The organism is Nonomuraea sp. NPDC049649, assembly GCF_040675175.1.
Lineage (GTDB): Bacteria > Actinomycetota > Actinomycetes > Streptosporangiales > Streptosporangiaceae > Nonomuraea.
In genome coordinates this window covers 55,361-111,038 of the sequence record NZ_JBFAOH010000008.1, presented here as the reverse complement: position 1 = coordinate 111,038, position 55,678 = coordinate 55,361, and the positions used below count along the sequence as shown (strand labels likewise).

Below are 55,678 nucleotides of genomic sequence, written 5' to 3'. Positions count from 1 at the left end.
CACGAGCGGCCCCCGGCCAACCTCGCCGAGCGGTGCCGCACCGGCAAGGACGCCGACCAGATCGAGAAGTGCCAGGTCGTCGGCGTGGTCAACAGCATCCAGGACTACTGGAAGACCCAGCTGACCGGCTACCGCCTGGCCAAGACCGTGCTGTACTCCGGCGGCGTCCGCACCGCCTGCGGCGCGGCCGACTCCTCCGTCGGCCCGTTCTACTGCCCCGCCGACCGGCGCGTCTACCTCGACCTGACCTTCTTCGACGACCTGGAGAGCCGGTTCGGGGCCAAGGGCGGTCCGTTCGCGCAGGCGTACGTGATCGCCCACGAGTACGGTCACCACGTGCAGAACCTGCTCGGCCTGCTCGATGCCGGCAGCTCGGTGGCCATCGAGCTGCAGGCCGACTGCTTCGCCGGGGTGTGGGCCAGGAACGCCTACGAGGGCGGCTTCTACGCCAGGGAGTTCACCCGGGCCGACATCGCCGAGGCGCTCGACGCGGCGGCCGCCGTCGGCGACGACCGGATCCAGCGGCGCAGCGGGGGCCGGGTCGACCCCGAGTCGTTCACCCACGGCAGCTCCAAGCAGCGGACGGCCGCGTTCCAGCGCGGCTACGACACCGGGAACCCGGCCCGCTGCGAGGGCGCGGAGCTGGTGTGAGCAGCGGAGAGAGCACGGGTGACCGGAATCTCTCATAAAATCATGGGGTGATCTTCAAGATGGTCGGCGACGGACGCCCTTATCCCGAACATGGATTGTCCAACCGCGATTGGGCCCAGATACCCCCGCGGCAGGTCCGCCTCGACTCCTTGATCACCACCAAGGCCATGCTGGACCTGCACTCCCTGCTCGCCGCCGACTCCACGTTCTACGGCGACCTCTTCCCGCACGTGGTGCAGTGGAAGGGCGAGCTCTACCTGGAGGACGGCCTGCACCGGGCGCTGCGCGCGGCCCTGCACCAGAGATCGATCCTGCACGCCAGAGTGCTCGAACTGGACGACTGACAGACGCCGCGGCCCGCGGCGTTTTTCTTTACGGCAGAGCCCCGGAAAACGGAAAAGGGCCCCGCGTCGTGCGGGGCCCTTCCGGAGGGCGGTGGTGGTGGGATTTGAACCCACGGATGAGTTGCCCCATCACACGCTTTCGAGGCGTGCGCCCTCGGCCACTAGGCGACACCACCGCCGACGAGCTTACCGGATCCGGCGAGTGCCGAAGAACTCCTTTAGGACGGCCGAGCACTCCTCCGCCAGCACCCCCAGGACGACCTCGGGCCGATGGTTGAGCCTGCGGTCGCGGACGACGTCCCAGAGCGAGCCCGCGGCCCCGCCCTTCTCGTCGACCGCTCCGTACACGATCCTGTCGACCCGCGCCAGGACGGCGGCGCCCGCGCACATCGTGCAGGGTTCGAGCGTGACGACGAGCGTGCAGCCGTCGAGCCGCCAGGAGCCGCGGCGGCGGGCGGCGGCACGGAGCGCCAAGACCTCGGCGTGGGCGGTGGGGTCGGCGGTGGACTCGCGGTCGTTGCCGGCGGCGGCCAGGACCTCGCCCGAGGGGCCGAGCACCACCGCGCCGACGGGCACCTCGCCGCGCGCCCCGGCGGCGGCGGCCTCGCCGAGCGCCTGCCGCATGGCGGCGGTCCAGGTCATCGCAGGCGGTCGAGCTCGTCGGCGAACGACAGCCGCTCGGCCAGCACCGAGACGACGTCCGCCGGGAGCACCCCTTCCTCCATGCTGAGCTCCAGCAGCTCCTCGGAGCTGACGCCGAGGTCGCTCAGCAGGTCGAAGTCGCCCGCCGGGCGCACCCCCAGCTCGGTGGTCTCCCGGCCGGGCGCCACCCCGGCGAACTCGGCGAACAGCTCGCCCAAGTGGTTGGAGGCGATGGCGTGGGCGTCGGAGAGGAACACCCGCGGCTCCTCGTCGCCGAGGTAGCGCACGATCGCGAACCATTCGTCCTCGACCTCGACGCAGAGCAGCGCCAGCTCGTCGCCGGCCAGCCCGAGCGCCTCAGTCACGGCGTCGCCGAAGTCGTCGACGATCTCGGTGCCGGACAGGTCGACCTCGGCCCCGCTCCAGCCGTCGGAAGTCTTGACGAAGGCCGCAGAGAAGGTGTTCGCCGCCATGTGCGCTCCAGGGGTCAGTCGAAGACCGATTCGATGGCGCGCTCGAACGGCTCCGAGAACCCGAGCCGCGCCGCGATGCTGGACAGGACCTCGTCCGGCAGCAGGTCGACATCCCCGGAGAGGATGCCCAGCTCCATCTCGTCCAGCCCGAGGTCCGCGAAGATCGACAGGTCGCCGGCGGGCAGCGCGGTGTCCTCGTCCTGGAGGATCTCGTCGAGCTCCTGCTCGTCGGGCACCGGCACGTCGAGGTATTCGAGCACCTGCCGGGCCAGCGGATAGTCCCACGAGGCGGCGATGTCGGACAGGAAGACATCGACCCGCTCTCCGATGACCCGCAGCGCCACGAAGAACTCATCCCCCACCGCCACGAGGCCAATCGTGGCGCTCTCGGTGGGCTGCTGGCGGAGCGCCTTGATCAGCCCGTGCAGATCGGACGTCAGCGCGACGGGGAGCAGCTCGGCGTCCCAGCGATCGTCCTCACCAAAGACCACGATGGCGAAATCGAGCGCCTCTTCGTCTGTCATCGCGATCCCCCACCCGACCCTGACAACCAGAGCCTTTCCGAGTTTCCCATCGTCCCAGACCAGGCTGCCCGCGGTGAGCCGCTCCGACCAAATTGTGATCAAAAACGGTACCGCGATGTCTGGTACGTAGCACACAAGATAGCGTTGTCCCTTATGGAGACCCTCGTCGTCGACCATCCGCTCGTGGCCCACAAGCTCACCGCGCTGCGCGATGTCCGCACCGACTCCCCCACCTTCCGCAGGCTCACCGACGAGCTGGTGACGCTGCTGGCGTACGAGGCCACCCGGGACGTCCGCGTCACCGAGGTGACGGTCGACACCCCCGTGTCCCCGGCGAAGGGCCTGCGGATGGCCAAGCCGTACCCGCTGGTGGTCCCGATCCTGCGGGCCGGGCTGGGCATGCTCGACGGCATGACGCGGCTGCTGCCCACCGCCGAGGTCGGCTTCCTGGGCATGATCCGCGACGAGGAGACGCTCCAGGCCGAGACCTACGCCACCCGGCTCCCCGACGACCTGTCGGGCCGGCAGTGCTACGTGGTCGACCCGATGCTGGCCACCGGCGGCACGCTCGCGGCGGCGATCAAGTTCCTGTTCGACCGGGGCGCGGTGGACGTGACGGCCATCTGCCTGCTGGCCGCCCCCGAGGGCCTGGCCTACATGGACAAGGTGTTCGCGAACTCGGGCAAGCCCATCCGGGTGGTCACCGCCGCGCTGGACGACCGGCTCAACGAGCTCGGCTACATCGTGCCGGGGCTCGGCGACGCGGGCGACCGGCTCTACGGCGTGGTCTGAGCTTCGCCAAATCCCCACCTCAAGTGGCCACTTCGTTACATACTGTGATTGCATGGGTACGTAGAGCCAGGAAGACACTTGGGGTGCGGGGGACCACCATGAGCGTTTGCGCGATCTCCGGGGTGTGCTCGTGAACGATCACACCGAACCGGAGTCGAGCCCGTACGCGGAGGTCGAGGCGGCGCTGTGCGAGGAGTTCGCCGGCGTCCACTCGGCGGCCATCGTGACGCGCTGCGTCGACGCGGCCCACTACGGGGCGCTCGAGGTCACTGGTTACGCCCATCCCAACCTGGTCGAGCGGATCGCCCGCAAGCATCTCCACGTGCTCGCCCTCGTGGCCAGCGAGCGTGGCTAACCAAGATCGGAACCAACTCGTCTAGGCACCTTTACCCCGGCTTGGGGGTGGGTAATGTATAGGCGGGTGGAGTGGTAAGTCGGTTCGGAGGCGTACAGTGCAGGTCAAAAAAGTCCTCACCTACGGCGGCATCGGTTTTGTCGCGTACTACCTGTTCGCGCGGCCCGCTGACGCCGCCGACGCGGTCAGAGGGGCGTTCGACACCATGTTCACCGCGGCCGATTCGCTGGCCCAATTCGTGAACAATCTCGCATGAGACTTGTGACCCACGGGGACTCTGCCCCGTCGTCGGTCAACCGCTACCTCCTCCCCCAAGAGCAACAGGTCATCATGGTGCGGCGTCATCCCGCCGTGCTGCTCCGCCCCGTCGCCGAGGTCTTCGGGGGTCTGATCATCGCCGGTCTGCTCAGCCGGTTCTTCGGCGGCGGGGACGGCGGCGGCACCGCCCTCGTGGTCGTCTGGTGGCTGTGGCTGCTGCTGTTGATCCGTTTTGTCTGGAAAGTGGCCGAATGGTCTGTTGACTACTTCGTCGTCACGTCCAAACGGATGCTCTTGACCACGGGCTTGATCACGCGCAAGGTCGCGATGATGCCCCTGGGAAAGGTCACCGACATGAGCTTCCAGCGATCACTGCTGGGGCGCATGCTCGGCTACGGTGAGTTCATCCTCGAGTCCGCAGGTCAGGACCAGGCGCTCTCTACCGTCCAGTACATTCCGTACCCCGAGACGCTGTACCTGGAGGTCTGCTCGATGCTTTTCCCCGGCGGCGACAGCGACGATTAATCTCCAAGTAGAGAATTCTTTCGCCTGGGTATACCCCATTCGGCTACTTCATGCAATCATTGCGGGGTGTTGACCCTTCCCCGCCTTGAGAGATGAGATGCCGAGTCAGGGAACCATCGGTGACCGCGTCCGAGGATTGCGGCTGAACAGGCGGATGTCGCAGGCCCAGCTGGCCGGACCCGACCTGTCGGACAGTTATGTCTCGCTCATTGAGTCGGGTAAGCGCACACCGACTCCCGTCGTCGCCAGACTCCTGGCCGAGAGGCTCGGCTGCACCACCGAGTTCCTCCTGCACGGCATCGAGCCCCGCCAGCGCATCGACACCGAGCTCGGGCTCCGCCACGCGGAGCTGGAGCTGCAGCACGGCGATCCTGCCGTAGCGGCCGACCGATACTCCGAGATCGTCAAGGCCGCCGACGAGGAGAACGCCATGCTGACGGCGCAGGCCCGCTTCGGCAGGGCCCGCGCGCTGGAGGCCCAGGGCCGGCTCGGTCAGGCGGTGGAGGCGTTCGAACGTCTGCGCAGGGAGGCGGCGGCCCATCCGGAGCGGCTGGCCGACCTGCCGATCACGATCGCGCTGAGCCGCTGCTACCAGCGGGCCGGCGACCGGCTGCGCGCCCGCGACCTGGCGTCCAAGGCGCTGGAGCAGGCCGAGCGGATGTCCATCCTGCAGGGCGAGCTCGCCGTGGAGCTGGCCTGCGCGCTGGTGGAGGCGCACGGCGAGCAGCGGGGCAGCTCCCCCGAGCTGGCGTACGTCAAGAGGGTGCTCGACATCGCCGGCTTGTCTGACGTTATGGACCGTTCCGGAGAGGTCAGAGCCCTCTGGAAGGCGAGCAGCGCGGCGGCCGCGGGCGAGGACTCCGCGCTGGCGGTGCGCCTGGCCGACGACGCCATCAACGCCGGCCGCGACTGCCGGGTGGCGCTCCAGCTGGCCCGCGCGGCCATGCGCTGGGCGCGCCTGGAGTGGACTCCGACGGCCGAGGCCGAGCGGCTCGCGAGCGACGCCGCCCGCACGTTCGCGTCGGCGGGCCGCGACCAGGAGCGGGGCGAGGCCCTCATCGCGCTGTCGCGGGTCATGCTGCGCGCCGGCGAGCCCGAGCGGGCCGGTGACCTCGCCGGCGAGGCGCTGGGGCTGCTCGGCGGCGGCAGCGTCGCGGCCGAGGCACACCTCGTGCGGGCCACGGTGGCCGTGATGCGCGAGGCCGACCCGGCCGACCACCTCACCGCCGCCCGCATCGTGCTGGAGGGCACGGCCGGTCAGCCGTACGGCGCCGACCGGGCGACCGCCAAGTGCTGGCGCGAGCTGGGCGACCTGTTCGGCCGGACCGGCGACCGCTCGCAGCAGACCGCCGCCTACCGCAAGGCCCTGGAGGCCGCCGGCGTGCGGTCCATCATGGCCGGTCTCACGGTCGACACCGCCATCGCCCGCTAGCCGCGAAGGGGGGTTCCAGGCCCGGGCGTTCCGGGTCTGGAATACACTGGGGAAACCAGTCATTGAATCATAGGATGATTGGGTTCCCCAGAGGAGGCGGACTGTGAGTCTGCGTACGGCGCAGCGAGCTTCGCTCGTCGACCAGGTGATCGACCAGCTGAAGGAGCAGATCACCACCGGGTCGTGGCCGATGAACGGCAAGATCCCGACAGAGACGGTGCTCGCCGAGCAGCTCGGTGTCGGTCGCAACACCGTCCGGGAGGCCGTACGCGCGCTCACCCACGCCGGCCTGCTGGAGTGCCGCCAGGGCGACGGCACGTACGTGCGGGCCACGAGCGAGCTGTCCGGGGCCATGACGCGGCGGCTGCGGCAGGCCGAGCAGCTGGAGATCTTCGAAGTCCGCCGCGCGCTGGAGGTGGAGGCCGCCCGGCTGGCCGCCACCCGGCGCACCGACGAGGACATCGCCCGCATCGAGGCGGCCCTGGCCGAGCGCGACAAGGCGTGGGAGCAGGACGACCCCGCCCGCTTCGTGGAGACCGACCTGGCCTTCCACATGGCGGTCGCGCACGCCACGCACAACCGCGTCCTCATCGACCTGTACGAGGACTTCTCCGCGGCGCTGCGGGCCAGCATCACCGCGGCCGGCACGTCGCTCAACAAGACCTACATCCCGCACGACGCCATCGCCCGCGCGATCGCGGCCGGCGACGCGGCAGCCGCCGAGCGGGCGGGTCACGCCTGCATGGAGCACATCCTCATCGCCCTGACCGAGGGCTGAGATCAGGCCAGCCGCCGAGCCGTCCAGCGCGGCTGAGACGGGGTCAGCTACCGAGCTGTCTGGCGTGGTCGGCGGCGAAGGCGTCGAACGGGCGCGCCGGGTGTCCCATCACCTCGGCGAAGTCGCCGGTCGTGTAATCGCCCCAGCCTCGCGCGTACGCCCGCGCGTACTCGACGTTGACCGCGGCGTCCCACTCCGGCAGCCCTGCCTGGAGCATCGCCCGGTAGGCGTCCTCCGGGGCGACGGGCTGGTAGCCGGCACCGATCCTGGCGGCGGCGTCGCGCAGCGAGATGCTCTCCGGGCCGGTGATCGTGTACGTCCTGCCGTGGTGTGACTTCGGGTCGGCGAGCACCCGGGCGGCGAAGGCCGCGATGTCGCGCACGTCGATGAGGCCCATCCTGCCCTCCCCCGTCGGACCGTACAGCGTGCCCCCGCTGACCGACCCGAACAGGTTCTGCATGAAGAAGGCCGGCCGCACGACGGTCCAGCCCAGCCCGGAGGCGGCCAGCTCGACCTCGGACAGCGCGTGCAGGCGGCCGTTGCGGGTGGGCGCGTCGTGCGCGGCGCCGATGGCGGACAGCCGCACCACGTGCCGAACCCCTGCCTGGCGGGCCGCCCACAGAGCGTTGGAGGCGGCGTGCGGCGCGGCCGGGCCCATCGCGGTCAGCAGCCATAACGTCTCGACGTTCGCGAAGGCGTCCTTGAGCGTCTCCGGCCGGTCCAGGTCGCCCACCGCGACGTCCACTCCTTCCGGCGCTCTGGCCGGGTCGCGGACGAGCACGCGCACATCTTCCTTGGCGGGCAGGGCGCGCAGCAGTTCGCCGGAGACGGTGCCGGTGGCACCGGTGATCAGCAACATGTCATATCCCTCTCATCGGTGGAGCCCTGTGACACCCCGGTACTCTCCGGGCCACACGGGATCTCGTCCTGCCGGCAGCTTAATAGTAAGAATCAGTGACTATCAAGATTGGTGACTAAATGGAGGGTGGTATGCGCCGCAGCGAGCGCAAGAAGAACGACCCCGATCTCGGCATCCTGAGCAGCCGCACCCTCTTCGCCCTGCAGAAGGAGCTGTTCGCCACCCTCGCCGAGCAGGGTCACCCCGAGCTGCGGCCGCGCCACGGCGCCGTGCTCGCCTACCTCGACGAGGAGGGCAGCCGGGCCACCGACCTGGCCGCCCAGTCGGGCCAGCACAAGCAGGTCATCGGCACGCTGGTGGACGAGCTGGCCGAGCTCGGCTACGTGGAGCGGCGGCCCGACCCGGCCGACCGGCGGGCCAAACTGATCGTGCCGACAGACAAGGGCCTCGACCAGATGCGGCGCTCCGACGCGATCCTGGCCGCCATCGAGCGGCGGCACGCCGAGGCCGCGGGCGAGGCCGACTACGCCGTCTTCAAGCGGGTCTTCGCCCTGGTGGCCGCCCGCCACTCAGGAGAGACGGAGTGACAAGGCAGCAGGTCTTCGCCCTGGTCAGGCGAGACGCAGTGACATCACCAGGTAGCGGAAGTCGGGGCCGGCGTCGCCGGGGACGTCCTGGATGAGGGCGGGCCGGGTCGGCGACTCCAGGTTGATGCGGGCCAGCTCGGTCTCGATGCCGCTGAGCCCGTCGATGAGGAACTGCGACTGGAAGGCGATCTGGATGTCGTCGCCGCGCAGCTCGCACTCCACCACCTCGGCGCCGCGCCCGACGTCGCCGCCGCCCGCCTGGATGAGCACCTGGCCCTGACTGAAGGACAGCCGGATCGCGGTGTTGCGCTCGGCCACCAGCGCCACCCGCTTGATGGCCGCCAGGAACGGCCCCACCCGCACGTCGGCCCGGATCGACCACTGGGAGGTCAGCCGGCCGCGGTAATCGATGAACTGCTCGTCGAGCAGTCGCACGGTGGTGCTGCGGCCCACGCTCTCGAACCCGGCCACCCCGTCGCCGAGCGCGACCCGTACCTCCCCGCCGCGCAGCGACCTGGCCACCTCCACCAGCACCCGGGCGGGCACCATCGCCGAGACCGCGACGTCGGGACTGACCGGCCGCCAGGCGAAGTCGCGGGCGGCGATGCGGTAGCGGTCGGTGGCGGCCATCGTCACCGTCTCGCCCTCCACGTCGACCCGGATGCCGGTCAGCATGGGCAGCGTGTCGTCGCGGCTGGCCGAGGGCGCCACCTGACCCACCGCCGAGGCGAACACGCCGCCGCCGATCGCGCCGATGGCGGGCGGCATGGAGGGCATCGCGGGAAAGTCCTCGACCGGCATGGTGACCAGGCCGAACTCAGCGCTGCCGCAGGTCAGCACCGCCTCCTGGCCCTCGGTGACGATCACCACGTCGTCGTCGGGCAGGCTCCGGCTGATCTCGGCGAGCAGGCGGCCGGGGATCAGCACCCGGCCGGCCTCCGACACGTCGGCGTCGACCTCGGCCCGGGCCGAGACGTCGTAGTCGAAGGCGGACAGGCTCAGGTCGTCGCCCGCCTCCAGGAGCAGACCGGACAGCACGGGGGACGCGGGGCGGCTGGGCAGGACCCTGGCGGCCCAGGCGACGGCCTCGGCCAGCACGTCACGGTTAACCCGGATCTTCACCTGATCAGCCCTTTCTTCGCGGGGTGCCCTTTAGAAGGTATCCGAGCCCACCGACAAAGCTCAGCGGCTGTTCAGGTATGCCAGGACCGCCAGCACCCGCCGGTTGTCGTCGTCCGACGGGGCCAGGCCGAGCTTGCCGAAGATGCTGGCCGTGTGCTTGGCCACGGCGCTCTCGCTCAGGTAGAGCCGCTGGGAGATGGCGGCGTTGGAGCGGCCCTCCGCCATCTGCTCCAGCACCTCCCGCTCGCGCGGGGTGAGCGCGGCCAGCGGCTCGTTCTTGGCGTTGCTGGCCAGCAGCTTGGAGATGACCTCCGGGTCCATCGCGGTGCCGCCCGCCGCGACCCGGCGCACCGCGTCGATGAACTGCTCGGCGTTGAACACCCGGTCCTTCAGCAGGTAGCCGATGCCGCCCGAGCCGTCGGCCAGCAGCTCACGCGCGTAGAGCTGCTCGACGTGCTGCGACAGCACCAGGATCGGCAGCCCCGGCACCTTCTTGCGGGCCTCCAGCGAGGCCTGCAGCCCCTCGTCGGTGAGCGTCGGCGGCAGCCGCACGTCCACGATCGACACGTCGGGGCGGAGCTCCAGCAGGCCCTTGAGCAGCTCGGGGCCGCTCTCCACGGCCGCGACCACCTCGAACCCGTGGGCCTGGAGCAGGTGGACCAGCCCGTCCCTGAGCAGATAGAGGTCTTCGGCGACGAGTACCCGGTTCATCACGTGCACCTTATGCCGGTACGGACGGTGGGCCGAACGATGGACGGGTTGTCCCGGTCCTGGGCCGGGATCACCACCGCGGCCAGATACATGGCCGTGCCGAGCAGGATCATGAACACGATGCACGGCCACTGCCACGGCTCGGGCAGGTGCAGCGCGAGGAACCAGGCCTTCTCGTCGAAGTCGATCGTCTTGAAGACGCCGGCCACGATCCCCTGCGGGAACAGCGGGCACCAGGCCGTGGCCCACAGCGTGACCACGGTGATCATCTTCCAGCGCGGCAGCTTCGGCAGGTCACCGGCCCAGTGCGCGGGCAGCACCCGGGGCAGCTCCATGGTCACCGTGGTCGGGCCGCCCGGCGGGCTGCTGATCGCCATCACGCCGTCGAAGGCCGCCAGCCGGCGCTCGATCCCGGCCAGGCCGCTGCCCTTGGCCGGGTCGGCGCCGCCCCAGCCGTCGTCGGTGACCGTGATGAGCAGGTTCGCCCGGCTGCTGCTGATGTCGATCTCCACGGACTCGGCCCCGCCGTGCCGGGCGGCGTTCGCCAGCAGCTCGCTGACCGCGAAGTACGCGGCCGCCTCCACCGGCGCCTCCGGCCGGTGCGGCAGGTCGACCTGCACCGACACCCTCAGCGCGCTGTCCATCGCCAGCGCCCGCACCGCGTCGCCGAGCCCGCGCTCGGCCAGCACCGGCGGGTGGATGCCGCGGATCACCCGGCGCAGCTCGGTCAGCGTCTCCGCCGAAGCCTCCCTGGCCTTGGCCATCAGCGCCTTGGCCGCCCGCGGGTCGGACTCCACAATCTGTTCGGCGGCCCCGATCGTCATGCCGAGCGCCACCAGCCTGGCCTGCGTGCCGTCGTGCAGGTCACGCTCGATCCGGCGCATCTCGGCGGCCTGCGTGTCGACGGCGAGGTTGCGGGCCCGGTTGAGGCTGCTGATCTGGCCGGCCATGCGGCTGGACGCGGTGGCACCCAGCAGCGTCGCGCACCATAGCCCGTACACGCGCAGCCCACGGCCCGGCAGCAGGACGAACAGCGGCAGCAGCAGCACCTTGACGAACGGATCCAGCGCCAGCCACAGCGCGTCGCGCCAGGTCGCCGGGTCGGTCATCATCCATCGCCACCGGTCGTTCCAGGCCGGCACGCGGGGCGTCTTGTAGAGCGTACGGTGCGACCGGTAGAGCCCGTCGGCCTGCGGCTGCGGAGGCGGCGGCTCGGGCAGGTACGGCGGCTCGATCGACACCCCGGCGGAGGCGTTCACGAGCCGGCGCGTCAGCCCCGTCACCCGCCTGATCATCCGCACCTGCGGCGGGAACAGGAACACCATCCCCAGCCCGAAGGCGAGAACCAGGGATACGAACGAGGACACGATCGTCAGGAGTTCGACGATGACGAGCCCCAGCAGCGCCAGGATGTAACCGATCTGCCGCACCATGTCCTCAAGTGTGCGTCACTCCGGCAGGTGCGCACACTGCACCTAAGTACACCCTCACCCGGCAACCAGCACGATTCCGCGACGGAACCGGCGTCCCTAGCGTCGACGGCATGAACGTCATCGAGGTACGGAACCTCCACAAGCGCTACCAGGACCACGTGGCGGTGGATGACGTGTCGTTCGAGGTCCAGGCCGGCGAGATCTTCGGCATCCTCGGCCCGAACGGCGCAGGCAAGACCACCACCGTGGAGTGCGTGTCGGGCCTGCGGGTCCCCGACCGCGGCTCCCTCCGCGTGGCCGGCATCGACCCCGTGACGGACCGGGACGCGCTCCGCCGCGTGCTCGGCGTCCAGCTGCAGAGCGCCGCCCTGCCCGAGAAGCTCAAGGTGTGGGAGGCGCTCGACCTGTACGCGTCCTTCTACCCCGACCCCGCCGACTGGCGGGAGCTGATGGAACGGGTCGGCCTGGACGCCAAGCGCGACACCGCGTTCGGCAAGCTCTCCGGCGGCCAGCGCCAGCGGCTCTCCGTCGCGCTCGCCCTCGTCGGCAAGCCGCGCATCGCCGTGCTCGACGAGCTGACCACCGGGCTCGACCCGCAGGCCCGCCGCGACACCTGGGAACTGATCGAGCAGGTGCGCGACTCCGGCGTGACGATCGTGCTCGTCACCCACTTCATGGAGGAGGCCGAGCGGCTCTGCGACCGGATCGCGCTGATCGACTCCGGCCGCGTCGCCGCCATCGACTCGCCCGCCGGGCTCGTCGCCCGGGTCGGCGGCACGCAGACCGTACGGTTCCGCCCGTCCTCCCCCGTGGCCGACTCCCTGCTGACGTCCCTGCCCGAGGTCACCGACGTCAGCCGTACGGGCGGCCAGGTGGTCGTCACCGGCACCGGCAACCTCGCCCCCGCCATCACCCTCGCGCTCGCCGAAGAGCGGATCGTCCCCAACGACCTGCGGATCGAACAGGCGTCGCTGGACGACGCGTTCCTCGCACTCACCGGAAAGAAGCTGGCATGAAGAAGATCCTCATCGTCGAGTCCAAGCTGCTCGCGCGGGACTGGCTCGCCGCCGCGATCACCTTGGTGCTGCCCGTCGGGCTGCTGCTGATCCTGGGGCAGATCCCCGCGCTGCGGGAGCCCAGCCCGGAGCTCGGCGGGCAGCGGTTCGTGGACGCCCAGCTGCCCGCCCAGATGATCCTGCTCGCCCTGCTGACGACGGCCTTCACCGTGCTACCCGGCGCGATGACCGCCTACCGCGAGCAGGGCGTGCTGCGGCGCATGTCCACCACGCCGATGCATCCGGCGCGGCTGCTCGGCGCGCAGCTCCTGCTGAACCTGGCCCTCGCCCTGCTGGGCGCGGTCCTGGTGATCCTCGCCGGGTGGCTGGTGCTCGGCTCGCGCCTCCCGGAGCAGCTGCTCGGGTTCCTGCTGGTGTTCCTGCTCGGCGCCGCCGCGATGCTGGCGCTCGGGCTGGTCATCGCCGCGGTCGCGCCCAACAGCAAGGCGGCGCCCGGCATCGGGTCGGTGACGATGTTCCCGCTGCTGTTCGTGGCCGGCATGTGGATTCCGCGCGAGATCATGCCGGACGCGCTCCGTACGATCAGCGACTACTCGGTCGTGGGGCCGTTCATCAACGCCATGCGCGACACCTGGGCGGGCGGCTGGCCGCAGCTGCCGCACCTGGCGGTGATGGTCGCCGGGCTGGCGCTCTTCGGCGGCCTGGCCGTACGTCTCTTCAAGTGGGAGTAGCCTCAAGTAAGGTCGAGGTCATGACCAAGGCCGTCTGGAACGCCAAGGAACTCACCGTCGGCCAGCTCGCCGAGCGCAGCGGCGTCGCCGTGTCGGCCCTGCACTTCTACGAGGCGAAGGGCCTGATCAGCAGCCGGCGCACGGCGGGCAACCAGCGCCGTTACACCCGCGACACCCTCCGCAGGGTCGCCTTCATCCGGCTCTCCCAGCGGCTCGGCATACCGCTCAAGACCATCAAGGCGGCCCTCGCCGAGCTGCCGGAGGGCCGCACCCCGACCCGCGACGACTGGGCCCACCTGTCGGCCGCCTGGCGCGGCGAGCTCGACGACCGCATCGAGCAGCTCCAGCGGCTCCGCGACGACCTCACCGACTGCATCGGCTGCGGCTGCCTCTCCCTCGACCGCTGCGCCCTCGCCAACCCCCACGACCGCCTCGGCACCGAAGGCCCGGGCGCCCGCCGCATCGACACCCGCATCTGCCCTCCCGGCACCTGCCGCTGACCCTCTTGAAGCTCGACGCCACCGCCGCCCTGCGAGACCTGCACCTCCCGCTCTCCTACGACGACCCCCGCGCACCGGGACTGCCCGCTCTCCCGCTCCACCCGCGCACGGACGGCCCGGGTTCTGCCTGCACGGCTCGCTCGTACGACGGTCACTCCCGCGTGCGGCCCCGTGGGTAGAGGAGCGGCAAAAAGGTCAAATACCACCGGTCCGGATTAGGGGCGGAGGCGACGGATAAACAGTCCAGAGACAGAAGTCGCCGCTCAAGGAGGAAGTCGTGGCCGATACCCAGACACAACCGAAGGAGGAGCGGCGACAGGTCACGCTGGCCCTGCCCATGATGTCCATTCAGCTGCACAAGCCCGAGATGCCCAGCATCTCCATGCCCCACATCCCCCTGCCGCACATCAGCAAGCAGGAGATGGGCCACGCGGTCGACGTCGCCAAGTCGATCCTGCCGCCGCCGGAACGCGTCGCCTACTACGGGGCGCTCGGCGCGCTCGCCGTGTTCGGCGTGGTCGAGTGGCCGGTGGCGGCCGCGATCGGCATGGGCACCGTCATCGCACAGCGGGCCCGGCGCAACGGCAACGGCGACGGCGCCAGGCCGATGAGCCGTGAGCCGGTGACGCCGAAGCCGGCCGAGAAGGCACCCGATCGGAGGCGGACGACCGCGAGCAAGGCCGCCGAGGCCGCCACGGCCAAGCGCAAGGAGGCCGAGGCCACGACGGCGAAGCGCAAGGCGGCCACCGTCAGGGAGACGCTGAAGAACAAGCAGGGCTCATAAGCCACACCAGCGGACAGGGGGCGTGTGGCGGTGTTCGGCCTGTTCTCCGTTGACACCTTGCTCGACATCCTTCCGGAACCGGTCCGCGGCCTCGTCCCGCGCCCCCGCCGGGTGCGGCGGTGCCCCGGCGGCGTCCGGGTGGAACTGCGCCACCTGGGCGGCCCCGGGACGGAGGACCGCGCCCGCGCGCTGGAGGAGCGGCTGCTCGCGCACGGCGCCCGGCGCGCCGAGGTCATCGGCGCGCTCAACGCCGTCTTCGCGGGCCTCGACCCGGACGTCTCCGGCATGGACAAGCTCCTCGCCATCATCGAGGAGTACGACGTCGAACGGCCCGACGACGACCCCGGCACCACCCGGGTGCTCGACGCCGCCGAGCAGCGCACCAAGGCAGCCGTGAGCCTCGGGCTCCACCTCGCCGGCTCCGCCCTCGCCCTGACCGGCCAGATCGCCCGTTTCCCCCGCCTGTCCGAAACGGTGCCCACCTTCGTCGCGTTGGGCGATGAGATCCCCTGGGTGCGCCACCAGCTGGAGCGGCACCTGGGCGTCCCGGCCGCCGACACCGTGCTCGCCTCCACCAAGATCTTCGCCAACACGCTGGCCGCGCGGCCCGTGACGCTGCTCATCGACTCCGCCGCCGCCGCGGGCCGGTACGTCGCCGCGCGGGCCGGTCAGCGCGCCTGGGTCGAGCGCGAAGCGGAGCTCCACGACCACGACGGCTGCTACCGGCACACCAGGCCCGAGGCGGCCGGCCGACCGGCCCCGCTCCCCCGCGGCCCGCTCGAACGCTACGCCGACGCGGCGGGCCCGGCCGCGCTCGCCGCGCACGGCGTGGCCGGGTTCGTCGGCCGCGACCACCGGCGGGGGCTCCCGTTGCTCATCTCGGGCATCCCCAAGCCCGCCCGGCTCGCCAGGGACGCCTTCGTCAGCACGGTGGCGACCGCCCTGGCCAGGCGCGGCGCGATGCTGCTCGACCCCAGGGCGCTGCACCGCATGGACCGCATCGACACGATCGTCTTCGAGGCCTCCCTGCTCACCACCGGCCGCTGGGTCGTCGACGGCGTCGTTCCCCTCGTACCGGATCTTGACCTGGACGAGCTGCACGCCCGCCTCTACACGCTCCTCGACCTCGCCGACCCCGGCGCGCGGCGCGAACAGGACGGCTGGACCGCCGCGCCCGCCGACCCGGACGCCGCGCCGCATGAGTGGGCCGGACACGGCATCAGGACCGTCACCGTCTCCAAGGACGGCACGGAGGTCGCGCAGATCGGGCTGGCCAAGGAGTCGCACCCGATGGCCGAGGCACTGGTCTCCGCCGCCAAGAACGCGGGCACCGTGATCCTCTCCGGCGACGAGGACGGCCTCGCCCGCCGCCTCGGCGTCGACCGCCTCCCCGCCGCGCCGGGACCCGAGGAACTGGCCGAGCAGGGACCCGGGAAGCGAGGCGAGGCCGGGGCCCTCGGGGGGCTGCCGGGCTGGCCGGAACTCGGGAAGCCGGGCGAGCCGGAAGTCGAGACCGCCCATCTCCCCAAGCGGCTGGGCGACCTGGTGCACCGGCTGCAGGCCGACGGGCACGGCGTCGCCGTGGTGGCGCGGCGTTCCCGGCGCGGGCTGAACCGGGCCGACCTGGCCATCGGCGTGCTGGAGCCGGGCCGGCGGCTGCCGTGGGACGCCGACGTGGCGGGCGGGCTGGACGCGGCGCACCTGGTGCTGCGGGCGCTCCCGGCCGCCAGGAAGGTCAGCACCCGCGGCGTGTGGCTGGCGGCGTCGGCGGCGGTCGGCGGCACGGGGCTGGCGTTCCTGGGCCCGTCGGCGGGCGCCGCCAAGCGGGCGGGCTGGGTGCGGGACGCCATGTCGGCGGCGGCGCTGGCCACCGGCTACTGGGCGGGACGCGCCGCCGGTCGTGTCATGCCGCCCGTCCAGGCCGATCCGACGCCGTGGCACGCGATGGCCGTGCCCGACGTGCTCGCCCGGCTGCACAGCTCGCCCCAGGGGCTGACCGAGGAGGAGGCCGCCCGCCGCGCCAAGGGGCCCGAGGCGCCGGAGGAGGGGCAGGCGTCGCTGGTCCAGACGGTGGTGCGGGAGCTCGCGAACCCGCTGACCCCGGTGCTCGCCGCGGGCGCGGGCGTGTCGGCCGCCGTCGGATCGGTCCTGGACGCCGGGCTCATCGGCGGCGTGATGCTGATGGACGCCTTCCTCGGCAGCGCCCAGCGGCGCGGCGCCGACCGGGCGCTGAACCGTCTCACCGAGATCACCGCGGTCACCGTACGGGTGCGCCGCCCCGGCGGCACGGTCGACTGCGACGCCGCCGCGCTCGTCCCGGGTGACGTGATCGAGCTGCGCGCGGGCGACGCCGTGCCCGCGGACGCCAGGCTCATCAAGGCGTCCGGGCTGGAGGTCGACGAGTCCACGCTCACCGGCGAGTCGCAGCTCGTCGCCAAGACCACCAGCCCCACCGCGGCGCCCGCGGTCGCCGACCGCAGCTCGATGGTGTACCTGGGCACCACCGTCGCGGCGGGCAGCGGCCGGGCCGTGGTCGTCGCCACCGGCGAGCGCACCGAGGCGGGCCGGACCGCCGCGCTCGCCGCCCAGGAGCCGCCGCCGAGCGGTGTGGAGCTGCGGCTGCACGAGCTGAGCCGCCGGATCCTGCCCGCCGCGCTCGGCTCCGGCGTGCTGCTGATGGGCATCGACCTGCTCCGCGGCACGCCGCTGGCCACCGCGCTCGGGCCCGCCGTGAGCCTGATGGTGGCCGCGGTCCCGGAGGGCCTGCCGTTCGTCGCGACCATCGCCGAGCTGGCGTCCGCCAAGCGGCTGTCCCGGCGCAACACGCTGGTCCGCAACCCGTCCACGATCGAGGCGCTGGGCAGGGTCGGCGTGCTCTGCTTCGACAAGACCGGCACCCTCACCGAAGGCCACATCAGCCTCGGCCGGGTGTCCGACGGCCGAAACGACAGCTCGCCCGGGGACCTGACGGCCGAGATGCGGGCCATCGTCGCCGCCGGGCTCCGCGCCGGGCCCAAGTTCGGCGACGGCCACCGGATCGCCCACCCCACCGACCGGGCCGTCATCGAGGGCGCCGGCGCGATCGGCGTCACCCCGGGCGAGGGCCTGGAGTCGTGGGAACGCGTCGACGAACTGCACTTCGAGCCCGCCCGCGGCTACCACGCCGTGCTCGGCCGGTCCGGGTCCGGGCACCTGCTCAGCGTCAAGGGCGCCCCGGAGGTCGTGCTCGGCCGCTGCTCGACGGTGCTGCGCGACGGCGAGCGCGTCCCGATGGACGACCAGGCCAGGCAGGAGCTGGAGCAGGAGGTCGAACGGCTCGCCCGGCAGGGCTACCGGGTGCTCGCCGTCGCCGAGCGGACCGCCTCCAGCCGGGCTGACCTGGACGAGTCCCGCATCGAACGGCTCTGCTTCCTCGGCTACCTCGGCCTGGCCGACCCCATCAGGCCCACGGCGAAGGAGAGCGTGCGGCGGCTCATGGGGGCGGGCGTCCGGGTCATCATGATCACGGGCGATCATCCCAGCACCGCCGAGGCAATCGCCGCCGACCTCGACGCGATCAACGGCCTGCGGGTCATGACCGGGCCCGAGATCGACGCGCTCGACGACGAACGGCTCGGCGAGGCGCTCTCCGAAGTGGCCGTCTTCGCCCGTACCACCCCCGAGCACAAGGCGCGGATCGTGAACGTGCTGCGCGGCACCGGCAAGGTCGTCGCGGTGACCGGCGACGGCGCCAACGACGTGCCCGCCATCCGCCTGGCCGAGGTGGGCATCGCGCTCGGCTCCACCGCCACCCCCGCCGCGCGGTCGGCCGCCGACATCGTCGTCCTGGACAACCGCATCGAGACGATCATCGACGCGATCGTCGAGGGCCGCGCCATGTGGGGGTCCGTACGGGACGCGCTGGGAATCCTGCTCGGCGGGAACGTCGGCGAGATCGCCTTCACCCTCGGGTCGAGCCTGTTGACCAGGCACAGCGCGCTCAACGCCCGCCAGCTCCTGCTGGTCAACCTGCTCACCGACATGCTGCCCGCGCTGGCCGTGGCGATCCGGCCGCCCAGCGCCACCAGCCCCGAGAAGCTGCTGGCCGAAGGTCCGGAGGCCTCGCTCGGCACCGCGCTCACCCGCGACATCTACCTGCGCGCCAGCTCCACCGCCGCGGCGGCCACCGCCGCCTGGCTCACGGCCCGGATGAACGGCACCCGCGGCCGCGCCGACACCGTCGGCCTCATCGCCCTGGTCAGCGCCCAGCTCCTGCAGACGCTGGCGCTCGGCCGCCGGGACCGCATGGTCGTGCTGGCTTCCGTGTCGTCGCTGGCCGCCCTGGGCGTGGTCGTGTCCGTGCCGGGTCTCAGCCAGGTCTTCGGCTGCCGCCCGGTCGGCCCTGTCGGCTGGACGATCGGGCTCGGCTGCGGGGCCGCCGCCACGGGCCTCGCGGTCGTGATCCAGCGCGCTCGTACGCGTTAGTCATCGTCTGTTCACCTGACGGTCACCTTGATGGCAGCCACTAGGCCACTTTTGTGGTTAATTATGCAAGTACGACCGGAACATCCCCGTGAGGTATCCCATGTCCGAGTTCCTGGCTTCCGTCGTGGCCAAAGCCGCTGTGATGCTCCTCGAAGCCCTCATCACCCGCATCGTCCAGTCGCTGATCTCCTCGATGGTGACCCCGTCCGGCCTCCGCCTGGCCTGAGCCACCTTCGCCAAGCTGGACACACAGTTCGGCGCCGCGTGCATCGACCACGCGGCACCCTAATGCTGCGCCATGTCGACGAAGCGGCTGTAGTGGCCCTGGAAGGCCACGGTCACCGTCGCCGTCGGGCCGTTACGGTGCTTCGCCACGATCAGGTCGGCCTCACCGGCCCGCGGCGACTCCCGCTCGTAGGCGTCCTCCCGGTGGAGCAGGATCACCATGTCGGCGTCCTGCTCGATGGAGTTGTGGACGCTGATGCCGTTCGCGACGAAGTTGTGCGTGCCCAGCACCGTGGCGTCGTAGACCGGCTGCTCGCCCAGCGGCTCGACCGAGGCGACCTCGTCCCAGAAGACGTCGTTGGTGGCCAGCATCTCCAGGTCGGAGGCCTCCAGGACGGCCGCGACCCGGCCCAGCCGCTCCCGCTCCATGAGCGTGGTCGCGGTCAGCGCCGTGCGGACGCCCGTCCAGATTTCCTCCGGCATCGCGCCGGCGCCGGTGATCGCCCGTAGCCGCTCGGCGCAGGCGTGCGCGGCCGGGCCGCCGATCTCGTCGAGGAAGCGCAGCTGGTTCTCCGCCCCGTGGACGACCAGCCGGTGCTCCTCCACCCGCGTCATCACGTTGAACCGCAGCAGGAGCCGCGCCACGTCGTCGGCCAGCCGCCTGCTCGCCGACGTGTAGGAGAGGTGCGCCTCCCCGGCCTGCTCGTCCCACCGCACGCACCCGCCGGCGGCCCACAGCTCCCGCAGGAAGAGCGCGGCCTGCCGCTTCGGCAGCGCGAACAGCCCGTCAGGCAGCGCGTCGCCGACCAGGCGGGCGAGCCGGACCAGCTCGTCGTCGCCCCACGGCTCCACGTCCAGCGGAGCCGGCACGTGTCGCGGCACGGCCACCCGCGTCCCGGTGTCGAGCTCCCCCAGAGCCCGCCAGCCGTCGTAGGTGAGGAACGGATGGTTGGCCGTCGCCTCCACCTCCCGGCCGGACCGGAGCCGCAGCCGGTAGACCTGCTTCACCCCGCTCGGGAAGACGTGCGTCATCGTCCGGGGCACCAGCTTCAGCCGGTCGTCGAGCGACCAGACCGGGATGTCGCGCGCCCCCGACTCCAGCAGCTCACCCAGGGAGACCTCGGCGCCCGTGTCGGCCCGCATGACGCGCGTCGCCGCGGTCAGGCAGCCGGACTCACGCAGGTCGCTCACCTGGGGACGCTTGTCCGTCCGCTGCTCGGGACCGCGGTTGAGCTGCGAGATGGCGATGACCGGCACCTCCAGCTCCTTGGCCAGCAGCTTGATGCCACGGGAGATCTCCGACACCTCGTTCTGGCGGCTCTCCACCTTCTTCGGCGAGCTCATCAGCTGCAGATAGTCGATGATCACGAACCGCAGGTCGTTACGCTGCTTCAGGCGGCGGCACTTGGCCCGGATCTCCATCATCGACATGTTGGGCGAGTCGTCGATGAACAGCGGCGCCTCCGCCACCTCGCTCATCCGCCGCGCCAGCCGCGTCCAGTCGTCGTCGGTCATCATGCCCGACCGCATGGCGTGCAGCGCCACCCGCGCCTCCGCCGACAGCAGCCGCATGGTGATCTCGTTACGCGACATCTCCAGCGAGAAGATCACCGTCGTCATACCATGCTTAATCGCCGCAGACCGGGCCAAATCCAGCCCAAGCGTCGACTTGCCGATGGCCGGACGGGCGGCGATGACGATCATCTGGCCCGGGTGGAGGCCGTTGGTGAGCTGGTCGAGGTCGGCGAAGCCGGTCGGGACGCCGACCATCTGGCCGCCGCGGCTGCCGATGGCCTCCAGCTCGTCGAGGGCGCCGGGCATGATGTCGGCCAGGGCCGCGTAGTCTTCGGACGTGCGGCGCTCGGTGACCTTGTAGATCTCGGCCTGGGCGCGGTCGACGAGGTCGTCGACCTCTTCGTTCTGGCCGCCGTAGCCGTAGGAGACGATGCGGGTGCCGGCTTCGATGAGGCGGCGCAGGATCGCCTGCTCCCTGACGATCTTGGCGTAGTAGCCCGCGTTGGCGGCCGTCGGGACGACCGCCGTGAGCGTGTGAAGGTAGGCCGCGCCGCCCACGCGGGCCATCTCGCCGCGCTTCTGCAGCTCGTCGAAGACCGTGACCGCGTCGGCGGGCTCGCCCCGGCCGTAGAGGTCGGTGATGACGTCGAAGACCATCTGGTGGGCGGGCCGGTAGAAGTCGTCGGCCCGCACGATCTCGATCACGTCGGCGATGGCGTCCTTGGACAGCAGCATGCCGCCGAGCACCGACTGCTCCGCCTCGATGTTGTGGGGCGGAGTGCGCTCGAAACCCGGACCCGCGCCGATTTCCTCGTCAATGCTCACCGCGCCCCCTCGAACTGCTAGCGGCGGTCGCACCACCCCCACTTGTAGTCGACCGGTGTGACAGTTTCCCGGGTCCGCGCCCACTCAGCAACGCGGCCTGTGGACAACGCTGTGGTCAACCTGTGTACGCAGCCCGCCCAGCATGTGAAAGGCCTGTGGACGGCCCTGTGGATAACTGGGGACAACATCACACACCACGCCTCTGACCTGCGAATACACTATCCACGGGCTGTGGAGAGAAGAAAGTTGGCGGGACACATCGGGTAATAGGCATAATGGGGCAATGCCCATTACGTCCCGTGATAGGGAGATTCTGCGTCTGGCCGTGCCCGCCTTCGGGGCACTGGTCGCCGAACCCCTCTTCCTGCTCGCCGACTACGCGATCGTCGGCCACGGGCTGGGCACCACCGCCGTGGGCGCGCTGGGCGTCGCGGGCGCGATCCTGACGACGCTGGTCAACCTCTGCATCTTCCTCGCGTACGGCACGACAGCGTCGGTGGCGAGGCAGAGCGGCGCGGGCAACCACCAGCGGGCGATGCGCCACGGGGTGGACGGCATCTGGCTGGCGCTGGCCATCGGCGCGGCGCTGATCGCGGTCATGTGGCCGCTCGCGCCGCCGGTGGTCGAGCTGTTCGGGGCCGCTCCGGAGCAGGCGGACCAGGCCGTCACGTACCTGCGGATCAGCCTGCTCGGCACGCCCGGCATGCTGGTGGTGCTGGCCGGTACGGGCGTGCTGCGCGGCTTGCAGGACACCATGACGCCGCTGGTGGTGGCGACCGGCTCGTTCGCGCTCAACGCGGTGCTGAACGCCTGGTTCGTGCTGGGCATGGACTGGGGCATCGCCGGGTCGGCGTGGGGCACGGTGCTGGCGCAGACGCTCGGCGCGGCCGTGTACCTGGTGGTCGTGGTCCGGGGGGCGCGGCGGCTCGGCGTCCCGCTCCGGCCGGACCCCTCGGGGGTGCGGCAGGCGGGCACGGCCGGGTTCGCGCTGCTGGTCAGGACCGTCTGCCTGCGGGTGGTGCTGATCGTCGCCACCGTCATCGCGACCAGGATGGGGCAGGCCGAGCTGGCCGCGTACGCGATCGCCACCCAGGTGTGGACGATGATGGCGTTCGCGCTGGACGCGATCGCCATCGCCGGGCAGGCGATCACCGGGCGGTCGCTCGGCGCGGGCGACGTCCCCGCCACCCGGGCGGCCACCCGGCGGATGGTGGCCTGGGGCGTCTGGTCGGGCGTGGTGCTGGCACTGGTGGTGCTGGCGGTGCGGCCGGTGCTGCCCGCCGTGTTCGACGCCGATCCGCAGGTGACCGAGCAACTGCTGGCGGTGCTCTGGCCGGTGGCGCTGTTCCAGCCGATCTGCGGGGTGGTGTTCGTCCTCGACGGCGTGCTGATCGGCGCGGGCGACCAGCGCTACCTAGCGTGGGCGGGGGTGTGGACGACGCTCGCCTACCTGCCCGCCGCCGCGCTCGCGTCCGGGTGGGACATCGTGGCCCTGTGGTGCGCGCTCGGGGTGTGGATGGTGGCCCGGCTCATCACCCTGGTCCGCCGCGCCGCCGGCTCCGCCTGGCTGGTGGTCGGGGCGTAGCCACCGCAGGACGGGCGACGCCGGTCCGCCCGCTAGAAGCGGCCCGACTCCAGCACGCTGCGCAGGAAGGCGCGGGTGCGGTCGTGGTCCGGCTCGGTGAAGATCTTCTCCGGTGGGCCCTTCTCCAGCAGCACGCCCCCGTCGAGGAAGCACACCGTGTCGGAGATGTCGCGGCAGAACGACATCTCGTGCGTCGTCAGCACCATCGTCATCCCCGACTCCTTGAGCTCCCTGATGACGGCGAGCACCTCGACGACCAGCTCCGGGTCGAGCGCGGAGGTGACCTCGTCCAGCAGCATCACCCGCGGCTTGACGGCCATCGCCCGGATGATGGCCACCCGCTGCTGCTGGCCGCCGGAGAGCTGGTCGGGATAGGCCTTGGCCTTGTCGGCCAGCCCGAACCGGCGCAGCAGCTCGTGGGCGCTCTCCTCGGCCTCGGCGCGGCTCACCCGGTGGACCTGGCGCGGGGCCAGGGTGATGTTGTCCAGCACGGTCATGTGCGGGAACAGGTTGAACGCCTGGAACACCGTGCCGAACCGCTTGCGCACCGCGTCGACGTCCACCCGCGGGTCGGTGATCTCCTCGCCGTCGAGGTGGATGGTGCCGTCGTCGGGGGTCTCCAGCAGGTTGACGCAGCGCAGCAGCGTCGACTTGCCCGAGCCGGACGCGCCGATCAGGCTCACCACCTCGTGCTGCTCGACCTCCAGATCGATGCCGCGCAGCACGACGTTGTCGCCGAAACTTTTCCACAGGCCGTGGATGGTCAGCACGCTCACGAGCCCTGTCTCCTCCGTGCCTTGGCCGCCAGACGGTCCGTGTACCGGGCCAGCGGGATCGTCAGCAGGACGAACAGCATCGACGCCACCAGGTAGGGCGTGAAGTCGAAGTGCTTCGCAGCCATGATCTGGGCCTGCCGCACCGCCTCCAGCAGGCCGAGCGTGGACACCAGCGACGTCTCCTTCTGCAGCGCGACGAAGTCGTTCAGCAGCGGCACCACGACCCGGCGGGCCGCCTGCGGCAGCACCACGAACCGCAGGGTCTTGCCGCGGCTCAGGCCCAGCGAGCGTGCCGACGCCACCTGGCTCGGGTGGATCGACTCGATGCCCGACTTGATGACCTCCGCGACGTAGGCCCCGTACGTCAGCGTCAGCGCGATGACGCCGAGCGTGACCAGGTCGTTGGGGATGCCCTGCAGCTTCAGGGCCGGGAGCCCGAAGCCGACCATGTAGATGACCAGCAGGGTGGGGATGCCGCGGAAGAGGTCGACGTAGGCCGTCGCCAGCGCCCTGATCGGGAAGAGCGCGGGGCTCGTGCTGGTGCGGATCACCGCGACGAGCAGGCCCACGATCAGGATCAGGGGCTCCGCGATCAGGAAGATCTTGATGTTGATCAGGAAGCCCTCGGCGACCGCGGGCAGCGACGCGACGAAGATCTCCGGGTCGAAGAACGTGTCCTGCACCCGGGGCCAGCCGGGCGCGTTGAGGACCACCACGACGACCAGGACCACGAACAGGATGGCCGACGTCGCCGCGACGGAGGCCCCCCGCAGGCCCTGCGACCTGCGGATCCGCTCCCGTTCTTGCTGACGTTCGCTCTTGACCCAGACCGGGTCGGTCACTTCAGCTCCGGCGCGCCCGCGGCCTCACTCAGCCACTGCTCCTCGATCTTGGCCAGGTCACCGTTGGACTTGAGCTTGTCGATGGCCTTGTCGACGCACGGCTTGAGCCCGCTGCCCTTCTCCATGACCAGCCCGAACTCCTCGGCGGCGGCCCCGCCGGTCGAGCTGAACTGGCCGACGATCTTGGAGCCCTCGACCTGCGCCGCCGTCACGTAGAAGGCCGTGGGCAGGTCGAGCACGAGGGCGTCGATCTGGCCGTTCTTCAGCGCGTTGATGGAGTCGATCTGCTCGTTGTAGACGTTCGGCTCGGCGCTGGGCTGGACGACTTCCTTGACCGCGTCCAGCGCGGTGGTGCCGACCTGCACGCCGATCTTGGCGTCCTTGAGGTCGGCCAGCGACGAGGCCCCGGCGAACTTGCCGTCGCCGAGCGTCACCACGGCCTGCTTGACCGTGTAGTAGCCGTTGCTGAAGTCGACCGCCTCGGCCCGCTCGGGCGTGATCGAGACCTGGTTGATGTCGAAGTCGAACCGCTTCTCGCCCGGCGCGAACGCGGTGTCGAACTTGACCGTCTCCCACTGCACCTCGTCGCGCTGGAAGCCCAGCTCGCCCGCCACCGCGTAGGCGACGGCGCTCTCGAACCCCTGCCCGTTGGCCGGGTCGTCGTCCTTGAACCAGGGCTCGTAGGCGGGCTTGTCGGTGCCGATGGTCAGCTTGCCCGGGTTGAGGAGCGTCAGTTCGTCCTTGGTGCACGCGGTGGACGGTGAGGCCGCCGTCGTCGTGGTCGCCGTGTCGTCGACGGGCGCGCAGGCGACGGCCGCCGCCAGCGCACCGAGCGCGATCAGCATCGAGGGACGGGCCATGGGGAGCCTCCAGGGGGAACACGAGAGGTAGAACGGGAGAATTCTATGCCGCCCAAATAGGGAATTAAGCCCCTGCCCAGGGCGTACGGAGAAAGAGAAGCCCCCTCCCCGCCGGAGCGGGAAGGGGGCCGGTGAGGCCGGGGCCTGGTGTCAGTCCGCGACGACCTCGACGTCGATGGACGCCGAGACCTCGGGGTGCAGCTTGACGGTGACCTTGTGAGAGCCGGTGCTCTTGATCGGGTTGACGATCTCGATGCGGCGGCGGTCGAGCTCGGGCCCGCCGGCGGCCTTCACGGCGTCGGCGATGTCGCCCGTGGTGACCGAGCCGAACAGGCGGCCGGACTCGCCGGCGCGGGTGGCCAGGCGCACCTTCAGGGCGCCGAGCTGGCCGGCGACTTCCTTGGCGGTGCCGATGTCGCGGATCTCACGGGCGGCGCGCGCCTTGCGGATGGACTCGATCTGGCGCTCGGCGCCGCGGGTCCAGCGCATGGCGTAGCCGCGCGGGATGAGGTAGTTGCGGCCGTAGCCGTCCTTGACCTCGACGACGTCGCCGGGGGTGCCGAGGCCGGAGACCTCGTGGGTGAGGATGAGCTTCATTTCGACAAGCCTCCTTAGCGCGCGGTGCTCGTGTAAGGCAGCAGGGCCACCTCACGGGCGTTCTTGATCGCGGTCGCCACGTCGCGCTGGTGCTGGGTGCAGTTGCCCGTCACCCGGCGCGCACGGATCTTGCCGCGGTCGGAGATGAACTTCCGCAGCAGCGCCGTGTCCTTGTAGTCGACGTAGGAGATCTTGTCGTGGCAGAACAGGCAAACCTTCTTCTTGGGCTTGCGCAGTGCCGGCTTTGCCATCGTGGTGCTCCTCTCAGAGCCCCGCCGTCAGAGCGGGAATGGACTCGGAACTGGAATCTGGTGGGTTAGAAAGGCGGCTCGTCGCTGAAACCGCCGCCGCCCTGCTGGCCGCCGCCCTGGAAGCCGCCGCCGCCGCCGAAACCGCCGCCCTGCTGGGGCGGGGCGGGCGTGGCGGACGCCCAGGGGTCGTCGGCGGGGGCGCCGCCGAAACCGCCGCCACCCTGCCGGGAGGTGCGGTTGACCTTGGCCGTGGCGTTACGCAGGGACGGGCCGACCTCGTCGACCTCGACCTCGTAGACGGTGCGCTTCTCGCCTTCCTTGGTCTCGTAGGAGCGCTGCTTGAGCCGCCCCTGGACGATGACCCGCATCCCGCGCTGGAGGCTCTCGGCGGCGTTCTCGGCCGCCTGGCGCCAGACGTTGCACGTGAGGAAGAGGCTCTCGCCGTCCTTCCACTCGTTGGTCTGGCGGTCCATGTAACGCGGGGTGGACGCGATACGGAACCGGGCCACGGCTTGCCCCGTCGGGGTGAAGCGCAGCTCGGGGTCGTCGACGAGGTTGCCGACGAGGGTGATTACGGTGTCGCCTGCTGCCATGGCTAGCGCTCGCCTTCCTGCACGTCTTCGCTTGGTCTTACGGCTCAGACTACGGTCGCGGCCCGACAGAATGCCGGGCTACGACTTCAGTGGGCGTCCGGGCGCAGGACCTTGGTGCGCAGGATCCCCTCGTTGAGGTTCATCTGCCGGTCGAGCTCCTTGACCGTCGCCGGGTTGGCGGACAGGTCGATGACGGCGTAGATGCCCTCGGACTTCTTGTTGATGTCGTAGGCGAGCCGGCGACGGCCCCAGACGTCGACCTTCTCCACGGTGCCGCCGTCGTTGCGGACCACGGAGAGGAACTGGTCGAGGGACGGGGCCACGGTGCGCTCATCGAGCGAAGGGTCCAGAATGACCATGACTTCGTAACGACGCATGCGGGACTCCTACCTCCTCTGGACTGCTGCGGTCACGACGCTCTGCCGTGACAGGAGGACGCTGACGTTTCTCCCTGGCGCCCCTTTCGGCGCTCCGGGGTGACGGGTCTCCCGTCACAACGCAGCCGTCTCAGGTTACCAGCAGCTCAACGATGGGAAGGCATGAGAGAAAGCCAAGGAGGTGCTCCGCAGTGCCACACTTCCTCCAGCCCGCAGAGGGCCAGCGGTTCCGTCCGACGCTCAACACCGACGGCCGCCCGCATCCGATGGAGAACGCGCTCGCCGTCGCAACCCTGGTGTGCGGTCTCGTCGCCTTCGCGGCGCTGTTCTTCCCCGGCGGGCACGTCGTCGCGTCCTGGGCGGGCACGCTCGGCTTCGCGATCGGCCTCTACTCGCAGTACGTCTCGGTCACCACGCCGCAGCGCTCGCTCAACATCGTCGGGATGGTGGCCTCGTTCCTGGGCATCGCGCTCGGCATCGCGGGCGGCGGCTACCTGCCGTGAGCGGACGGCCCCGCCTGACCGGGGCCGTCCGGCCGATGTCGGTCATCCTCCGATGTGCAGGTCCACACCGAGCAGGACCAGGAACCAGAGGAAGATCGCGAGCAGGGCCTCGGCGACGTCCTTCAGGATGGCCGGGGTGATGTAGTCGTACACCCACGCGACGTAGATGCCGATGATGACGTAGACGAGCAGGATCAGCGACCGCCAGCGCCAGCGGCTCATAGCGTTCTCCTCGGGGGTAGGGGGCGCTCCCCGACTGCCCCGCCGCAGGTCAGTCAGACGGATAGGCTCCATGACATGGTGCGCATCGGAGCTCACGTCCACCAGGACGACATCATGGCGCACGCCGAGGCGGTCGGCGCCGAGGTCGTGCAGTTCTTCCTCGGCGACCCGCAGGGCTACAAGAAGCCCGTGCTGCCCGACCAGCCGATCGAGGGCGTCGACATCTACATCCACGCCCCCTACCTGGTGAACGTCGCCACGACCAACAACCGGATCCGCATCCCCAGCCGCAAGCTGCTCGCCCAGCACTTGGAGGCGGCGGCGAGCATCGGCGCCAAGGGCCTGATCGTGCACGGCGGCCATCTCGGCAAGGACGACGACCCGCAGGTCGGTTTCGACAACTGGCGCAAGGTGTTCGAGCGCATGGAGTGCCCGATCCCGGTGCTGATCGAGAACACCGCGGGCGGCGGCAACGCGATGGCCCGCCGGCTCGACGGCATCGCCCGGCTGTGGGACGCGCTCGACGGCTTCGACGTCGGCTTCTGCCTCGACACCTGCCACGCGCACGCGGGCGGCGAGGAGCTGCCCGGCCTGGTCGACCGGATCAAGGCCATCACCGGCCGGATCGACCTGATCCACTGCAACGACTCGCGCGACGACTTCGGCTCGGGCGCCGACCGTCACGCCAACCTCGGCAAGGGGCGGATCGACCCCGAGCTGATCCTGGAGGTGTGCCGGGCGGCCGGGGCCCCGATCGTGGTGGAGACGCCGGCCGAGGGTCAGGCGGAGGACATCGCGTTCCTGAGGAAGAACCTGTAGAAGATACACACAGCCTGTGGATAACTTCCCTGGATTACCGATGCCGAAAAACGGGTATGGAGATCATCCTGCCCAGGCGCCTTCCAGGAACCGGGCCGTGTTCAGCACCATGAGCGGCCCCGACACCAGCGCGTACGCCATGATCACCCATCTCCTCCGGGTGGCGAGCCCGGCCAGCGCCACCCAGAGCGGAAACCAGAGCAGCAGCGAGCGCGGCAGCGACAGGTAGTACGCCGACGTCATGAGCGCCGCCGCCTGCAGCCCCGTGTAGACGGCCTCGCTCCACCTGCGCAGCGCCAGCAGCCAGACCAGCCCGATCAGGGCCACCACCGCGCCGGCGATCTCCATCCGGAAGGCGGGCGCCATGTCGCCGGTGCCCATCGCGTTGTCCCAGGTGACCGCCCACGCCTCCCACGGCCACACCAGCTCGCGGCCCCACCCGGCCTCCTGCGCGTGCTTCCACGCGAGCCAGTCGCCCGTACGGGTGTAGTGGAAGAAGGAGTAGCCCACGAGCGGCAGGAACGGCAGGGCCAGCCAGGGCGCGCGGCGCACCGGCTCCCGGCCCGCCCCGCACTCCAGGGCGAACTCCGCGATCAGCGCCGCCGCCAGGAAGAGCCCGGTGATGCGCACGCACGAGGCCCCGGCGGCGAGCGCGGCGGCCAGCGGCCAGCGCCCCTGCCGCGCCGCCAGCCAGGCCGGGATCGCGAAGGCCAGGAACAGCGACTCGCTGTACCCGGCGGCCAGGAACACCGCCATCGGGAAGAGCACCAGCGCCAGCACCGCCATCCAGCCGTGCGCGCCCTCGTGCTCGGCCAGCCGGGCCAGCGCCACCATCGCCACCGCCCCCGCGACGAGCGAGACGATCAGCCCGGCGGCCTCCCAGTCCCGCACGACCAGGTACGCCAGCCGCAGCGCGATCGGCATGCCGGGGAAGAAGGCGGGCAGCCCGTCGTCCGGGCGGGCCGGGTCGCCGTCATAGCCGAACCGCGCGATGGTGACGAACAGCTCGGCGTCCCACCGCTGCCACCGGCCCAGGTACTCGTGGAGGCTGACCCCGAGCAGCGTCGTCACCAGCAGGCCGGCCCGCGACGCGAACCACACCAGGAGGGCGTCCCGGCCGGCCGAGCGGGTGATCATCGCGTCACGAGGCTCCGGAGGGTGAACCGGTCGGGAGCCTCGTCGAACACCCCGCCGATCTGGTCGTCCACGCCGCCTTGGCGGACGAGGTCCTTCTCCGGGCGGAGGATGTCACGTACCACGAACGCCATCATGATGGCGATCGTGATGATCCGCCCCCACACGGCGGTGAAGTAGGTGTCGTCGCCGATGCCCAGGTCGGTCCGCGACAGCGGCGGCTGGTTGAGCAGGTAGAGCCAGATCGCGAAGAAGTACCAGACCTCGGCCACCTGCCAGAGCGCCAGCGGCTTCCAGTTCGGCCGGGCCAGCACCGCGAGCGGCACCAGCCAGAGCACGAACTGCGGCGACCACACCTTGTTCGTCATCATGAACGCGGCCAGCGCCAGGAAGCAGATCTGGGCCAGCCTGGGCCGGCGCGGCGCGGTCAGCGTGAGCACCGCGATGCCGAGGCAGAGCAGCGCCAGCGAGACCATGCCGAGCGTGCTGACGTCGCCGCTGCCCAGCACCGGCCATCCCTTGTTCTGGAAGAACAGCCAGGGCGAGCCCCAGTCGACGCCGCGCTCCTGCGAGAACACGTAGAACCGGCGCCAGCCGTCCCAGGCGAACACCATGAACGGCAGGTTGACCGCCACCCACGTGCCCGCCGTCCAGCCCATCGTGACCAGGAACGGCTGCCAGCGCCCGGTGCGCCACGTCAGCAGGAACAGCGCCCCGATGAACATCAGCGGGTAGAACTTGGTGGCGATGGCCAGCCCCAGCAGCACGCCCGCCAGCTCCTGCCGCCTGCGCGCCCAGGCCAGCAGCATGCCCATGGACAGCGCCCCGGCGACGAGGTCCCAGTTGATGTAGGCGGCCAGCACGACCGCGGGCGCGAGCGCGTACCAGAGAGCGTCCCAGCGGCGCGCCGGCCCGGCGACCGCGGCCATGAGCACCACGCCCACCACCAGGCAGAGGCCCATGAGCACGACGGTGATGTCGTAGAAGCGCACCGCCTGCCCCACCACGTCCCGCTCCAGCCACCGCGCGATCCAGGCGACGACCTGCATCACCTCGCCGAGCACGACCGGGTACTCGACGTGCTTGTCGAACGGGACGTCGGCGAAGTAGGGGCTCTGGAAGGCGAGCTGCCGGTCGAAGTAGAGCGGGTAGATGTCGGTGTAGCAGAAGTTGGTGTACGTGGAGACCTGGTCGTTCCAGCCCCCGTTGCGGCACGGCAGCCGCATCAGGTAGGCGAGTGTCGCCCCCAGGGCCGCGAACAGCCCCAGGGGGAGGTAGGGCACGGCCCGCGCCAGGAACGGGCCGCGCGCCAGCAGCGTCGTCACCGTTCCCCGCGCCTGACCTGCGAGGGGGCGGGCACGTCGTTCCGGCCGCCGCCCAGGAGGCCGTCGTCCACGGGGACGTCGTCCTGGTTCGGGTCGATGGACACGTTGCCGTCGTCGTCGCCGCACGGCCCGATGACGCAGTCGTCGACGTCGAAGTCGTCCTCGTCGAACGGGTCGCCGATGTCGAGCTCCGTCGTGTCCCGCGTCGGGGTCGGGGTCGGGGTCGGCTTCGGCACGAGGTTCTCGGTGATGCCGGCGTCGGCCCGCTCGGGGAACGGCACGACCTTCTGGCCCTTGGTGGCCTCCAGCATGAACGACTTCCAGATCGCCGCCGGGTAGGTGGCGCCCTGGAACCCCGGGCCGAGCGGGATCTCGTACGGCCTGGAGTACGGGTTGTCCATGGTGTACTTGGTGCTCTTACCCTTGGCCCAGGGGCAGTTGTCGTACTTCGGCTTGACGACCTTGCCGCTGGCGGTGCGGCACTGCTGCCTGAACAGGCCGACGGCGGTCGACACCTGCGGGGTGAACCCGACGAACCAGGCTTCCTTGTTGTCGTTGTTGGTGCCGGTCTTGCCGGCCACCGGGCGGCCGGGGAGCGCGGCGCTGCGGCCGGTGCCCGACTTGACCACCGCTTCCAGCGCCACGACGGCGTCGGCCGCGGCCTCCGGCGAGATGACCTGGTTGTAGGTCTTCTTCTCGCTGATGACGGTCTTGCCGTCCTTGTCCTTCACCTCGATGACGACGTGGTTCTCGTAGTGCCGGCCCTGGTTGGCGAAGATCGAGTAGCCGCCCGCCTGCTCCACCGCCGTCACCGTGCTGCTGCCGATGGTGAGCAGGTAGTGGTGTTCCTTCCGCGCGGCCTCCAGCCGGTCCTTGTTCAGCCCGGCCTGGGCGGCGATGTCGATCACCTTGTCCAGCCCGACCTTCTCCCCCATCTTCGCGTAGGCGGTGTTGACGGAGCTGGCCGTGGCGCTGACCACGTCGACGGCCGAGGTCTTCATCGAGTGGTCGTTGTCGATGGGCGTGGTGCCGTCCAGCTTGACCGGGCCCTTGGCGGGCACGTAGCTGCGCAGGCTGTAGCCGGCGTCGAGCCACGCGGCCAGCACGTACGGCTTGAACGCCGACGCGGCCTGCTTCTGCGACAGGAAGGCGTCGTTCCACTGGTCCTTGGCGTAGTCCTCACCGGCGTAGAAGGCCAGGATCTGGCCGTTGCGCGGGTCGACGGCCGCCAGCGTGGCGTTGATCTCCGGGTCGAGGTTGCCGATGTGCTGCTTGACCGCGGCCCTGGCGGCGCGCATGAGCTTGAGGTCGAGCGACGACTTGACGTGGTAGCCGCCCTTGTAGACGTCCGCCTTGGGGATGTCGAGCCGCTCCAGCTCGTCCAGGACCGTCTGGACCATGTAGCCCTTGAGGCCCTTGAACGGGTCGTCCGGCTTGTACTTGATGCGCTTGGGCGACTTGGGCGCCAGGTTGCCGTACGCCTGCGGATCGAGCTTGGCCATCTGCCCGATCACGTAGTTGTAGCGGAACTCGGTGACGCCGTTGTTGCCCGCTTCTTCCTCGCGGTCGAAGCGGCCCGGGTTCTGGATGCGGCCGGCGAGGTAGGCGCCCTGCTCGGGGGTGAGCTTCTCCACCGGCTTGCCGAAGAACGCCTTGGAGGCCGCCCCGATGCCGTAGGCGCCGCGGCCGAAGTAGATGGTGTTGAGGTACTGCTCCAGGATCGTCTCCTTGGGGAGCACCTTGTTCAGCTTGACCGCGACGAAGATCTCCTTGATCTTCCGCTGGATCGAGCGCTCCTGGGAGAGGCCGTCGTAGTAGCCGCGGGCCATCTGCTGGGTGATCGTGGAGGCGCCCTGCACCTGCTGGCCGCTGACCGTGCTCCACAGGGAGCGGACCATGCCGCTGAAGGAGATGCCGGAGTCCTCCCGGAAGGAGTCGTTCTCGGCGGCGATGACGGCGTCCTGTACGGGTCGCGGCACCTGGTCGTACTTGACCGGGATGCGCTTGGTGCCGAGCCGGGCCAGTTCGACGCCGTTCCGGTCGACGATGACGCTCTCCTGGTCCGTCACGCCTTCCTGGATCTGGTCTTCCCTGGGGACCGGGGTGAGGGAGTACGCGACCATGATCATGCCGAGCATGCCGCCGGACAGCACCACGAAGGTGGCCAGGACGAGCTTCCAGCTCGGCAGGAACCGGCGCCACCGCGGCTTGTCACCGCCGCCCTTCGGCGGGCCCGCCGGCGGTCCGCCCGGCCCGCCGGGGCCGCCGCCGGCCCTGCGGGAGCGCCGGGGCGCGTCGCTGGCGATCGTCTCCTCGTTGCTGTACGTGCGAGTCTCCTGCTCGGGAGCCCGGCGGCGCGACCCGGGCGCACGCCTGCGGCCGGGGGCGCCGGGCTCGACCGGCTGGGACTGCTGCGGCCCCGGCTGGCCGGGGTGTGACGGGCGCGGGCCGTGCGGAGGAGGCGAGTCGTACGGCTGCGCGGACATCGCGCCGGTCTCCTCGTAGGCGGCCTCGGGACGACGGGACTGCTGCTGCTGTCCGCCCCAGCCGGGCTGGCCGGGGTGCTGCCGAGGCTCCTGGGGCACGGAACGTGAGCTGGAACGGCGGCGCCTTCCCGGGCGCGCCGTCCCCTCGTTGCTGCTGTAACTCACACGTCCTCGCATCGTCGTCGGATAGCACGGCGGATTGGGGCGTGGCTCCTCGCCGTCCTCGGTTCTGTCGTCGGGCCGCCTGTGCTAGGCACGGCCGGCGAGCACTGGCGGCCCGTTCCCGAGGACGAACGAGACCGTCAGGTGATTCCAGGAACAACCTTGGCAGACCTCGCCCGCGTACACCCGGTACTCGTCGTAATCATGAGCCATCTCGATCGGCTCTGACGCGACCTTTGCCTGATCGGCATGGCGGCCGGGCGCGCCACCGTACTCGTCGATCGGGCCGGTGGCGTTCTCCCGCCCGCACCTGGGGCAGAGGCGGTACGCGCCGTCCGGCGGTGTGCGTCCTGCGCGCGCGGCGTGGAGCACGGACCGCTCGGCGCGGCCGTCGTCCACCACCTGTCGCAGTGACCACATGGGCGCCAGACTACGGCTTTTTTCTGAATGATCCCAACGTCTTGGGGAAGTCGTTCATTGCTCGATATAGCGGCCCGACGTATCCTCTGGATGTATCGGCTCGATACATCGACGCGAGAGGAGGGCGGTTCCCATGGCCGGCGGGCAACGCAGGGTGCTGGAACTGGCCGTGCTCGGGTCGCTGCACGAGACGCCGCTTCACGGCTACGAGCTGCGCAAACGGCTCAACACGCTACTGGGCATGTTCCGTGCGTTCTCCTACGGGTCGCTGTACCCGTGCCTGCGCTCACTGCTGGAGCGAGGGCTCATCGCGGAGGAGCAGCCGGCTCAGCCCCCGATCGTGGGTGGCCGATCGAAGATCGTCTACAAGCTCACAGCTGAAGGGAAGGAGCGACTGCAGGAGCTGCTCACCCAGGCAGGCCCGTCCGCCTGGGAGGACGAGAGCTTCGGCGTCCACTTCGCGTTCTTCCGCCACACCGAGGCCGAAGTCCGCCTGCGCATCCTCGAAGGCCGGCGCAGCCGGCTGGAGGAGCGCCTCGACAGCGTGCGCACCGCCCTGGCCCGCACCAGGGAGCGGCTCGACAGCTACACCCTCGAACTCCAGCGCCACGGGCTCGAATCCGTCGAGCGCGAGGTGCGCTGGCTCAACGAGCTGATCGCCACGGAGAGACGGGCCTCCGAGGAGGGGCCCGCGACAGATACCACATCAAGTGATGAGTAGAGGAGCGAGTGCGATGGGTTCGGTTCGCGTGGCCATTGTCGGTGTCGGCAACTGCGCGGCGTCACTGGTCCAGGGCGTTCACTACTACAAGGACGCCGACCCGGCAGCACGCGTGCCGGGCCTGATGCACGTGAAGTTCGGCGACTACCACGTAGGCGACGTCGAGTTCGTCGCCGCCTTCGACGTGGACGCCAAGAAGGTCGGCCGCGACCTCTCGGAGGCGATCGTCGCCAGCGAGAACAACACGATCAAGATCACCGATGTGCCCCCGACGGGGGTGATCGTCCAGCGCGGCCACACCTACGACGGCCTGGGCGAGTACTACCAGGAGATCATCGAGGAGTCCGACGAGAGCCCGGTCGACGTCGTCCAGGTGCTCCGCGACAGCCAGGCCGACGTGCTCGTCTGCTACCTGCCCGTGGGCTCCGAGGAGGCCGCCCGGTTCTACGCCCGGTGCGCCCTGGAGGCCAAGGTCGCGTTCGTCAACGCACTGCCGGTGTTCATCGCCTCCGACCCCGAGTGGGCCGAGAAGTTCACCGAGGCGGGCGTGCCGATCGTCGGTGACGACATCAAGTCCCAGATCGGCGCCACCATCACGCACCGCGTCATGGCCAAGCTGTTCGAGGACCGCGGGGTCGAGCTGCTGCGCACCTACCAGCTCAACTTCGGCGGCAACATGGACTTCATGAACATGCTGGAGCGCAAGCGCCTCCAGTCGAAGAAGATCTCCAAGACGCAGTCGGTGACCTCGCAGATCCCGCACGAGATGGCCAAGGCCGACGTGCACATCGGCCCGTCCGACCACGTGCCGTGGCTCGACGACCGCAAGTGGGCCTACGTCCGCCTCGAAGGCCGCTCCTTCGGCGACACCCCGCTCAACCTGGAGTACAAGCTCGAGGTGTGGGACTCGCCGAACTCGGCCGGCATCATCATCGACGCCGTCCGCGCCGCCAAGATCGCTCTCGACCGCGGCATCGGCGGCCCGATCCTGAGCGCCTCCTCGTACTTCATGAAGTCGCCGCCCGTGCAGTACTCCGACGACGAGGCCCGCGACCAGGTCGAGAAGTTCATCGGCGGCGAGATCGAGCGCTGACCCGCGACCGCGGCGCCGCACCCGCCGTGCGGCGCCGCGGCCTCTAGGGCGTGTACGGCTGACGCGCGGCGGGCGGCAGCTCGTCCTCCGACGCGGTCGGCCACCGGAACGGGTCCGGGCCGAGCGCCGTCAGCAGCGGCACCTGCTCCCGGCACCACGGCGAGATCGAGATCAGGTCGCTGAGCACGCCGTCGACGAACTCCTGCCACGGCATCCACTTCGTCTCCCCCACCTCGTCGGGGTTGGGGGTGGCGGAGCCGTCGACCAGCACGCGGAAGACGGGGCAGAGCTCGTGCTCGACGATGCCGTTGCCCATGACCGCGCGGTAGGAGAAGCCGGGCAGCACCAGGTCGGCCCGCTCGACGGTCAGGCCCAGCTCGAACGAGAGCCTGCGGAGGACGGCCTGCTCCAGGCGCTCGCCCGGCAGCGGGTGGCCGCAGCAGCTGTTGGTCCACACGCCCGGCCAGGTGAGCTTGTGGCCCGCCCGCCTCGTGAGCAGCACCCGCCCCTCGCTGTCGAAGGCGTAGCTGGAGAAGGCCAGGTGAAGGGGGGTCTCCGGGCCGTGCACGGCGAGTTTCGGCGCCGTGCCGAGGGCGTGGCCGGAGCGGTCAACGAGTACCACGTGTTCAGCAGTCGTCACGCTATGAAGCGTACGTGACCTCGTTCGCGACCAGAACCGGTTCGCGGAACCTCTCCGGCGCGGGCGCCGGGCTAGGCTGACGCCGTGTCTTTCGTCGCCGATCTGCGTGTGGTCCTCCGTGGCCGGGATTTCCGACGGCTCTTCGGCACCCGGCTGGTCTCGCAGTTCTCCGACGGGATCTTCCAGTTCGGCGTCGCCGGGTTCGCCTTCTTCAGCCCCGAGAGCAAGACCACCGCCCTGGAGGTCGCCGCCGGGCTGGCCGTGCTGCTGCTGCCGTACAGCATCCTGGGGCCGTTCGTGGGCGTCTTCATCGACCGGTGGTCGCGGCGGCAGATCCTGGTGATCGCGCCGCTGGTGCGCGGCGCACTGCTGGTCGTCACCGCCGCGCTGGTCGCGGCGGACGTGCCCGATCCGGTGTTCTACGTGGCCGCGCTGGCCGTGCTGGGCGTCAACCGGTTCTTCCTGGCCGCGCTGGGCGCCTCGCTGCCGCACGTGGTGCCCGCCGACCGGCTGATGGCCGCCAACGCGGTCACCCCGACCTCCGGCACCGTGGTGACGTTCCTCGGCGCCGGGGTGGGCTTCCTGCTGCGTGAGGCCCTCGGCGGCGGCGACACCGGGGTGGCGCTGCTGCTGGTCACCTCCGGCCTGGTGTTCGGGCTGACCTCGCTGGTGGCGCGGACGATGGAGCGCTCCCTGCTCGGCCCCGCCGAGGACCCCGGCCGGCCGCAGGCCCGCGAGGCGCTGCGCAACGTGGTGGCGGGCCTGGCCGACGGCGCCCGCCACCTGGTGAGCCGCCCGGTCGCCGCCGCCACCATGGGCGCGATGGCGGCGCACCGCTTCTTCTACGGCATGGCCACGGCGCTCGGCATCATCCTCTACCGCTACTACTTCACCGACGGCGACCCCGACCTGGCGCTGCGCGGCGTCAGCCTGGTCGTGGCCACCTCCGGCGTCGGCTACTTCCTCGCGGTGATCCTCACCCCGTACGCGACCGAGCGGTTCACGATCACCCGGTGGGTGCCGATCGCGCTGGCGTCCGCGGGCGTGCTCGCCGGCGTGCTCGTGGCGCCGTTCCAGGAGTGGGGGCTGCCGGTGGCCGGGTTCGTGCTCGGCCTGGCCGGGCAGAGCGTCAAGATCTGCGCCGACACGACCGTGCAGCGCGACCTCGACGACGTCTACCTGGGCCGCGCCTTCTCGGTCTACGACATGCTCTTCAACGGCATGTACGTGCTCGCGGCGGCCGTGTCGGCGGCCATCCTCCCGCCCGACGGCAAGTCGTACGCCGTCGTGGTGATCATCACGGCCGGCTACCTGGCGAGCGCCCTGGCCTACCGGATGGTCACCCGGTCGCGGGAGCCGGTCAGTCCTTGAGCACGCCGCTGTCGCGGGCCCAGGTCAGCAGCGCTTCGGTGGCCGCCTCCTTGCCGATGACGCCCTTGTCGAGCCGCAGGTCGAGCAGGAACTTGTAGGCCTTGCCCACCACCGGGCCGGGGCCTATGCCGAGCACCCGCTGGATCTCGTTGCCGTCGAGCTCCGGGCGGATCTTGGCCAGCTCCTCCTCCTCGGCGAGCCGGGCGATCCGCTCCTCCAGCTGGTCGTACGTACGAGAAAGAGCGGCGGCCTTGCGCTTGTTGCGGGTCGTGCAGTCGGCCCTGGTCAGCTTGTGGAGCCGGTCCAGCAGGTGGCCCGCGTCGCGCGCGTAGCGGCGGACCGCGCTGTCGGTCCACTCGCCGGTGCCGTAGCCGTGGAAGCGCAGGTGGAGCTCCACCAGCCGGGCCACGTCGGCCACCACGTCCTTGGGGAAGCGCAGCTCGCTCAGCCGCTTCTTGGTCAGCTGGGCGCCGACCACCTCGTGGTGGTGGAACGACACCCGGCCGCCCGGCTCGTGGCGGCGGGTCTTGGGCTTGCCGACGTCGTGCATGAGCGCGGCCCAGCGCAGCACCCGGTCGGGCCGGCCCTCGTCCTCCTGGGCGATCGCCTGGTCGAGGACGGTCAGCGTGTGCTCGTACACGTCCTTGTGGCGGTGGTGCTCGTCGATCTCCAGGCGCAGCTTGGGCAGTTCGGGCAGCACGTGGGAGGCCAGGCCGGTGTCGACGAGCAGGCGCAGGCCGGCGCGCGGATGGGCGCCGCAGACGAGCTTGTCGAGCTCGTCGCGGATGCGCTCGGCCGAGACGATCTCGATCCGCTCGGCCATCTCCGACATCGCGGCCACCGCCGCCTCGTCGACGGTGAAGCCGAGCTGGGAGGCGAACCGGGCGGCGCGCAGCATGCGCAGCGGGTCGTCGCCGAAGGACCGCTCGGGCGGGCCGGGCGTGCGCAGCCGCTTGGCGGCCAGGTCGGTCAGGCCGCCGTACGGGTCGACGAACTCGTGGGAGGGCAGCCGCACCGCCATCGCGTTGACGGCGAAGTCGCGGCGCTCCAGATCGGCCTCCAGCGTGTCGCCGTACATGACCTCCGGTTTGCGCGACTTGGGGTCGTAGCTCTCGCTGCGGTAGGTCGTGATCTCGATCAGCCAGTTGCCCTTGCGCAGCCCGACCGTGCCGAAGTCGATGCCGATCGTCCAGACGGAGTCGGCCCAGTCGCGCACGACGTCGAGCACCTGTTCGGGGCGCGCGTCGGTGGTCAGGTCGAGGTCTTTGCCCGCACGGCCGAGCAGGAGGTCGCGCACGGGGCCGCCGACCAGGGCGAGTTCGTGGCCGCGGTCGGCGAACAGGCGGCCGAGCTCGTCGGCCACGGGGGCGATCTTGCGGAACAGGTCACGCATGGCCCGCTGCTGAGTTTCGGTCAGATTTGTGTCGGACAAGCTGGGTAGGTCCTTCGATTCCGGAACATATCCCCCGAGCCACACCGGGTCCGGGTTACCTTCGGTCAGGGGACCGACGGCGCGATGGAACGAGGCAAGGAGGTCTCATGAAGGACGCCCTCGCGATCCACCGCTGGCTCCTCGCACACCAGGTCCACCATGAGATCGTACGCCTTCCGCGCCCCATCACTCGCGCGGACGAACTCCCGGGGACGCTCTCCGCCGCTCCCGGCAGGTGCGTGACGGTCACGGTGTTCGAGGTAGCTCCGAGGATAGGACGCGAGTTCGTCGTCGGCGTCGTCCACACCCTCGCCACTCCCCCTCGGCCGGCGGCCGTCAGCCGCCTGCTCGGTGTACGTACGGTACGCGTCGCGCCCGCGCACCTCGTCAACGAAGCCACAGACTACGCGGCCGGGCTGGTGGGCCCGCTCCTGCTGCCCGAGGATCTGCCGCTCTTCGTCGACGACCGCCTCGACACCGACGGCGAACAGGTCTTCTCCGCCGTCGGCGAGCGCCACGCGGTGCTCAGCATGCGCGCCCTCGACCTGATCGGCCTCCTGCGGGGCAAGACCGTCGATCTCCGCATGCCAGGGGACCGCGAGAGCCTGGAGGCCGTCGCGCCGGGGCACTGAGCCCGTACTGAGCCCGTACCATTGCGGGCGTGTGTCGTACTCCAGCCCGGGCAGAAGTGTGATCAAAAAGGCCACGCTGCTCGCCTTGCTCTCGGCCGCGCTGCTCGCCCCCACGGTGGTGGCGGCGCCGGGCGCGGCTGCCGCGATCACCGCGAAGAGGCAGGGCATCGACCTGACCCTCACCTCCGTGACGCCCGACTACGCCACTGAGCGGGCGACCGAGATAAAGATCACCGGCACCGTGCGCAACGGCGGCGCCGCGGCCCTGTCCGGCCTGCGCGTCCGGGTGCGCTACTCCGCCCAGCGCTTCCCCGACCGGGCCGCGATGGCGACCTTCGCCGGCGACGACACTCCGGTCACCCTGCCGCCCAACGTCTCCAGCCAGTCGAGCACGCTCATCCCCGAGCTGGGCGCCAACGCCTCGCAGGAGTTCGAGCTCACCATGACGCCCGCGCAGTTCGGGCTGACCTCCTTCGGCGCCTACCCGCTCGCCGTCGAGGTGGTGCAGTGGGACGCGGTGCAGCTCGCCTCCCAGCGCACCTTCCTCACGTACGCGCCGGCGAACGGGCAGCAGCGGCCGGTGCGCAACCGGATGGCGTTCGTGCTGCCCATGATCGACCAGCCGCGCCGGGCCGACGACGGCACGTTCGTCGACGAGAAGCTGAGCGGCGCGCTCGGCGGCAAGGGCCGGCTGGCCGACCTGGCGCGCATCGCCGAGATCGCCCCCGAGCAGGTCACCTGGGTCGTCGACCCGGCGCTCTTCGACGACGTCGAGGCCATGACCAAGAAGTTCCACGTCAAGGCCGGCAACAAGCGCGAGGAGCGGCCCGCCGACCCCGCCGCCGCCCAGTGGCTCAGCTCGGTCCGCGCCGCGCTGGCCGACAACCCCGTCGTCGCGACCCCGTACGCCGACCCCGACGTGACCGCGCTGGCCCACCGCGGCCTCGACAAGCAGCCGGCGCGCGCGCTGGAGCTGGCCAAGGAGAAGTCCGCGCTCATCAAGGGCGACGTGCTGACCTCGACCTACTGGCCGGCCGGCGGCATGATCGACGCCGACGCGCTCGACCTGCTCGCGGTCGGCGCGCCCGGCGTCACCCGGGTCGACAAGGTCCTGCTCGACGCGGCCAACCTGCCGACGCAGCAGGCCGCCTCGGCGGTCGCCATGCCGCCCCCCTCGGCCACCCCCGACGCCGCCACCCGGCTCGACACCGTCATGGGCCCCGTCACCGCGCTGGTCGCCGACGGCGAGCTGAGCCGCCTGCTGGAGCCCGGCGCCGGCACCCGCGCCACGACCCTGCTGAGCAAGCAGCGGTTCATCGCCGAGACCGCGATGATCGCCGCCGAGCCGGGCCAGACCCGCCCCCGCTCGCTGGTCGTGGCCCCGTCCCGGCGCTGGAACCCCAGCCCGACGGTCGTCTCCACGCTGCTGAAGACCGCGGGCAAGCTGCCCTGGCTGTCGCTCACCACGCTCGACTCGATCAAGGTGCCCGCCGCCCCCACCCCGCGCGCCGGGCTGACCTACCCCGACCGGAGCCGCAAGCAGGAGCTCGGCGGCAAGTACCTCAAGCCGATCCGCGAGCTCGCCGAGCAGGCCGCGCTGACCGCCCGGCTCACCGGCCGCCAGCAGTCGTCGTTCGACGCCGCCGTGCTCCGGCTCACCTCCTCGGCCTGGCGGGGCGACACCAAGGCGGGCCGCGCCGTCGCCGAGCAGGTCGGCAAGGCGGTCAACGACCGGATCGAGAAGGTGTCGATCACCGGCGCCGGTCCTGACCGGCCGCGCACGCTCGCGGGCAGCGACGGCGAGGTCCCGATCAGCGTGCGCAACCAGCTCGACACCCCCGTCTCCCTCTACGTCGACGCCAAGTCGGACGACCCCGACGTGCTCGAAGCCGACGTACGGGAGCCGCTCCGGATCGACCCGGGGCAGAGCGGCACCGTCCAGATCGGCATGCAGGTGATCGCCCCCGGCGGCGGCGACGCCTCGGTGACGGTCCAGCTGCTGACGGCCGACCGCCGGCCCTACGGGGAGCCGGTCAAGCTGATCGTGCGCACCACCGGCTACACCGGCATCGCGCTGGTCATCGTGGGGGGCGCGCTCACCGTCATGCTGGCGGCCGTGGTCACCCGCATTCTCCGGCGCAGGTCGCAGCGGCGCGGCGCCCGGGCAGCCAGGACTCGGGAGAGTGAGACCGTATGAGCCGCTTGCTGCGCGCCAGCGCCATCATGGCCGCCGGCACGATGGTGTCGCGCGTGACCGGGTTCATCCGGACCATGGTGCTGGCCTACGCCATCGGCACGGCCTTGCTGGGCGACGCCTACAACGTCGCCTACGCCATCCCGTACAGCATTCTCGACCTGCTGCTGCTCGGCGTGCTCAGCAGCGTCGTGGTGCCGATGATCGTCAAAGCGCAGCAGCGCGACCCCGACGGGGGCCGCGCGTACGAGCAGCGGCTGCTGACGCTCGCCACCGTCGCGCTCATCGTGGTGGCCGCGGCGGCCGTGCTGGCCGCCCCGCTGATCATCGACCTCTACACCGAGTGGGACCGCGCCGACCGCCAGTTCGAGGTGGCGGTGCGGCTGGCCCAGTTCATCCTGCCGCAGCTCGCCTTCTTCGGCATCGGCGCGGTCGCCGGGGCGATCCTCAACACCCGCGACCGGTTCGCCGCCCCGATGTGGGCGCCGGTGGTCAACAACCTGGTCGTCATCTGCGTCCTGGTCGTCTACGCGGTGATCGTGACCGACGGCTCCGACCTCGCGACCGTCACCAACGGCGAGCTGGCCCTGCTCGGGCTCGGCACCACCGCCGGCATCGTGGCCCAGGCGACCGTGCTGGTCATCGCGCTCAAGCGGGCCGGGTTCCGCTTCGTCGCCCGCTTCGACCTGCGCAACGCCCGCCTCGGCGAGATGTCCAGGATGGGCGTCTGGACGATCGGCTACGTGATCGTCACCCAGCTCGGGTTCCTGCTCACGACCAACCTCGCCAGCGCCGCCGGCGACGCGGTGGAAGGTCACGGCGTCTCCCCGTACACGCTCGCGTTCCAGCTCTTCCAGCTCCCGTACGGGGTCGTCGGCGTCTCGGTGATCACCGCGATGCTGCCCAGGATGAGCCGGGCCGTGACCGAGGGGCGCTTCGACGAGGTGCGGTCCGAGTTCGGCTCCAGCGTGCGGCTCGTCGGCGCGGTGATGGTGCCGGTGTCGCTGCTGCTCATGGTGCTCGGGCCGGCGATCACCGTGCCGCTGTACGGTCACGGCGCCAACAGCGTGGCCAACGCCATCTACATCGGCAACGTGCTGCAGGTCTACGGGCTCGCACTGGTGCCTTTCGCGATCTTCCAGTTGCTGCTGCGGGTGTTCTACAGCTTCGGCGACACCCGTACGCCCGTCTTCGTCGGCGCGGGCACCACCGCGGTCAACGCCGGGCTGATGGTGCTGTTCTTCAACCTGCTGCCGGCCCGCTACGCGGTCATGGGGCTGGCCCTGGCCTACGCGATCGCGTACGCGCTCGGCGCCGGCGCGGCCTGGATGCTGGCCAGCCGCCGGGTCGGCGGGCTGGGCGGCCGGCAGGTCGGCATGGCGATCACCAGGATGTACCTCGCCGCCCTGCCGACGGCGGTGCTGGCGCTGATCGCCGTCTGGAGCGTGCAGGAGATCTTCGGCGGTCTGGGCTTCCTCAACTCGGTGATCATCCTGGCCGTGGGCGGCGGGCTGGGGATGGTCCTGTACCTCGGCGTCGCCCACCGGCTGGCGCGCGTTCCGGAGGTCAGCTCGGTCGTTGGGATGGTCGCCGGGCGGGTACGCCGCTAAAGAGCGCGGGGAGGAACCGTCTCGGGCACTAGCATGGTGCCGACACGCGCGAATGGAAGCAGGAGGGGCGTGGGCGGATCCATCCGGCATAGCGTGCCTGCGCAGGACACCGCCACGCAGGCGCGCCCGGGATTGACCAGGTATGTCCGGGCTAGCGGGGTGAGCCAGTGAGCACATCGGCGGTCGAGCCCGGCACCCGCCTCGCCGACCGGTTCCGGCTGGAAGACCGGGTGAGCGAGTCCGACGGCGCCACCTACTGGAAGGCCATCGACGAGATCCTCGCCCGTCCCGTCGCCGTGCTGACGTTCGCGCCCGACTTCCCGCGCGTCCACGAGGTCGTCACCGCGGCCCGCGCCGCCAGCCGGCTCACCGACCCGCGCCTGACCCAGGTCTTCGACGCCGCCCAGGACTCCGAGCACGCCTACGTGGTCAGCGAGTGGGTGGTCGGCGACACCCTCTCCGACCTGCTGGCCTCCGGGCCGCTGGAGCCGGAGCGGGCCGCGGGGCTGGTCGTCGAGGCCGCGGAGGCGCTCGCGCACGCCCACGAGGCCGGCCTCTACCACCTGTGCCTGCGCCCCGGCAACCTGGTGTGGACCTCCGGCAACACGGTCAAGGTGCTGGGCGTCGCGGTCGACTCGGCGCTCTACGGGCTGACCACCGACCAGCCCGCGCTGGACGACGCGGAAGGTCTCGGCCGCCTGCTGTACGCCGGGCTGACCGGTCACTGGCCGGGCGACGAGGAGGAGGGCACGCTCCCGGCCGCGCCGATGACCGACGGCCACTTCTGCACCCCGCGCCAGGTGACCGCGGGCGTGCCGGGCTATCTCGACGCGGTGACGATCCGGGCCTGCCTCCCGGAGTCGCGCAAGGGGCAGGCCGCGCTGTCCAGCCCCGCCGAGGTCGCCGCCGCGCTGGCCGACGTGGCCAGGCCGATGCCGATCTCGATCCCGTACCCCTCGACGCCGTCCGTGACCGCGGCCTCGCCCAGCGAGGGCCTCGACACCGAGCGTCACCGGCCCGCGGCGCAGCACGCGCCGCAGGCCACCTCGATCCAGCTCAGGCCGCCGCAGAGCGGCGGCGGCGGCAACCTGCTCAACCGGGTGCTGATGACGGTGGTGGTGCTGCTGGTCATCGTCGCGGTCGGCATCGGCGCCTGGACGATAGGGCGCAGCCTCGGCAGCTCCGACGACCGCGAGGCGCAGCCCAGCCCGTCCTCCCCCGCCTCCTCGGCGCCCGCCCAGGTGCAGGAGGTCAAGGCCAAGTCGGCGAGCGGGTTCGACCCGCTCGGCGACCACGGGGAGAAGCCCGAGCTGGCGCCGCTCACCATCGACGGCAAGCCCGACACGTTCTGGAAGACCGACAACTACAACAACGCCGAGCTGGGCAACCTCAAGGACGGTGTGGGCCTGCTCCTCGACATGGGCAAGTCCATGCACATCAGCGACGTGGTGGCTACGCTGGGCAAGGCTCCCGGCGCCAACGTCGAGCTGAAGGTCGGCGACAGCGCCGACCTCGCGTCGCTCAAGACCGTCGCCAAGGTGAAGAACGCGTCGGGTAAGACGACCTTCAAGCCTGATCAGACCGCAAGCGGCCAGTACGTTTTGATCTGGTTTACCCGACTTCCGGCAGAAGCGGGGAAGTTTCATGGCACCATCTATGAGGTAGTGGTGCACTCTCCAGGATCGGCATAACCAGGAATCCCTCTTGTGAACTCCCCACCCGAGACTCCCTCGCCAGCGGATCGGCCGGTGATCACCGACGCCGATCTGCTGGCCGCGCACATCAACGGGGATCCTCACGCCTTCAGCGAGATCGTCAAGAGGCACCGCGACCGGATGTGGGCCGTCGCGCTGCGCACGCTCGGCGACCCCGACGAGGCCGCCGACGCCGTGCAGGACGCCTTCGTCTCCGCCTACCGCAAGGCCGGCTCGTTCCGCGGCGAGGCCGCCGTCACCACCTGGCTCCACCGCATCGTCGTCAACGCCTGTCTCGACCGGATGCGCCGCAAGTCCGTGCGCCCGGTGGCCGACGACGAACTGATCGAAGCCGCCGAGCGCGACGTCCAGCTCCCCGACCAGACCCTCGAACGCGAGGTGTCGATGGAGGTTTCGGCCGCGCTCAAACTGCTCCCCGCCGACCAGCGGGCCGCGCTCGTGCTGGTGGACATGATGGGCTACTCCGTCGATGACGCAGCTCAGGTGCTCCAGGTTCCCAGCGGGACGGTGAAGAGCCGGTGCGCCAGGGGACGCGCGAAACTTGCCCCGATTCTTTCGCATCTGCGGAACCGAACTGACCTGAGTCGCGTCTCATCCGCGAAGGGAGCAGAACTTCGTGACGGGTGATACGCACTACGATCTGGAAGTCCTCGCCGAGCTGGCAGAGGGCCTCCTGGACGTCGACACGGCCGACCGGGTCCGCGAGCACCTCGCGGTGTGCTCCCCCTGCGGGGAGCTTCTGGCAGACCTGGCGGCGGTTCGCGAGGTGCTCGCGGCGACCCCCACCCCGGCCATGCCGATGGGTGTCGCACTGCGCATCGACAAGGCGCTGGCCGCCGAGGCACAGCGCGGCGGCGTCGGCCTCGCGCCGGCGCCTGACTGGGACGAGCTCACGCGCGACGCTCCATGGGAGCGTCAGGAGCCGGAGCCCGTCCGCCTCGGAGTGGTCGCCGACGACGGCACCGTCGTCCCGGCCAAGACCCGCACCACACGGCGGCGCCGATGGTCGGTCCCGGCGGTGGCCGTGGCCGCGGCGGCCGCGGTGGTGGGCACCGCCGCGGTGTCGGCGAGCCTGCTCGCCTCCGGCGGCGCCGGCGGGCCGACGGCTCCCGAGTCGCAGATCGCGGTGGCCACGAGCCACCCGCCGCGGCAGGAGACCAAGGCCGAGGCCCGGACCTACGCGCTCACCGACAGCGGCCACAACTACAGCGACGAGGATCTCGGCCAGGCGCTCGGCGTCTTCCTCGGGCCCGCCCCGGCCTTCGGCGGCGAGTCCGGCGGCAACCCGGTCGACCACTGCGTGACCAAGGTCGCCGACCGCGCCAAGGCTGACGTCTTCGCCGTCGACCAGGGCCAGTACAACGGCCAGGAGGCCGTCATCATGGCGTCCTGGAAGAACAAGAAGACCAAGCGGGTCCGCATCGACGTCGTCGACCCGTTCAACTGCAAGAACCTGCGCAAGCCGGCGCTGGGACGCTGGTAGCCGCCCCCGACCCCCGAAGAGCCCGCTACGGCGGGCTCTTTCGCGTGGGCGTCCGGGGGCCGGGAATGCCCACGGCTTAGGATCTGTTGAGGCGAACGGGAGCTTAAGAAAGAGAGGCGTGGGAGCGTTGGACGACGTCCGTAACGTGATCATCATCGGATCCGGCCCTGCCGGTTACACCGCGGCCGTCTACTCCGCGCGCGCCGAACTCAAGCCGCTGGTCTTCGAGGGCTCGGTCACCGCCGGTGGCGCGCTCATGAACACCACCGACGTGGAGAACTTCCCCGGGTTCCCCGACGGCATCATGGGCCCCGACCTGATGGGCAACCTGCGCAAGCAGGCCGAGCGGTTCGGCGCCGACCTGATCCCGGACGACGTGGTGGAGGTCGACCTCCGGGCCGAGCCCAAGGTCGTCAAGACCTACGACAAGACCTACTACGCGAAGTCGGTCATCCTGGCGATGGGCTCCGGCTACCGCGAGCTGGGTGTGGCGAACGAGCAGCGGCTGACCGGCCGCGGCGTCTCCTGGTGTGCGACCTGCGACGGCTTCTTCTTCCGCAACAAGGACGTCGTGGTCGTCGGTGGCGGCGACACCGCCATGGAGGAGGCGACCTTCCTGACCCGGTTCGCCCGCATGGTGACCGTGGTGCACCGCCGCGACCAGCTGCGGGCCAGCAAGATCATGCAGGAACGGGCGTTCGCCAACGAGAAGATCCGCTTCGTCTGGGACACCGAGGTGGTCGAGATCCTCGGCGACACCAAGGTGGAGGCGGCCAAGCTGCGCAACGTCAAGACCGGCGAGGAGTCCGAGCTGGCGACCGACGCGGTGTTCGTGGCGATCGGCCACGACCCGCGCACCGAACTGGTCAAGGGCCAGGTCGACCTCGACGAGAACGGCTACATCAAGGTCGCCCACCCGACCACCGCCACCAACGTCGACGGCGTGTTCGCCGCCGGCGACGTCGTCGACCACATCTACCGGCAGGCCGTCACCGCGGCGGGCACCGGCTGCGCGGCGTCTCTCGACTCCGAGCGCTGGCTCGCCACCCACGAGAAGTAAGGGAGCGCATCCGTGAAGGCAGTTACCGACGCCACGTTCGAGGCCGAGGTCCTCAAGAGCGACAAGCCCGTTCTGGTCGACTTCTGGGCCGAGTGGTGCGGCCCGTGCCGGCAGGTCGCGCCCATCCTCCAGGAGATCGCCAACGAGCACGGCGACAAGCTGGAGATCGTCAAGCTCAACATCGACGAGAACCCCGAGGTTCCCCGTGAGGCCGGCGTCCTGCAGATCCCGACGATGAACGTCTACAAGAACGGCGAGGTCGTCAAGCAGATCATCGGCGCCAAGCCGAAGGCCATGCTGCTGCGGGAGCTCGAAGGCATCATCTGAGTACGGCTCGCTGGAAGCCCTCCGTCGCTCGGCGGAGGGCTTCCGCGTTTCTCAGGCCCCATCCGCGTCTGCTCAGGCCCCAGGAGCGCCCAGAAGGCACGCAGGAGGGCTGGAAGGGGCTAGACGGGGCGAAGGGCACGTTCGGGGCTCATGGAGCCCAGGAGGCGTTCCAGGGCGACCTCGACGTCCTCGCGCCAGGACACCGCGGTCTTCAGCTCCAGCCGCAACCGCGGAAAACGCAAATGCGGACGTACAGTTTTAAAACCCACGGACAGCAAATATTCGGCAGGAACGATACAACTCGGTTCCTCCCATTTCAGGTCACCGAAAGCCTCGATCGCCTTCACCCCGCGGCGCGTCAGATCCTTCGCCATCCCCTGGATGAGCATCCGGCCCAGCCCGCCGCCGGAGAATTCGGGCACGATGTGGGCCGTCATCAGCAGCACGGCGTCGGCGCTCACCGGCGAGGTCGGAAAGGCCACCGAGCGCGGGCTGTAAAGCGGCGGGCTGTAAAGCACGAACCCGGCCGGCACCCCGTCGACGTACACGAGCTTCCCGCAGCTGCCCCACTCCAGCAGCGTGCCGGAGATCCAGGCCTCCTTCTCCAGCCCCGGGTCGCCCGTCTTCACCGCCCGCTCGCCGCTGACGGGATCGAGCTCCCAGAAAACGCACTGGCGGCAGCGCCTTGGAAGATCTCCCAAATTGTCCAGGGTGATATTGACCAGCCGACGCGACACCTACGGCCCCAATCGTAGACCCGGAAAAGCGCGGGAAAACCGCGTCCCCAGGTGGCATCGTAGCTCAGTGACACTCCCGCCAGCGGAATTCACCGGTTGCACCGCCCCGTCACGGGCGACATGTCCGACTGGCGTAACCTGGAGTCTCGGATCGATACACCTTAGGAGGTGGGCCGTGACAGAAGAGCAGGATCACGGTCAGACGACGCCCGCGACCCAAGGGTCGCGCATCGACGCCTACGTCGACCGGTACGCGGCACGAGCTACCGGGATGGTCGCCTCCGAGGTCCGAGCTCTCTTCGCCGTCGCGTCGAGGCCCGAGGTGGTCTCGCTCGCCGGCGGCATGCCGTACGTCACGGCGCTTCCCCTCGACATGGTCGGCGAACTGGTCTCGGATCTCGTCACCAGACGCGGGCCTGTCGCGCTCCAGTACGGCTCCGGCCAGGGCGACCCGCACCTGCGCGAGCAGATCTGCGAGGTCATGGCGCTGGAAGGGATTCAGGCCGGCGGGAACGACGTGGTCGTCACCGTCGGCTCACAGCAGGCCCTCGACCTGATCACCCGGATCTTCATCGACCCGGGTGACGTGATCCTGGCGGAAGGGCCCTCCTATGTGGGGGCGCTCGGTACCTTTGCCGCATACGAGGCAAAAGTCGTACACATCGCCATGGACGATCAGGGCATCGTGCCCGAATCCCTCGCCCAGACGATCTACGCCCTGGAAACGGCGGGAGCTCCGATCAAGTTCCTGTACACCATTCCGACCTTCCACAACCCCGGGGGCGTCACGCTCGACACCGAGCGGCGGCAGCAGGTCCTCGAAATCTGCCAGCGCGCCGGGGTGCTCATCGTCGAGGACAACCCGTACGGGCTCCTCGGCTTCGACGGCGAGCCGATGCGCGCGCTGCGCGCCGACAACCCCGACGGGGTGGTCTACCTGGGGTCGTTCTCCAAGACGCTCGCCCCCGGGTTCCGCGTCGGCTGGGCCCTCGCCCCGCACGCCATCCGCGACAAGCTCGTCCTGGCCATGGAGTCGGCCGTGCTGTCGCACTCGTCCTTCACACAGCTGGCCGTCGGGCAGTACCTCGCGACCCAGCCGTGGAAGGAGCAGATCAAGGCGTTCAGGGAGCTCTACCGCGAGCGCCGCGACGCCATGCTCGACGCCCTCGAAGCGCTGATGCCGCCCGGGGTCACCTGGACACGGCCCGCGGGCGGGTTCTTCGTCTGGGCGACACTCCCGGAAGGGCTCGACTCGAAGGCGATATTGCCGCGGGCGGTGGCCGAACGGGTGGCCTTCGTCCCCGGCACCGGGTTCTTCTCCGACGGCAGCGGCGCCCGCAACATGCGGCTGTCGTTCTGCTACCCGGAGCCGGACCGCATCCGCGAAGGCGTCCGCCGCCTGGCAGGCGTCATCGAACAGGAAATGCAACTGCGAGACACGTTCGGCACCGCCTCCACCCGGGACCACATCGGTGTCGACACCCCGGGCCCGGACCTGGCCTGACCGCACCGCGAACGGCCGGCGTCCACGCGGCGCCGGCCGTTCGACGTCCCACGCCGGACGGAACCCCGTCGTACGGCACCGTCCCGTCCCGCCGGTACGGTTGGACGGCGGACGATCAGCGGAGGAGACGAGATGAGCGACCTGAGCCACGTGCTCGTGCTGGCCGGCGGCCTTTCCTACGAGCGTGAGGTATCCCTGCGCTCCGGCCGGCGGGTGAGCGAAGTGCTCAGGGCGACCGGCATCGACGTCGAAGCGCGCGACACCGACGCCTCCCTGGTGCCGTCCATCCTCGCCGACCCGCCCGACGCGGTCTTCGTCACGCTCCACGGCGGCGCGGGCGAGGACGGCGCGATCCGCTCGGTGCTCGAACTCCTCAACGTGCCGTACGTGGGAGCAGGCCCCGACGCCTGCCGGGTCGCCTTCGACAAGCCCACAGCCAAGGCCGTCGTCCGCTCGGTCGGCCTGAACACACCCGCCTCGATCACGCTGCCCAAAGAGACCTTCCACGACCTTGGCGCGACGGCCGTCCTCGGCCGCATCGTCGACCAGCTCGGCCTCCCCCTCTTCGTCAAGCCGGCCCGCGGCGGCTCCGCGCTCGGCGCCTCCATCGTCCGCACCGCCGACGAGCTCCCCGCCGCGATGGTCGGCTGCTTCGCCTACGGCGACACCGCCCTCATCGAGCGGTACGTCGAAGGCATCGAAGTGGCGGTCTCGGTGGTGGACCTCGGCGAAGGCCCCGTCGCCCTCCCCGCCGTGGAGATCGTCCCCGACGAGGGCGTGTACGACTACGCCGCCCGCTACACGGCCGGCCACACCGAGTTCTTCGCCCCCGCCCGCCTCTCCCCCGCCGCGGCGGCGGCCTGCGCCGAGACCGCGGTGACCGCCCACACGGCGCTGGGTCTGCGCGACATCTCCCGCACTGACTTGATCGTCGACGCCTCCGAGACGCCCCACTTCCTCGAGGTGAACGTCGCCCCCGGCATGACGGAGACCTCACTCCTCCCGATGGCCGCCGAAGCAGCGGGCCGAGACCTCGGCGACCTCTGCCGCGCCCTCCTCCAGAACGCCGCCTCCCGCCCCCGCCCCAACCTCGCCTCCCGCTGACCCGGTCGGCGGACTTGGGGGGTGGCGCTCGACGCCGCCCGCGCGTCAGCATGTGGGCCACCGGCCGGCAGCAGGGTCGCGTTCCGCCAGAACGCCGTCGCCCCATCCTCGCGTCCCCTAGTCCGCACCGCCTGTGCTCCACCGGCCGCAGGAACTGCGTTCCGTCAGAAGGCCGCCCCCTCCCCGCGTACCACTGACCCAGAGGTTGGCGCGCCCGACGCCGCCTGTGCTCCGGCGGGTGCGCCACTGGCTACTCAGGACCTTGGGGTTCCGTAAGTAACCTTGGCCTGTGATCGACTCGACCTATCCGAAGAGCTTCGCCAGCGACAACCATGCCGGCGTCCACCCGGCCATCCTCGACGCGATGGCCGGAGCCAACCAGGGCGACGCGCCCGCGTACGGGGGCGACACGTGGACGGCGGCGTTCGAGCAGCGCGTCAAGGAGATATTCGGCCCCCAGGCTGAAGGCTTTCCGGTGATCAACGGCGCGGGCGCGAACATGGTCGGCCTGGGCCTCATGCTCGGCCGCTACGACGCCATCATCTGCCCCGACACCGCCCACATCGCCACCCACGAGACCGGCGCCGCCGAACGCCTTCTCGGTGTGAAGCTCGTGACCGTGCCCACGCCGGACGGCAAGCTCCGCCCCGACGACATCACCTCCCGCCTGTCCGCCCTCGGCGACCCCCACCAGCCGCAGCCCAGCGTCGTCTCCATCTCCCAGACGACCGAACTCGGCACCTGCTACACGCCCCACGAGATCGCCGCCCTCGCCGACACCGCCCACGCGGCCGGCCTGCGCCTCCACATCGACGGTGCCCGGCTGGCCAACGCGGCGGCGTTCCACTCGTGCGGCCTGGACGCCATCACCAGCGCGGCGGGCGTGGACGTCTTCAGCTTCGGCGGCACCAAGAACGGCGCGCTGGCAGCCGAGGCGGTGGTCGTGCTGGATCCGTCGCTCGCCCGGTCGGTCCCGTTCCTGCGCCGCCAGTCCCTTCAGCTCGCGTCGAAGATGCGGTTCATCTCGGCTCAGCTCACCGCCCTCCTCACCGACGACCTGTGGCGCCAGAACGCGTCCCACGCCAACGCGATGGCCCAGCGCCTGGCGGACGGCCTCACCGACATCCCGAACGTCAGCCTCGTCCACCCCGTCGAGTCCAACGCCGTCTTCGCCCAGCTCCCCACCGACGTCGCCGTCACCCTCCAGCGCCGCTACCTCTTCCACTTCTGGGACAAGGCGGCGGGCATCGTCCGATGGATGACCGCCTTCGACACCACCCCGGAACACGTCGATGACTTCCTCGGCGACCTCCGCAAGGCAGCTCTCGGCTGACTCCCCTGTTTCACGTGAAACCTCTGGCTCTCTCGTCCTCCCTTGAAAGCACCGGAACAGGTGTGACGAGAACGATGGAGAGCGCGCCGACCATCTGACCGCTCCCATCCCTCCAACGCGCCACTGCGTTTCACGTGAAACATCTGCCTGCTCGCTGAGAACACGGTCGCCGGTGCCGCCCTCTTCGTTTCACGTGAAACCTCGCCGCATCCCGAGAGCCAGGATTACGCCCACCGAAGTTCGCCAATGCCTCAGCGTCGTCGCGCCCTATGCCGGGCTCGTGGTCGAGTACGGACCTGGCGGGCGTGCTCAGCTACTCCGAGGGTGCAAGTGAGAGGTCGGCGGCGACTAGGGAAGGCGGCATGGGCTCTCCTCTGTCGGGACGGCCGTGCTCAGCGTGTCTCGGGCAGAATGCGCACGCGGTCGTCGAGGTATCGTGCGGCCTCAGCGTCCGGGCCTCGTGTGGGCATGTGCGTGGACGTTCCACGGACGAGCCGGCTGCCGGGTGGCCCTCCCTCGCGCAGGTAGCCCTGGCGAGGGGGAAACGGGTGAGCCAACCAGTGGACGGGTGGCCCTGGCGGGGGTGGGCGGGAGCTTCGCGGGAGTAGAGGGGGTGGCTCCAGCGGGAGCGGACAGGTGAACGCTGCGAGTGGATGGGTAGCCCAGGCGAGCTGGATGCAGGTGGGTCTAGCGAGAGTGGGTGGGTTTTGCCCCTCGCGAAGGTGGATGGGGGGTGGGTCTCGCGAGAGCGACGTCAGGGTGGGTCTCGTCTCGCGGGAGGGCTGGGAGGGTCGGCCTCGCGGGAGGGCTGGGAGGGTCGGCCTCGCGGGAGGGCTGGGAGGGTCGGCCTCGCGGGAGCGACGGGAGGGTCGGCCTCGCGGGAGCGACGGGAGGGTTGGTCTCGCGGGAGGGGTGGGTGGTTTCACGTGAAACGACGCGGGGGTGTTTCACGTGAAACCACGGCGGGAGTCTACTCTTCGAGTTCGCGGATGGCGTTGGCGGCGCTGGGGGCCATGGTGCCGATGATGCGCTCAAGGTCGTCGATGGTGGCGAACTCGACGACGATGCGGCCCTTGCGGCGGCCGAGGTCGACCTTGACCTTGGTCTCGAAGTGGTCGGAAAGGCGGTCCGCGAGGTGGGTGAGGCCGGGGGCCGTCGGCTTGGGAGTCTGGCGCTCGCGGGGTTTGGCGGGGGCGGCCTGGACGGCGCCGAGGGCGACGATTTCCTCTACCGCTCGCACCGACAGCAGTTCGGCGATGATGCGCTTGGATAGCTGGATCATCTCCTCGTGCGTGCTCAGGCCGAGGAGGGCGCGGGCGTGGCCGGCGGAGATGGAGCCGGCCGCGACCTTGAGCTGGACCTCCGGGGGGAGGTTGAGCAGGCGCAAGGTGTTGGTGATGTGTGAGCGGGAGCGGCCGATCTTCTTGGCGAGCTGGTCGTGGGTCGCGTCGAAGTCGTCGAGGAGCTGCTGGTAGGCGGCCGCCTCTTCCAAGGGGTTGAGCTGCTCCCTCTGGAGGTTCTCGATCAGGGCGTCACGGAGCAGGTCGGTGTCACGGGTGTTGCGGACGATCGCGGGGATGTCCTTCAGGCCCACCCTCTTGCAGGCGCGCAGCCTGCGCTCGCCCATGATGAGCTCGTACTGGCCGCCGCCTACCGGGCGCACCACCACGGGTTGCAGGAGGCCGACTTCGCGGATCGACGCGGCCAATTCCTCAAGGCGTTCGTCGTCGAACACTTCACGCGGCTGGCGTGGGTTCGGCACGACCGCGGCGACGGGCACTTCCTTGAAATAGGCTCCGGCGACGGGCTTGGGTCCGGCTTCCGGTGTGGTCGGGCTGCCGGCCGGGGGCATCACGCCCGTACCGTCAACAATGGGGCCGGTCGGGATGAGCGCCCCCAGCCCCTTGCCCAATCCCCGCCGCTGCTGGCTCACTAACGTCTCCTCATCCACCCGGGCCGATTCCGGTCACTTCAGGAGAGGTTACCGCTGCCTGCCCCGGACAGTGTCTCCTCTACACACCGTCCCACCGGATTTACACCACCTTGCCCTGAACACCGGTGCCGCACGCAGCGGTGACCGACCGTTAGACCAGGGCGCGGTGCGCGATCACGGATTCACACCGCCATGCCCTGAACACCGGTGCCGCACGCAGCGGTGACCGACCGTTAGACCAGGGCGCGGTGCGCGATCACGGATTCACACCGCCATGCCCTGAACACCGGT

General features: G+C 70.5%; 56 protein-coding genes and 1 tRNA gene (1 of these 57 only partly in view). 32 read left to right on the top strand and 25 right to left on the bottom strand.

Annotated elements, in window-relative coordinates:
• Together AB0J42_RS13565 and AB0J42_RS13560 are read left to right on the top strand one after the other, a co-directional pair.
• Positions 1-651: the 3' portion of a neutral zinc metallopeptidase gene (locus tag AB0J42_RS13565; protein ID WP_364292906.1), read on the top strand. The gene continues 183 nt to the left of window position 1, outside the view; 651 of the gene's 834 nt are visible here — the last part of the coding sequence; its start codon lies off the left edge, out of view; its stop codon occupies positions 649-651.
• Between the two features lie 47 nt (positions 652-698).
• A complete protein-coding gene (locus AB0J42_RS13560; protein WP_364292903.1) occupies positions 699-995 on the top strand; it encodes a type II toxin-antitoxin system VapB family antitoxin in 297 nt (98 codons plus the stop codon).
• Between the two features lie 89 nt (positions 996-1,084).
• Here AB0J42_RS13560 and AB0J42_RS13555 read toward each other — a convergent pair.
• The 4 genes from AB0J42_RS13555 to AB0J42_RS13540 form a co-directional block, all read right to left on the bottom strand.
• Positions 1,085-1,171 (bottom strand) — tRNA-Ser (locus AB0J42_RS13555).
• Positions 1,172-1,181: 10 nt separating this feature from the next.
• On the bottom strand, positions 1,182-1,637 hold the full coding sequence (tadA, locus tag AB0J42_RS13550; RefSeq protein WP_364292900.1) for a tRNA adenosine(34) deaminase TadA: 456 nt from the start codon (positions 1,635-1,637) through the stop codon (positions 1,182-1,184).
• A complete protein-coding gene (locus AB0J42_RS13545) occupies positions 1,634-2,110 on the bottom strand; it encodes a tRNA adenosine deaminase-associated protein (protein ID WP_364292897.1) in 477 nt (158 codons plus the stop codon). Before AB0J42_RS13545 ends, tadA begins: the two co-directional genes overlap by 4 nt.
• Before the next feature lie 14 nt (positions 2,111-2,124).
• Positions 2,125-2,634, bottom strand: coding sequence for a tRNA adenosine deaminase-associated protein (locus AB0J42_RS13540; protein WP_364292894.1), 510 nt, complete (start codon positions 2,632-2,634; stop codon positions 2,125-2,127).
• A 153-nt stretch (positions 2,635-2,787) separates the two neighbouring features.
• On the opposite strand from AB0J42_RS13540, the gene upp reads away from it, so the two are divergent.
• The 6 genes from upp (at position 2,788) to AB0J42_RS13510 (ending at position 6,774) form a co-directional block, all read left to right on the top strand.
• Complete coding sequence (gene upp, locus AB0J42_RS13535) at positions 2,788-3,426, top strand: uracil phosphoribosyltransferase (RefSeq protein WP_364292891.1); 639 nt, start codon at positions 2,788-2,790, stop codon at positions 3,424-3,426.
• Positions 3,427-3,556: 130 nt separating this feature from the next.
• A complete protein-coding gene (locus tag AB0J42_RS13530; protein WP_364292888.1) occupies positions 3,557-3,781 on the top strand; it encodes a hypothetical protein in 225 nt (74 codons plus the stop codon).
• Positions 3,782-3,878: 97 nt separating this feature from the next.
• Positions 3,879-4,037, top strand: coding sequence for a hypothetical protein (locus tag AB0J42_RS13525; protein WP_364292885.1), 159 nt, complete (start codon positions 3,879-3,881; stop codon positions 4,035-4,037).
• Positions 4,034-4,564: a PH domain-containing protein gene (locus AB0J42_RS13520; RefSeq protein WP_364292882.1), complete on the top strand. Its 531-nt coding sequence runs from the start codon at positions 4,034-4,036 to the stop codon at positions 4,562-4,564. The genes AB0J42_RS13525 and AB0J42_RS13520 overlap by 4 nt, the downstream gene beginning before the upstream one ends.
• Positions 4,565-4,661: 97 nt before the next feature.
• Complete coding sequence (locus AB0J42_RS13515; RefSeq protein WP_364292879.1) at positions 4,662-5,996, top strand: helix-turn-helix transcriptional regulator; 1,335 nt, start codon at positions 4,662-4,664, stop codon at positions 5,994-5,996.
• A gap of 103 nt (positions 5,997-6,099) precedes the next feature.
• Positions 6,100-6,774: a FadR/GntR family transcriptional regulator gene (locus AB0J42_RS13510; protein WP_364292876.1), complete on the top strand. Its 675-nt coding sequence runs from the start codon at positions 6,100-6,102 to the stop codon at positions 6,772-6,774.
• Positions 6,775-6,817: 43 nt separating this feature from the next.
• Here the strand turns inward: AB0J42_RS13510 and AB0J42_RS13505 are convergent, their stop codons facing one another.
• On the bottom strand, positions 6,818-7,633 hold the full coding sequence (locus tag AB0J42_RS13505) for an SDR family oxidoreductase (RefSeq protein ID WP_364292873.1): 816 nt from the start codon (positions 7,631-7,633) through the stop codon (positions 6,818-6,820).
• 131 nt (positions 7,634-7,764) lie between these two features.
• On the opposite strand from AB0J42_RS13505, the gene AB0J42_RS13500 reads away from it, so the two are divergent.
• Complete coding sequence (locus tag AB0J42_RS13500) at positions 7,765-8,220, top strand: MarR family transcriptional regulator (protein WP_364292870.1); 456 nt, start codon at positions 7,765-7,767, stop codon at positions 8,218-8,220.
• A gap of 24 nt (positions 8,221-8,244) precedes the next feature.
• Here the strand turns inward: AB0J42_RS13500 and dnaN are convergent, their stop codons facing one another.
• From dnaN to AB0J42_RS13485, 3 genes are read right to left on the bottom strand one after another with little or no spacing between them, the layout of a single operon-like run.
• The gene (gene dnaN / locus AB0J42_RS13495) at positions 8,245-9,342 is read right to left on the bottom strand and encodes a DNA polymerase III subunit beta (protein ID WP_364292867.1); all 1,098 of its coding nucleotides are present in this window, start codon (positions 9,340-9,342) and stop codon (positions 8,245-8,247) included.
• Between the two features lie 60 nt (positions 9,343-9,402).
• Positions 9,403-10,053, bottom strand: coding sequence for a response regulator transcription factor (locus AB0J42_RS13490; protein WP_364292864.1), 651 nt, complete (start codon positions 10,051-10,053; stop codon positions 9,403-9,405).
• Positions 10,053-11,486, bottom strand: a complete 1,434-nt coding sequence (locus AB0J42_RS13485) for a histidine kinase (RefSeq protein WP_364292861.1) — start codon at positions 11,484-11,486, stop codon at positions 10,053-10,055. The genes AB0J42_RS13490 and AB0J42_RS13485 overlap by 1 nt, the downstream gene beginning before the upstream one ends.
• Positions 11,487-11,596: 110 nt before the next feature.
• Here AB0J42_RS13485 and AB0J42_RS13480 point away from each other — a divergent pair, with 110 nt between their 5' ends.
• The 6 genes from AB0J42_RS13480 to AB0J42_RS13455 all read left to right on the top strand — a co-directional run bounded on the left by AB0J42_RS13480 (position 11,597) and on the right by AB0J42_RS13455 (position 19,207).
• On the top strand, positions 11,597-12,502 hold the full coding sequence (locus AB0J42_RS13480; protein ID WP_364292858.1) for an ABC transporter ATP-binding protein: 906 nt from the start codon (positions 11,597-11,599) through the stop codon (positions 12,500-12,502).
• Positions 12,499-13,233 (top strand): ABC transporter permease, encoded by a 735-nt coding sequence (locus tag AB0J42_RS13475; RefSeq protein WP_364292855.1) that lies wholly within the window; start codon positions 12,499-12,501, stop codon positions 13,231-13,233. The genes AB0J42_RS13480 and AB0J42_RS13475 overlap by 4 nt, the downstream gene beginning before the upstream one ends.
• A gap of 20 nt (positions 13,234-13,253) precedes the next feature.
• Entirely contained in the window at positions 13,254-13,733 is a 480-nt protein-coding gene (soxR, locus tag AB0J42_RS13470; RefSeq protein ID WP_364292852.1) for a redox-sensitive transcriptional activator SoxR, read from the top strand.
• A gap of 277 nt (positions 13,734-14,010) precedes the next feature.
• Positions 14,011-14,517: a hypothetical protein gene (locus AB0J42_RS13465; protein WP_364292849.1), complete on the top strand. Its 507-nt coding sequence runs from the start codon at positions 14,011-14,013 to the stop codon at positions 14,515-14,517.
• 57 nt (positions 14,518-14,574) lie between these two features.
• Positions 14,575-18,981, top strand: coding sequence for an HAD-IC family P-type ATPase (locus AB0J42_RS13460; protein ID WP_364292847.1), 4,407 nt, complete (start codon positions 14,575-14,577; stop codon positions 18,979-18,981).
• A gap of 100 nt (positions 18,982-19,081) precedes the next feature.
• Entirely contained in the window at positions 19,082-19,207 is a 126-nt protein-coding gene (locus AB0J42_RS13455; RefSeq protein ID WP_364292844.1) for a hypothetical protein, read from the top strand.
• A 59-nt stretch (positions 19,208-19,266) separates the two neighbouring features.
• On the opposite strand, the gene AB0J42_RS13450 is transcribed toward AB0J42_RS13455, so the two are convergent.
• Positions 19,267-21,546 (bottom strand): replicative DNA helicase, encoded by a 2,280-nt coding sequence (locus AB0J42_RS13450; RefSeq protein ID WP_364292841.1) that lies wholly within the window; start codon positions 21,544-21,546, stop codon positions 19,267-19,269.
• Between the two features lie 283 nt (positions 21,547-21,829).
• Here AB0J42_RS13450 and AB0J42_RS13445 point away from each other — a divergent pair, with 283 nt between their 5' ends.
• The gene (locus AB0J42_RS13445; RefSeq protein ID WP_364292838.1) at positions 21,830-23,131 is read left to right on the top strand and encodes an MATE family efflux transporter; all 1,302 of its coding nucleotides are present in this window, start codon (positions 21,830-21,832) and stop codon (positions 23,129-23,131) included.
• A 32-nt stretch (positions 23,132-23,163) separates the two neighbouring features.
• Here AB0J42_RS13445 and AB0J42_RS13440 read toward each other — a convergent pair whose 3' ends face one another.
• The 7 genes from AB0J42_RS13440 to rpsF form a co-directional block, all read right to left on the bottom strand.
• Complete coding sequence (locus AB0J42_RS13440) at positions 23,164-23,907, bottom strand: amino acid ABC transporter ATP-binding protein (protein WP_364292835.1); 744 nt, start codon at positions 23,905-23,907, stop codon at positions 23,164-23,166.
• The gene (locus AB0J42_RS13435; protein ID WP_364292832.1) at positions 23,904-24,749 is read right to left on the bottom strand and encodes an amino acid ABC transporter permease; all 846 of its coding nucleotides are present in this window, start codon (positions 24,747-24,749) and stop codon (positions 23,904-23,906) included. The genes AB0J42_RS13440 and AB0J42_RS13435 overlap by 4 nt, the downstream gene beginning before the upstream one ends.
• Positions 24,746-25,609 carry an ABC transporter substrate-binding protein gene (locus AB0J42_RS13430; protein ID WP_364292829.1) on the bottom strand — a complete coding sequence of 288 codons (864 nt, stop codon included), beginning with the start codon at positions 25,607-25,609 and terminating at the stop codon, positions 24,746-24,748. The genes AB0J42_RS13435 and AB0J42_RS13430 overlap by 4 nt, the downstream gene beginning before the upstream one ends.
• 150 nt (positions 25,610-25,759) lie before the next feature.
• Positions 25,760-26,206, bottom strand: a complete 447-nt coding sequence (gene rplI / locus AB0J42_RS13425) for a 50S ribosomal protein L9 (protein ID WP_364292827.1) — start codon at positions 26,204-26,206, stop codon at positions 25,760-25,762.
• A gap of 14 nt (positions 26,207-26,220) precedes the next feature.
• Positions 26,221-26,457, bottom strand: coding sequence for a 30S ribosomal protein S18 (gene rpsR, locus AB0J42_RS13420; protein WP_020543048.1), 237 nt, complete (start codon positions 26,455-26,457; stop codon positions 26,221-26,223).
• Between the two features lie 65 nt (positions 26,458-26,522).
• Positions 26,523-27,050, bottom strand: a complete 528-nt coding sequence (locus tag AB0J42_RS13415; RefSeq protein ID WP_364292824.1) for a single-stranded DNA-binding protein — start codon at positions 27,048-27,050, stop codon at positions 26,523-26,525.
• An 86-nt stretch (positions 27,051-27,136) separates the two neighbouring features.
• Complete coding sequence (gene rpsF / locus AB0J42_RS13410) at positions 27,137-27,427, bottom strand: 30S ribosomal protein S6 (RefSeq protein ID WP_364292821.1); 291 nt, start codon at positions 27,425-27,427, stop codon at positions 27,137-27,139.
• A gap of 191 nt (positions 27,428-27,618) precedes the next feature.
• On the opposite strand from rpsF, the gene AB0J42_RS13405 reads away from it, so the two are divergent.
• On the top strand, positions 27,619-27,930 hold the full coding sequence (locus AB0J42_RS13405; RefSeq protein WP_364292818.1) for a hypothetical protein: 312 nt from the start codon (positions 27,619-27,621) through the stop codon (positions 27,928-27,930).
• A 42-nt stretch (positions 27,931-27,972) separates the two neighbouring features.
• Here AB0J42_RS13405 and AB0J42_RS13400 read toward each other — a convergent pair whose 3' ends face one another.
• A complete protein-coding gene (locus tag AB0J42_RS13400; protein ID WP_364292815.1) occupies positions 27,973-28,152 on the bottom strand; it encodes a hypothetical protein in 180 nt (59 codons plus the stop codon).
• Positions 28,153-28,227: 75 nt separating this feature from the next.
• On the opposite strand from AB0J42_RS13400, the gene AB0J42_RS13395 reads away from it, so the two are divergent.
• Positions 28,228-28,971 carry a deoxyribonuclease IV gene (locus AB0J42_RS13395; protein ID WP_364292812.1) on the top strand — a complete coding sequence of 248 codons (744 nt, stop codon included), beginning with the start codon at positions 28,228-28,230 and terminating at the stop codon, positions 28,969-28,971.
• 63 nt (positions 28,972-29,034) lie between these two features.
• Here the strand turns inward: AB0J42_RS13395 and AB0J42_RS13390 are convergent, their stop codons facing one another.
• From AB0J42_RS13390 to AB0J42_RS13375, 4 genes are all read right to left on the bottom strand, one after another.
• Positions 29,035-30,108 (bottom strand): mannosyltransferase family protein, encoded by a 1,074-nt coding sequence (locus tag AB0J42_RS13390; protein WP_364292809.1) that lies wholly within the window; start codon positions 30,106-30,108, stop codon positions 29,035-29,037.
• A complete protein-coding gene (locus AB0J42_RS13385) occupies positions 30,105-31,430 on the bottom strand; it encodes a glycosyltransferase 87 family protein (RefSeq protein ID WP_364292806.1) in 1,326 nt (441 codons plus the stop codon). Before AB0J42_RS13385 ends, AB0J42_RS13390 begins: the two co-directional genes overlap by 4 nt.
• Entirely contained in the window at positions 31,427-34,015 is a 2,589-nt protein-coding gene (locus AB0J42_RS13380) for a transglycosylase domain-containing protein (RefSeq protein ID WP_364292803.1), read from the bottom strand. The genes AB0J42_RS13385 and AB0J42_RS13380 overlap by 4 nt, the downstream gene beginning before the upstream one ends.
• A gap of 150 nt (positions 34,016-34,165) precedes the next feature.
• Positions 34,166-34,498, bottom strand: a complete 333-nt coding sequence (locus AB0J42_RS13375) for a DUF5318 family protein (RefSeq protein ID WP_364292800.1) — start codon at positions 34,496-34,498, stop codon at positions 34,166-34,168.
• A 133-nt stretch (positions 34,499-34,631) separates the two neighbouring features.
• Between AB0J42_RS13375 and AB0J42_RS13370 the strand changes: the two genes are divergently transcribed.
• Both AB0J42_RS13370 and AB0J42_RS13365 read left to right on the top strand, forming a co-directional pair.
• Positions 34,632-35,219 carry a PadR family transcriptional regulator gene (locus AB0J42_RS13370; RefSeq protein WP_364292797.1) on the top strand — a complete coding sequence of 196 codons (588 nt, stop codon included), beginning with the start codon at positions 34,632-34,634 and terminating at the stop codon, positions 35,217-35,219.
• A gap of 13 nt (positions 35,220-35,232) precedes the next feature.
• Positions 35,233-36,312 (top strand): inositol-3-phosphate synthase, encoded by a 1,080-nt coding sequence (locus tag AB0J42_RS13365; protein ID WP_364292794.1) that lies wholly within the window; start codon positions 35,233-35,235, stop codon positions 36,310-36,312.
• Between the two features lie 43 nt (positions 36,313-36,355).
• On the opposite strand, the gene idi is transcribed toward AB0J42_RS13365, so the two are convergent.
• Positions 36,356-36,952 (bottom strand): isopentenyl-diphosphate Delta-isomerase, encoded by a 597-nt coding sequence (gene idi / locus AB0J42_RS13360; protein ID WP_364292791.1) that lies wholly within the window; start codon positions 36,950-36,952, stop codon positions 36,356-36,358.
• Between the two features lie 84 nt (positions 36,953-37,036).
• Here idi and AB0J42_RS13355 point away from each other — a divergent pair, with 84 nt between their 5' ends.
• Positions 37,037-38,323, top strand: a complete 1,287-nt coding sequence (locus AB0J42_RS13355; protein ID WP_364292788.1) for an MFS transporter — start codon at positions 37,037-37,039, stop codon at positions 38,321-38,323.
• Here AB0J42_RS13355 and AB0J42_RS13350 read toward each other — a convergent pair.
• Positions 38,313-39,716, bottom strand: coding sequence for a CCA tRNA nucleotidyltransferase (locus tag AB0J42_RS13350; protein WP_364293350.1), 1,404 nt, complete (start codon positions 39,714-39,716; stop codon positions 38,313-38,315). The genes AB0J42_RS13355 and AB0J42_RS13350 overlap by 11 nt on opposite strands.
• 146 nt (positions 39,717-39,862) lie before the next feature.
• Between AB0J42_RS13350 and AB0J42_RS13345 the strand changes: the two genes are divergently transcribed.
• The 8 genes from AB0J42_RS13345 to trxA all read left to right on the top strand — a co-directional run bounded on the left by AB0J42_RS13345 (position 39,863) and on the right by trxA (position 48,776).
• Entirely contained in the window at positions 39,863-40,387 is a 525-nt protein-coding gene (locus AB0J42_RS13345) for a YbaK/EbsC family protein (protein WP_364292785.1), read from the top strand.
• A 58-nt stretch (positions 40,388-40,445) separates the two neighbouring features.
• Entirely contained in the window at positions 40,446-42,584 is a 2,139-nt protein-coding gene (locus AB0J42_RS13340) for a DUF6049 family protein (protein ID WP_364292782.1), read from the top strand.
• Positions 42,581-44,191: a murein biosynthesis integral membrane protein MurJ gene (gene murJ, locus AB0J42_RS13335; protein ID WP_364292779.1), complete on the top strand. Its 1,611-nt coding sequence runs from the start codon at positions 42,581-42,583 to the stop codon at positions 44,189-44,191. Before AB0J42_RS13340 ends, murJ begins: the two co-directional genes overlap by 4 nt.
• Positions 44,192-44,358: 167 nt before the next feature.
• Complete coding sequence (locus AB0J42_RS13330; RefSeq protein ID WP_364292776.1) at positions 44,359-45,882, top strand: protein kinase family protein; 1,524 nt, start codon at positions 44,359-44,361, stop codon at positions 45,880-45,882.
• 15 nt (positions 45,883-45,897) lie between these two features.
• The gene (gene sigM, locus AB0J42_RS13325; RefSeq protein WP_364292773.1) at positions 45,898-46,533 is read left to right on the top strand and encodes an RNA polymerase sigma factor SigM; all 636 of its coding nucleotides are present in this window, start codon (positions 45,898-45,900) and stop codon (positions 46,531-46,533) included.
• Complete coding sequence (locus AB0J42_RS13320; RefSeq protein WP_364292770.1) at positions 46,523-47,389, top strand: hypothetical protein; 867 nt, start codon at positions 46,523-46,525, stop codon at positions 47,387-47,389. The genes sigM and AB0J42_RS13320 overlap by 11 nt, the downstream gene beginning before the upstream one ends.
• Before the next feature lie 127 nt (positions 47,390-47,516).
• On the top strand, positions 47,517-48,449 hold the full coding sequence (gene trxB / locus AB0J42_RS13315) for a thioredoxin-disulfide reductase (RefSeq protein WP_364293347.1): 933 nt from the start codon (positions 47,517-47,519) through the stop codon (positions 48,447-48,449).
• Positions 48,450-48,461: 12 nt separating this feature from the next.
• Positions 48,462-48,776 carry a thioredoxin gene (gene trxA, locus AB0J42_RS13310; protein WP_364292767.1) on the top strand — a complete coding sequence of 105 codons (315 nt, stop codon included), beginning with the start codon at positions 48,462-48,464 and terminating at the stop codon, positions 48,774-48,776.
• 119 nt (positions 48,777-48,895) lie between these two features.
• Here the strand turns inward: trxA and AB0J42_RS13305 are convergent, their stop codons facing one another.
• The gene (locus AB0J42_RS13305) at positions 48,896-49,513 is read right to left on the bottom strand and encodes a GNAT family N-acetyltransferase (protein ID WP_364292764.1); all 618 of its coding nucleotides are present in this window, start codon (positions 49,511-49,513) and stop codon (positions 48,896-48,898) included.
• Positions 49,514-49,784: 271 nt separating this feature from the next.
• On the opposite strand from AB0J42_RS13305, the gene AB0J42_RS13300 reads away from it, so the two are divergent.
• The 3 genes from AB0J42_RS13300 (at position 49,785) to AB0J42_RS13290 (ending at position 53,454) form a co-directional block, all read left to right on the top strand.
• Positions 49,785-51,017 carry a PLP-dependent aminotransferase family protein gene (locus AB0J42_RS13300; RefSeq protein WP_364293344.1) on the top strand — a complete coding sequence of 411 codons (1,233 nt, stop codon included), beginning with the start codon at positions 49,785-49,787 and terminating at the stop codon, positions 51,015-51,017.
• A 132-nt stretch (positions 51,018-51,149) separates the two neighbouring features.
• The gene (locus AB0J42_RS13295; RefSeq protein ID WP_364292761.1) at positions 51,150-52,121 is read left to right on the top strand and encodes a D-alanine--D-alanine ligase; all 972 of its coding nucleotides are present in this window, start codon (positions 51,150-51,152) and stop codon (positions 52,119-52,121) included.
• Between the two features lie 289 nt (positions 52,122-52,410).
• Complete coding sequence (locus tag AB0J42_RS13290; RefSeq protein ID WP_364292758.1) at positions 52,411-53,454, top strand: low specificity L-threonine aldolase; 1,044 nt, start codon at positions 52,411-52,413, stop codon at positions 53,452-53,454.
• Between the two features lie 970 nt (positions 53,455-54,424).
• Here the strand turns inward: AB0J42_RS13290 and AB0J42_RS13285 are convergent.
• Positions 54,425-55,387, bottom strand: a complete 963-nt coding sequence (locus AB0J42_RS13285) for a ParB/RepB/Spo0J family partition protein (RefSeq protein ID WP_364292755.1) — start codon at positions 55,385-55,387, stop codon at positions 54,425-54,427.
• Positions 55,388-55,678 lie beyond the last annotated feature (291 nt).

What these genes read in the sequence shown, in the direction of transcription:
- tadA (WP_364292900.1), bottom strand. Translation starts at nt 1,637, where the DNA reads ATGACCTGGACCGCCGCCATGCGGCAGGCGCTCGGCGAGGCCGCCGCC.
- AB0J42_RS13545 (WP_364292897.1), bottom strand. Translation starts at nt 2,110, where the DNA reads ATGGCGGCGAACACCTTCTCTGCGGCCTTCGTCAAGACTTCCGACGGC.
- AB0J42_RS13540 (WP_364292894.1), bottom strand. Translation starts at nt 2,634, where the DNA reads ATGACAGACGAAGAGGCGCTCGATTTCGCCATCGTGGTCTTTGGTGAG.
- upp (WP_364292891.1), top strand. Translation starts at nt 2,788, where the DNA reads ATGGAGACCCTCGTCGTCGACCATCCGCTCGTGGCCCACAAGCTCACC.
- AB0J42_RS13520 (WP_364292882.1), top strand. Translation starts at nt 4,034, where the DNA reads ATGAGACTTGTGACCCACGGGGACTCTGCCCCGTCGTCGGTCAACCGC.
- AB0J42_RS13515 (WP_364292879.1), top strand. Translation starts at nt 4,662, where the DNA reads ATGCCGAGTCAGGGAACCATCGGTGACCGCGTCCGAGGATTGCGGCTG.
- AB0J42_RS13505 (WP_364292873.1), bottom strand. Translation starts at nt 7,633, where the DNA reads ATGTTGCTGATCACCGGTGCCACCGGCACCGTCTCCGGCGAACTGCTG.
- AB0J42_RS13500 (WP_364292870.1), top strand. Translation starts at nt 7,765, where the DNA reads ATGCGCCGCAGCGAGCGCAAGAAGAACGACCCCGATCTCGGCATCCTG.
- AB0J42_RS13490 (WP_364292864.1), bottom strand. Translation starts at nt 10,053, where the DNA reads ATGAACCGGGTACTCGTCGCCGAAGACCTCTATCTGCTCAGGGACGGG.
- AB0J42_RS13485 (WP_364292861.1), bottom strand. Translation starts at nt 11,486, where the DNA reads ATGGTGCGGCAGATCGGTTACATCCTGGCGCTGCTGGGGCTCGTCATC.
- AB0J42_RS13480 (WP_364292858.1), top strand. Translation starts at nt 11,597, where the DNA reads ATGAACGTCATCGAGGTACGGAACCTCCACAAGCGCTACCAGGACCAC.
- AB0J42_RS13475 (WP_364292855.1), top strand. Translation starts at nt 12,499, where the DNA reads ATGAAGAAGATCCTCATCGTCGAGTCCAAGCTGCTCGCGCGGGACTGG.
- soxR (WP_364292852.1), top strand. Translation starts at nt 13,254, where the DNA reads ATGACCAAGGCCGTCTGGAACGCCAAGGAACTCACCGTCGGCCAGCTC.
- AB0J42_RS13455 (WP_364292844.1), top strand. Translation starts at nt 19,082, where the DNA reads ATGTCCGAGTTCCTGGCTTCCGTCGTGGCCAAAGCCGCTGTGATGCTC.
- AB0J42_RS13445 (WP_364292838.1), top strand. Translation starts at nt 21,830, where the DNA reads ATGCCCATTACGTCCCGTGATAGGGAGATTCTGCGTCTGGCCGTGCCC.
- AB0J42_RS13430 (WP_364292829.1), bottom strand. Translation starts at nt 25,609, where the DNA reads ATGGCCCGTCCCTCGATGCTGATCGCGCTCGGTGCGCTGGCGGCGGCC.
- rplI (WP_364292827.1), bottom strand. Translation starts at nt 26,206, where the DNA reads ATGAAGCTCATCCTCACCCACGAGGTCTCCGGCCTCGGCACCCCCGGC.
- rpsR (WP_020543048.1), bottom strand. Translation starts at nt 26,457, where the DNA reads ATGGCAAAGCCGGCACTGCGCAAGCCCAAGAAGAAGGTTTGCCTGTTC.
- AB0J42_RS13415 (WP_364292824.1), bottom strand. Translation starts at nt 27,050, where the DNA reads ATGGCAGCAGGCGACACCGTAATCACCCTCGTCGGCAACCTCGTCGAC.
- rpsF (WP_364292821.1), bottom strand. Translation starts at nt 27,427, where the DNA reads ATGCGTCGTTACGAAGTCATGGTCATTCTGGACCCTTCGCTCGATGAG.
- AB0J42_RS13400 (WP_364292815.1), bottom strand. Translation starts at nt 28,152, where the DNA reads ATGAGCCGCTGGCGCTGGCGGTCGCTGATCCTGCTCGTCTACGTCATC.
- AB0J42_RS13395 (WP_364292812.1), top strand. Translation starts at nt 28,228, where the DNA reads ATGGTGCGCATCGGAGCTCACGTCCACCAGGACGACATCATGGCGCAC.
- AB0J42_RS13390 (WP_364292809.1), bottom strand. Translation starts at nt 30,108, where the DNA reads ATGATCACCCGCTCGGCCGGCCGGGACGCCCTCCTGGTGTGGTTCGCG.
- AB0J42_RS13375 (WP_364292800.1), bottom strand. Translation starts at nt 34,498, where the DNA reads ATGTGGTCACTGCGACAGGTGGTGGACGACGGCCGCGCCGAGCGGTCC.
- AB0J42_RS13370 (WP_364292797.1), top strand. Translation starts at nt 34,632, where the DNA reads ATGGCCGGCGGGCAACGCAGGGTGCTGGAACTGGCCGTGCTCGGGTCG.
- AB0J42_RS13365 (WP_364292794.1), top strand. Translation starts at nt 35,233, where the DNA reads ATGGGTTCGGTTCGCGTGGCCATTGTCGGTGTCGGCAACTGCGCGGCG.
- AB0J42_RS13350 (WP_364293350.1), bottom strand. Translation starts at nt 39,716, where the DNA reads ATGCGTGACCTGTTCCGCAAGATCGCCCCCGTGGCCGACGAGCTCGGC.
- AB0J42_RS13345 (WP_364292785.1), top strand. Translation starts at nt 39,863, where the DNA reads ATGAAGGACGCCCTCGCGATCCACCGCTGGCTCCTCGCACACCAGGTC.
- murJ (WP_364292779.1), top strand. Translation starts at nt 42,581, where the DNA reads ATGAGCCGCTTGCTGCGCGCCAGCGCCATCATGGCCGCCGGCACGATG.
- AB0J42_RS13300 (WP_364293344.1), top strand. Translation starts at nt 49,785, where the DNA reads ATGGTCGCCTCCGAGGTCCGAGCTCTCTTCGCCGTCGCGTCGAGGCCC.
- AB0J42_RS13295 (WP_364292761.1), top strand. Translation starts at nt 51,150, where the DNA reads ATGAGCGACCTGAGCCACGTGCTCGTGCTGGCCGGCGGCCTTTCCTAC.